A 56284-nucleotide genomic window follows, 5' to 3' on the forward strand; every position below is an offset into this window, starting at 1 on the left:
ATGCGGTCACAAACTCGACGTCGTTGATGTGGTACTTGCCGAATTCCACGTGCATGAGGCCAGGAACGGTCTCGCCTGCCGTGGCGTTTTGGTAGTACTGAACACCCTGAACCAGTGAGCTGGCACAGTTGCCAACGCCCACAATGGCCACACGAATTGGATTGCCCGACACTCATTGCTCCTAAGAAAACCTGAATACTTCGGCTCCGGCGCGCGAAAAATTACCGAAAATTGAGCCTTACTGATTCTAGTACACAGAACGCTGTTATTATTCCGCGCTTACTTCAGGTTCATCACAGTGGAGGGTCAAGAGCGGGCTGCTGAGGACAAAGGATGATTGACCCATGAGGCGCCGGCGGCCTTCGTGACGGCCTTCCACACGGCCAAATTTCGATCATTTACAACGTTAACCGTTTGATTTTGGCGTAATGCGCGAAGATGCTGCCCTATCCAGACTGTTCCACGTGAAACATTAGCAACCCCTGAGCGTTGCCACTCCTCCAATAGCGAACCAGGCTCCCACCCGGCCGGCACGTAGCGCATTGGCCCTTCGAGGGACAGGATTCCCACGATTTCGCGCAGTACCTGCACCATGGCGGTTTCGTGCTGCAGCGACCTCAACTCGGGCGCCAACAGGATATTCGGCTCGAAGCACGGCTCCTCCGGCGGCATTGCCCCCAACCATTCGAAGGCATGCCCTTCCACAGCGACACCCGCCTGAACTAAACCTTTTTCGGTTGAATTTGAGAGTTCAGTTGAAGTCATAAGGCACAACCGCTTCGCGTCGGCGAGCCACCGCAAGCGCTTGGCCAGAATGGTTCGACTCGACGCGAGCCGCGCTGGACTCAGGATGAGATCCGCGAACGCCAGTACGGAGGGGCCTTCAAGAGTGAGTACGACGCCGCCGCGTACGTGAGGCGAATTGATTGCGTCCGCGAGGAGTCGGCTGACATGGGGATCCCACAGATCTGCGATCACCCTGCGGTCCGCCCGTTGGCGGTGCACCCAAGCGGCGCTGGCCTGCTCCGGAATCCACCCCATGCGAAATTCGGAGGACACGAGTTTTTGGAAGCTGGGCCATGCATCCGGCGCAAATTCTGAGTGGCCATGGGCTTCTGGAGCTGCCAGAGCAAGTGCTGTTGAATGCCCGAGTACCCCCGCATTGTGGGCTTCGGCGACGCACAGTGCCTGAAAATCGGTCCTCGCCCACGCTGCCGCGAAACCCTGTGCTGGTCGTGCTGATGGCTGGACTGCCTGCTGAAGCTTGGTCATGAAGCCCCTTTCACTCACTAGGCACGTTAGGTGTGCAGGATTGCGAGTCAGTGAATGACATATGAACAGGGCGCGAAGTAAAAGAGCCGAGGTAATGAAAAGTAGACAGACGCCTCATCATTGAAGCCACAAAGCTCGTCTTCATTCAGGACAATCCCCAAAAATTGGCAGAGCTTGCGCGCGAAGTCGAGAAAAATTATGCGGAGTATCTCCGCAACGGTGGCGAGTTACTTCAGGATCTTTCTTCGTGTGCACGGTTCTTTCTTCGTGTGCACGGTGGCTAACCCAGCGATGTTGCTGAGACGGCACGTGTCATTGGCTAGTCTGGAAGCATGCCGGAGTCACGAAGAATTGCTACAGCGCGCCACGAGCGCAGCGACACCTCCCACACTCCGGCAGTGGATGCGCCGGTGAGCAAAGGCCCACGGCAAGAACCCGTGCGCCTCACCGTGCCAACTCGCAATGATCGTTTTCTCTCGCGACTCACCGAAGTGATCGGCGGTCCGCTGGGCCGCTTCACAGATCCAGGGCGCGTGAACCCCGGAATCTTCACGGTGCAGCGCGTCCTCGTGGTGCTCACCGTGATTGGCGTTCTCTTCGCGATTTTGGCGAAGAACATGTGCCGCACTCAAGGTTGGGGCGGCATGAACTCCTACCAGTGGGCGTGCTATTCCGACTGGGCCTCCCTCTTCCATGCCCGTGGCTTTTCAGAGAATGCGTTTGCTCCCTTCGCGGGCGGCGAGCTCTTTGAGTATCCCGTGCTGATGTCTGTGGTGGCGTCCCTGACAGCGTGGATGGTCCCTGGCGCGGATGCGTTTGGCGGCACACTGGACAGAACCCTCGCGTACTTCGACATCAACCTCTTCTTTGTAGCGATCCTCTGGATCGTCACCGTGATCGTCACGAGCAAGACCGCCGGCCGCAGGCCGTGGGACGCTGCCATGGTGGCGCTGGCGCCCGGGATGATGCTGGCCTCCACAATCAACTGGGACATGTGGGCTGTCGCCGCCTTGGCCGTCGCACTGTTGTTCTTCGCTCGAGACAAGCCCTTCTTAGCGGGCATCTTCATAGGTCTCGGCACCGCAACCAAGCTATATCCCATCCTGTTTTTGGGCGTGGTCATTGTGTTGGCCATCCGCACAGGAAAGTTCAAAGCCTGGTGGTTGACGGTGGCGGGAACCGCGACGTCCTGGCTTGCCGTCAATGTCCCCTTCGCCATCGCGGACTACACGGCATGGTCCTACTTCCTTGAATTTACGCGTGACCGCGGCGCTGGCTTCTCCTCCGTTTGGTACGCGTGGAACCTGAGCGCGTCCAATATTCCGGGCATGAAACAAATGAGCCCCGAGTTCATCAACTCAGCCGGACTCTGGGGCTTTGCCGCGGCCTGTGCGGTCATCGCGATTCTTGCGCTCGCCGCGAAGGAACGCCCTCGCGTTGCGTCGATCCTCTTCTTGATCGTCGCGAGCTTCGTCCTCTTTAACAAGGTGTATTCGCCCCAGTTCGTGGTCTGGCTGGTGCCATTGGTGGCCCTTGCTTGGCCGCGCTGGAAGGACTTCCTCATTTGGCAGCTCTTCGAGGTGCTCCACTTTTGGGCGGTGTGGCTTCACTTGTGGGCGCTGAGCGCCCAGTGGGAACCGCAGCACTCCTTCCCTCCCGCGTTCTACGTGTACGCCGTAGTGGCTCACATCCTCGCGACCCTCTGGATCATGTGGAAAGTCGTGGAATCCATGCTTGATCCATCCAAGGATCCGGTACGGCGCGTAGGCCAAGAAGATCCGCAAGCCGGACCTTTCGCCGGCCTGCCCGATAAGTACACCTTGGGGACTCTGCGGACGTGGCTTGGCGCCAGGAATGCTAAGAACACTCAGGAATCGTCCCTAACGAAGGACGACGCAACGCAGCGATAGTCCGATGGGATGAGCTGGCGTCGTCGTAATCAATCCCAGAATTCATCCCGCAGGGTGGTGTGCTCCCGCGCCAAAATTTCTAGGCTGGAAGCATGATTCAGGCACAAAACCTCACGAAACACTACGGCGACAAAACCGCCGTCAGTGGAGCGACGTTCACCGCTCAACAAGGAAAAGTCACCGGGTTCCTGGGGCCGAACGGTGCTGGAAAATCCACCACGATGCGCATGGCGATGGGATTGGACCGTCCCTCGGAAGGCTCCATCACCATCAACGGCAAGCCGCTAGCCGAGCATAAATCGCCGCTCCGCGAAGTCGGTGCGCTGCTGGATGCACGCGCCGCGCACCCTAACCGCAGCGCGAAAGCGCACTTGAGCGCCATCGCGGCCACCCACAACATTCCCAAGAAGCGCGTAGATGACGTCTTGGAACTCACGGGTATCGCGGGCGTGGCCCACAAGCCCATCAAGGGGTACTCCCTGGGTATGGGGCAACGGCTGGGCATCGCCGTGGCGCTGTTGGGCGATCCGGAGACCCTCATTTTTGATGAGCCTGTCAACGGCCTGGATCCCGAAGGTGTGAAATGGGTGCGCCAACTTTGCCGTGCCCTCGCCGCAGAAGGCCGCACGGTCTTCATCTCCTCCCACCTCATGAGCGAAATGGCGCAGACCGCGGATCATTTGGTGGTGATTGGACGTGGTCGCATCATCGCCGATGCTCCGATTGAGCACTTGCTCAACAGCACCGGCGAAAATCGTGTGCGCGTCCGCACGGATGCCGCCGAATCTTTGGTGCAAGCACTCAACGGCCCCGGCGTCACGATTGTGGAGCGGGATTCTTCGCTACTTGAAGTCCAAGGCCTCACGCCGCGCCAGATCGGCCAGCTGGCCCTTGAACGGCAGATCCTCCTCACCGAACTGACGCCGATTGCCGTCACGCTGGAGGACGCTTACTTGAACCTCACGCACTCGGAAGTCGAGTACCACTCCGGGGATGGCCTCTCACCGCTCACGCAAGATCAACCGGAAACCGTCCACGCTATGGAGGGGAAGTAAGCCATGACCGCTTCAACTTTTGATTCACCATCCCAGCAGCCGGTTCCAACGCCAGCTCGCGAATATCAGCGCTCGCAGCTGGGCGGCAACAACACCTTTTTTGGTGTCATCCGCAGCGAGATCACCAAGATGCGTAGCCTCCGCTCGAGCTGGATCCTCTCGATCCTCTCGCTGGTGGTGTTCGTGGGGCTTGCCGCACTCTCCGCATGGGCGATCGGCGCATTCATGGGCGAAGTAACTGCCGCCGCCGAATCCGGAGAAGTCCCATCCGAGGCCGCAGGTCCTGGACTCTTCAACTCGTTGGCCTCGGGCGGCTGGCAAATGGCTGTTCTCTTGTTGGCCGCGCTCGCCGTGATCAACATCAGCTCCGAATTCGTGACTGGTGCCGCACGCACCACCTTCTCCGCGACCCCGCGCCGGTGGCCCGTGTACTGGGCGAAGGCCCTTCTGGTGGCCGTGGTGACCTTCGTGGTTTCGCTGGTCGGCGTCATTCTGTCCGCTCTTGTGGTGGATCCAATCGCGAAGAACTACGGATTCAGCCAAGACATCAGCAGCGAAGCGTTCCAGCGCCAGCTGTGGTGGATGCCGTTTGCCGTGATGGCCATCTCCCTGATGAGCTTCGGCATTGCCGCGATCATCCGCAACGCGGTGGGGCCCATCATGACCATGGTGGCTGTCATCTTTGTACTTCCCGGAATCCTCTCCATTTTCGACAACGAGATCCTGAAGAACATTTTGGACTGGCTGCCGTCTTCGCTGGCAAGCGTGCTGATGGACCAAAGCATGGGAATGTATGACGTCGAATTCTGGCCGGCATTCTTCGGAATGCTCGCCTGGGCGGCTGTTCCCTTGGCCGTGGGCGCTTGGCTGGTAAAGAAGCGAGACGTCTAACCACCCTGTTTCACTCTTTGGGGGCGCGCGGGTGCGTGCCCCCACTTACGTAGGCTTGAGATATGTCAGCAACAACAACGCCCTCACTGAATGAGGTCTTTGATAAGCGGCGATGGCCGATTGTGCGCTTCTTGCGCCGCCATCCCGTGATCACGGATCTCTTGGTGTGCGCCGCGTACGTTGTGCTGACTGGGTTCTCTTTGGCCTTTGTCTCCGAAATCTCCACGCCGCTCTGGGTCTTGGCGGCACTGGTGCTGATCATTGCGGTGCTGGTGTACTTCCGCCGTCGCTGGCCGTTGGTGGTCTTCGTGGTGGTGTTGGCACTTGAAATGATCATGATGTTCGTGGATGTCACGCTTTCTGCGAGCGGTATGGGCACCATGGTCATGCTCTACACCGTGGCTACGCAGTATCGGCCGCGCCGTTCTTTCGTGCTCGCCACGCTTGCCACCGCCCTGATTGTGGCGGGCTTGTGGGTGCACATAGACGCGTTCATTGGCGAGCAGCAGCCGGGAGAAGAGATTAGCCCGATCTTCCTCATGATTCTGGTGGGGTTCACGGTGCTGATGTCCAACTACTTCGTCACGGCTCTTGGCTCTTGGGTGCGCAATAACCGGATCCACGAAGCCGAAATCGCGAACTGGGGCGCCAAGATTCAAGAGCTCGCGCAGAGCCAAGAGCGCACCCGCATTGCCCGCGAAATGCATGATGTGGTGGCGCATTCGCTCTCCGTCATGATCGCGCTCTCCGATGGCGCGCGCATCGCTCTGAAACGCAGTCCCGACAAGGCGGGCGAAGTGCTCGAGGATATTGGCGGCACGGGTCGCGCGGCGCTCGCAGATATGCGCCGCATGCTTTCTGTCTTGCGCGAAGATTCCGCTTCACCGTTGGCGCCGCAACCTTCGCAAGAGTCGCTGCGGGACATGCTTGAGGGCTTCCGGAAGGCGGGCATGCCGCTCACTTTCACGCAGTCCGGCCCGGCTTTGCGATCTGACCCCACGCTCGAACTCACCATTTTCCGTGTCCTTCAGGAGTCCCTTACCAACTCGCTTCGCTACGCTCCATCCGCCTCTGACGTGCAGGTTCGCGTGGACCGTACGGATACTACTGTGACTTTGACAGTGTTCGACGACGGAGCTCACCCCGGTGCCGATCGTTCCGTTCGCGAGGGGTCGGCCCCGGTAACGCGAACGCGCACCGGTCAAGGTTCTGGCCAGGGGCTCAAGGGCATCGCCGAGCGGGCTGCGATGTACGACGGCACGCTTGAGGCCGGACCCACCCCCGACGGCGGCTGGAAAGTGCTCGTGACCCTGAACATTCCGGCGCATTCTGTACCGACTGAGCCTTCGACCCCCACGAATTCGGAATCGCGAGTGCCGCACCTTCGGCACCACCGCACCAAACAAGAGGACAACTCATGACAGATCACCAGGCGCTCAACATTTTGCTGGTGGATGATCAGCGACTTCTGCGCATGGGATTCCGCTTGATTCTCGAGGGTGAGGATGACTTCACCGTGGTGGGTGAGGCTTCCACGGGCCTTGAGAGTCTCGCGATGACAGCGCAGCTCAAGCCGGACATCGTGTTGATGGACGTGCGCATGCCGGAAATGGATGGCATTGAGGCCACTCGCCGGATCGCCGCCGAACATCCGGACGTCAAGGTCATCATCCTCACCACGTTTGATGTGGACGAGTACGCGTTTGAGGGGCTGCGGGCCGGCGCTTCCGCGTTCTTGCTCAAGGATGTTGAGCCCGAAGAGCTCGTCTCTGCGGTGCGCGTGGTGGCAAGTGGTGACGCCGTCGTCGCACCCCGCGTCACGCAACGCTTGCTAGAAACTTACGTCCGCGCCCCGCAGAAGCAACCAGTTCCTCTCGCGAGTTTGTCGTCGAAGCACCCCGCACCTCTCACCACGCACACCGGACCCGGCGGAGATCTGACGCCCCGCGAAATGGAGGTCCTGGGAGCCATTAGTGAGGGCCTTTCCAACGCGGAGATAGCGCAGCGGTTCTTCTTGTCTGAGGCCACCGTGAAGACTCACGTGCGGCGCATCTTGACCAAGCTGGATCTGCGCGACCGCGTTCAGGCCGTGGTCTACGCCTACGAACACGGGCTAGTGATTCCGGGCGCTCGCGAAGAATGAGTTGTTAGGCTCGAAGCATGCAGAGTAGTCCGTCCCCCTTGAACTCGCCCACTCCAGCTCAACAGCACGCTCTTGACTTGGGCGAATTCGTCACCGCATCACCTTCGAGCTTCCACGCGGTAGCGGAAGCGGTGCGTCGACTGACGGAGTCTGGCTTCAGCCCGCTCATCGAGACCGAAGCCTGGAGTCTGAACGCCGGAAAGTACTACGTGCAGCGCGACGGCGCCGTGATCGCGTTCGTAATTCCGCAAGGTGTCACGGCGGCAACGGGCTTCCGCATCTTGGGATCCCATACGGATTCGCCGTCCTTCAAGCTCAAGCCCAAGCCCACCACGAGCTCCTTCGGTTGGTTGCAGGCTGGCGTGGAGGTGTACGGCGGACCGCTCTTGAACTCGTGGCTGGACCGCGAGCTGGTCCTCGCTGGCCGCATCGTCACGCATGACGGCACCGAAGTCCTCACGCGCACGGCCCCGCTTTTGCGCTTCCCGCAGCTGGCCATCCACTTGGATCGCGGCGTCAACGAGGGCCTCAAGCTGGATCCGCAGCGCCACATGAACCCGATCTGGGGCACCGGCCGCGCGGATGAGCAGGACTTGCTGGCGGTCTTGGCGGAGGCTGCCGGGATTGATCCGCTCACTATTGGCGGGTACGACGTCGTAGCTTGCGACGCGCAGGCACCAGCTCTCTTTGGTGCCACGTCCGAATTCTTAGCTTCCGCACGCTTGGACAACCTGAGCTCCGTGCACGCTTCCCTCGTGGCGCTTCAGAGTGTTGCCGACGAGTCGCTCTCTCAGATTCCGATGCTCGCAGCTTTTGATCACGAGGAAATTGGCTCCGCATCCCGTTCGGGCGCTGCTGGCCCGTTCCTCGAGGAAGTGGTGCGCCGCATTGGCTTCTCGTTGGGTGGTTCCACGGAAGATAGCTACCGCGCCATCGCTGATTCGATCTGCTTGTCTTCTGATGCGGGCCACGCGATCCACCCGAACTACCCCGAGCGCCATGATCCCGCGAACCAGCCGCTAGCCGGCAAGGGTCCGTTGCTCAAGATCAACGCCAACCAGCGCTACGCAACGGACGCCGTGGGTGCAGCAGCCTGGACGCAGTGGTGTGCTCAAGCCGATGCTCCGTACCAAGAGTTCGTGTCCAACAACGCCATGCCGTGTGGCTCCACGATTGGCCCCATCACGGCCACCCGACTGGGTATTCGCACCCTTGACGTGGGTGTTCCGCTGCTCTCGATGCACTCCGCGCGAGAAATGGCGCACGTCGAGGATCTGTACGGCCTTGCACGCATCGCTCAAGAGTTCTTCACCCACAATTCAAAGTAGGCAGTGGGTCGCCCCGGTCTTGTCCTCAATAACCTCAGGCTGCGCGCGGTGCTGAGCATCGCCGTCGTTATGGTTAGTGAAGAAATTCCGGTAAGATAGCTGAGGTTGTTTGCACCCGCATGTCCTTTTGGGGTTGCAAGCACCAACGCGAAGAACCTCCTGTTGCGGAAAGACCGTGACCGTTAAGTCCAAAGGAGGTGGGTTCACATGCGTGCTTATGAATTGATGGTGCTGATCGACCCAGAGGTCGACGAGCGCACCGTTGAACCAACCATCAACAAGTTCCTCGAAGTTGTTACCAACGAAGGCGGAACCGTTGACAATGTTGATATCTGGGGACGTCGCCGCTTGGCATACGAAATCCAGAAGAAGTCTGAAGCGATCTACGTAGTCGTTAACTTCACGGCAGAGCCTACGACGTCGGCCGAACTCGACCGTCAGCTTTCTTTGTCTGAACAGATCATGCGTACCAAGATCATTCGTCCGGAAGATCAGAAGGTTTCCGCAGAGTAATCTCGCGGATACCGCGTACGAACACTACTGAAGGGGAACCATGGCAGGCGAGACAGTTATCACTGTGATCGGAAATTTGACTTCCGATCCCGAACTTCGATTCACCCCGTCCGGATCCGCCGTTGCGAACTTTACGATCGCATCGACGCCTCGGACCTTTGATCGCCAGTCCAACGAGTGGAAGGACGGCGAAGCGCTGTTCCTCCGCGCGTCTGTGTGGCGCGAAGCTGCTGAAAACGTAGCTGAGACGCTCACGAAGGGCATGCGTGTCATCGCTCAGGGTCGCCTGAAGTCCCGTTCGTACGAAACTAAAGAGGGCGAACGTCGCACCGTGATGGAGCTTGAGGTCGAGGAAATCGGCCCATCGCTTCGTTTCGCTTCGGCAAAGGTAACCCGTGCGCAGCGCTCCGGCGGTGGCGGCGGCAACTTTGGTGGCGGCAATGCCGGTGGTGGAAACGCTGGCGGATTCGGCGGAGGCAACTCCGGCGGAAGCTGGGGAGGAAACTCCGCACCGCAGCGCCAGAACGACAACCCATGGGAAAGCTCCGCATCATCCTCTTCGGATGGTTGGGGCAATGACATGGGTAGCGACGAACCACCGTTCTAAACGCCCGCTTGATCTTCTACTCAACAAAAACATTCACCATCCCGCAGATTGATCTGCGGGCTCCAACAGAAAAGGAGCTCCACGATGGCTAAGGCTGAACTCCGTAAGCCCAAACCAAAGTCGAATCCACTGAAGGCCGCCGACGTGACGGTCATCGACTACAAGGACGTAGCTTTGCTGCGTAAGTTCATCTCCGATCGCGGAAAGATCCGTGCTCGTCGTGTGACCGGCGTTTCCGTTCAGGAACAGCGCAAGATTGCTCAGGCAATCAAGAACGCTCGTGAAGTCGCCTTGTTGCCTTACTCCGGCGCTGGCCGCGGCTAAGGAAGGAAAACAAACATGGCAAAGCTCATTTTGACTCACGAAGTTACCGGTCTGGGCACCCCAGGCGATGTGGTGGAAGTAAAGAACGGCTACGCCCGTAACTACCTCCTCCCACGCGGATTCGCAACGCTTTGGACCAAGGGCGCTGAAAAGCACGTTGAGGCTCTCAACGCTGCTCGCGCTGCAAAGGCCATTGCAAACCTCGAGGATGCACAGGCTTTGGCTGCAAAGCTCAAGTCCACCACCATCCGTCTCGCAGTCAAGGCTGGCGACACCGGACGTTTGTTCGGCACCGTCAAGCCTGCTGACATCGCAGCTGCAATCGAAGAAGCCGGCCTCGGCTCCCTCGACCGCCGCTCGATCGAGATCCAGGACGCCATCAAGTCTGTTGGTCACCACAACGTGACCGCTCGCTTGCACGAAGACGTTTTGGCTGCATTTGAAGTTCAGGTTGTTGCCGCAAAGGGCAAGTAACCTCGAGCTGACAAGCTGATTGGTCGAAAGAGCCGTTCCCTTCGGGGTGCGGCTCTTTTGCTTTAACTGCTCAATTTCACCCTTGTACCGCCTACCTCCGGTCCTTTTCACGCCATCGATCGGCGGAATATTCGGCGGAATCCTTATTTTTGCATTGACTGTTTGATGTCAAGTGATGGACTGCGAGTCTTTCGAAATATTTCGTGGACTTTTGACGCGGTGATCGAATCCGCTCTAACGTGGACTTCAGAATCAAGAGAGTCAATGACAAGCCCTGGCTGGTTGACCGGCAACCCTCTGGTAGTAGTGGGGTGCTCCAGGTGATGATTCGGCGTTCGGGAGAAGACCCCGCTTCGCAAGTACTGCATCCGAAAGTCGGACTGCGGACGAGTCACGTAAGGATCAACATGACCGCCAGCGTCGAGCACTCCTCACAGACCACGGGGAACGGCACCATCTCGCATGATGTGGGTGCCCAGTCCCTGCGACAGGCCTTCTCTCGCTTCCCCTCCGGTGTGGCCGCTTTGTGCGCCATCGTGAACGGACAGCCTCAGGGAATTGTCGCTTCTTCCTTCACGGTGGGCGTCTCGCTTGAGCCACCACTCGTGATGTTCGCCGTGCAGAACTCTTCCCGCACGTGGCCGATTGTTCGCGGCGCACAGCGCATCGGCGTCTCTATCCTGGGCGAAAAGCATGAAGGCGTCTGCCGCCAGATCGCTTCGCGCGATGGCGACCGCTTTGCCGGACTCAACCTCGCCTCCACAGACGAGGGAGCATTGTTCCTAGAGGACGCAGCTTTGTGGCTGGATTGCTCCGTAGAGTCCGAATTCCCCGCCGGCGACCACCAGGTAGTCCTGTTGCGCGTTCACGGTCACGAGACGCACGGAGACGCTAACGAACCGCTGGTCTTCCACGGCTCTGCGTTCCGTACCCTCAAGGACAACGCGCTCGTCTAAGCGGGCCTACTTCTCGTTGGACTGATCCAAGACGTTCACGCCGTAACGGTGCCCTAGAGCGATTAGTTCTTTCAGGACGTCTACATCTACGTCAGCGAGCTTGTTGACGTACACACACCCCACGCTGGCCTTGTGCTTGCCTAGTTTCGAGAGCAGCTCGGAGGCTTCTGGTGCGTTGCCGAGTCCGTAGAGAGACAAACTGGCTTTACGGGGCGAGAAGCCGACGATGGGTGCCGTTCCTTTGTGCCCACTTTCGTAGTGGTAAAAGTATTCGTCGAACCCCACAATGCTAGGACCCCACATCACCGCAGGCTTGCCGGTGATCTCCTCCATGAGCTCCAGCAGCACTTCGGCATCTGCGCGGCGCGTTGGGTGCTCCACTGCTGAAATGAACTCTCGAGGGTCGACGTTGGTGGGTTGAGTCTTGTTCTCGGCCATGGAACCAATCTAAAGCGCGCGGCTTCGAATGTCTCGGGCTATATGCACACTGGTCAGCGCCACGCGATGTGAACATTGTTCAGATGCGGTGCCTAGAACATGTACTTCGCTATTCCGTCAAGTTAAAAGTCACCGACCGCGCGTGTCTGTGCACAACTACCCTTGGTCTGTGGATAACTTGTGTGCATATCACCAAATATTCAAGTATCCGGGTGTGATATGACCCAGCTAACCTGCAAGCACTACCTGAGGGTTTGTGGAAAAGCTTTTTGGATCCACAAGCGCAAAAATGCATTATGCCTAGTCAGCGCCTGTTAGTGTGGAGAAACAAGTTGAGGATCGAGTGGATATCCCCAAGTTATACACACAGGTCGTGGATGAAGACGTCAGTTATACACATGGCCTGTGGATAACTCGTTTGAGTACCGCGAAATAGGGGACTATGGTTGCTTGAGCTCTATTGCTTCGTGAGCATTTTTCACACCCCTTCGAACCCCCTTTCCTAAGTGTCGGTGGCAGTAGAAAGAATGGGAGCGAAAGGCAGAGAGCGAGGCTTTTTTGCCGCCGCGAATTCGCGCGGATTCATAGTAATGACCTGAGGAGGGTTCGTGGCCGTTCAGCATCTGGACCAAGGATCACGTTCTGGCGATCAGCAGTTTGCGCGCACACCGCCGCAAGACATGGTCGCTGAGCAGAGCGTGTTGGGCGGCATGATGCTCTCGAAGGACGCGATCGCCGACTGCATCGAAGTACTTCGCGGGCCTGACTTCTACCGCCCCAACCACGAAGCCATTTTTGAGGCCATCCTTGACCTCTATGGCAAGGGTGAACCAGCTGACGCCGTGACGGTCGCCGATGAGCTCACGAAGCGCGGCGAGATCGGCCGTGTCGGCGGACCTGGCTACCTTCACACGCTTATCCAGTCCGTTCCTACGGCTGCCAACGCCGGCTACTACGCCGAGATTGTCCACGAGCGCGCAGTGCTTCGCCGTCTGGTGGAGGCCGGCACTCGCATCGTGAACATGGGTTATGCACAGGGCGGCGAGGTTGAGGAGGTCGTCAACGCCGCTCAGGCGGAGATTTACGCGGTCTCTGAACGTGAAACCGCGGAAGACTATGTGGCTCTGCGCGACATCATGGAAGCCACCGTTGACGAGATCGAGGCCAATGGACACAAGGGCGACGGCCTGACCGGCGTCCCGACCGGTTTTTACGAACTCGACAACCTGACTCAGGGCCTCCACGGCGGCCAGATGATCGTGATCGCTGCCCGTCCGGCTATGGGTAAGTCCACTTTCGCGCTGGACTTTGCGCGCTCGGCGTCCATCCACCATGACATGACCACGGTTTTCTTCTCGCTGGAAATGGGCCGCAACGAAATCGCCATGCGTTTGTTGTCTGCCGAAGGCCAGCTACAGCTTCAGGACCTGCGAAAAGGCAACGTTCAGAACGACGACTGGCAGAAGATCGCCAACACCATGGGCCGCCTCAACAACGCGCCGCTCTTCATCGACGATTCGCCGAACATGTCCCTCATGGAAATCCGTGCGAAGTGCCGTCGCTTGAAGCAAAAGAATGACCTTCGGCTCGTGATCATCGACTACCTGCAGCTCATGAGCTCCGGTAAGCGCGTGGAATCCCGTCAGCAGGAAGTTTCCGAGTTTTCGCGTGCGCTCAAGCTGCTCGCGAAAGAGCTCGACGTTCCCGTGATCGCCCTGTCGCAGCTGAACCGTGGCTCCGAAAACCGTCCGGACAAGCGCCCGGTCATTTCCGACCTTCGTGAATCCGGTTCCATCGAGCAGGACGCCGACGTGGTGCTCTTGCTACACCGCGATGACGTGGTCAACAAGGACACCTCCGAGCGTCCGGGCGAAGCTGACATCATCGTGGCCAAGCACCGCAACGGTCCTACTGGCAACATTGTGGTGGCTTTCCAGGGCCACTACTCGCGCTTTAGCAACATGGCTCGTGACTAATCCCGCCAACGGTCACACTTCCGGCCCGTCATGCGTCAATAGAGTAGTCAGCAACTACTTGAAGGATCAGAACCATGAAAACCATGACTTGCCGCCAGCTAAGCGGCCCTTGCGATCTCGCGCATACCGGCACGACGGCCGACGACGTGATCAACGCCCAAGACAAGCACCTCAAGGAAACCGTCAAAGCTGGCGACGATACCCACGTGGCTGCACGCGAAGACATGAAGGGTCGCTGGCGCAAGCCGTGGGCAGCCCTAGGCTGGTATCGCGACATGAAGAAAGCCTTTGCAGACTTGCCGGAGAATCCCGCTTAACTGGAGCGGCGGCGTCGTACGAGAAGTGCATCATCCTTGCCGCGCGCAAGCGATCCGAGCGCAGTCGGACGGTGACAGTGGTGAGCCAACCGGGCAGGTTATCGATGATCTCGGTGGTTCCAGAGAGCCGCAAACACGCGGATCAAGCGGGGTCGCTCCGCTTCAAAAGCGGCTAACGCATCTGCGGTCATCTGAGAATGTCCTTACCAATAGTTCGCTGTACATTAACTCGTGACTGAAAGGACGGGCCATGACCGCTGCATTGGAGAATCAGGACGAAGCACCACGCGTCATTGACGAGCACATTGCGAGCATAGAGGATTGGCGCGGCGAGCGGTTCGCGCAGCTTCGTTCTTGGATCCACGAGGCCGTTCCCGACGTCACGGAGACGTGGAAGTGGATGGGCAGCCCTGTCTGGGAGAAGGACGGCATCATGATTGTGGGTGATGCGCACAAGGACAAGATCAAGCTCACCTTCAACTTCGGCGCGCTCTACGAAGATCCGCACGGCCTCTTCAACAACGGCAACGGAAACCAGCGCCGTGCGATTGATGTTGATGAGTCTCTCGAGCTCAATAAAGAGCACTTCATTGAGCTAGTGCGTGCCGCGGCCGCCTACAACGCGGAGAAGAAAGCCGCGAAGAAGACGGCCAAGAAGCCAGCTAAATAGCCTGCGCTCGCTTCTTCACGATTTCACCCACAGTGTCCAGCAGCGGCGATTCGATCTTCCAGCGCTGCCAATACAGCGGCACATCCACATAAAGCCCCTCTTCAAGTGGCACTAGGCGACCGTTGTCGAAGTACTTTTGGCACTGCAACAACGGCATGGCGCCCCAGCCGAGACCCGCGAGCACCGCGCGGAGGAAACCCTCGGAACTCGGGACGGTGTGCTGCTTCTGCGGCTCGGCGTTGCGCTCACTCAGTAGCTCGCGCTGGATCGCGTCCTTGGGGTTGAAGTGCACCACCGGCAGGGTGCCCCAGTTCAGCACTCCATTTTCGGTATGACGTACGACGACGTCTGGTCGCGCCGCAGGGACATACCTCATGACCGTGAGGGGTTGCGAAGAGCAGCCCTGTACCGGGTGGGGCTCAGAGGTCACGGCGGCCATGACTTGGGCGGTTCTCAGTAGTTCGAGCGAGTGTTGCTGGTCTTCGAGCCGGATGTCGATGCTCGCGGGCTCTAACTGCGCGAAGTCCGGGAGGCAACGCGCGAACCACGTGGCCATGGAGTCGGCGTTGATGGCCATCGCAATGGAGTGGGAGGTCCGGGATTCCTCCAGGACGGCGGTGGTCTCTGCCTCTGAGAGTTCAATCTGCTTCGCGAGACGAAGGAGCGCGAGTCCGACCTCCGTGGCAACGCACGGAGTTCCGCGGATGATCAGCACTTGGCCGGCCTGATTCTCGAGGGCACGGATGCGTTGACTGACCGCGGAGGCCGTGATGAGGAGGTGCTTTGCAGCGGCATCGAAAGTGCCGCCATCCACAATGGCTTTGAGGGTTGCAAGGTGCTCGCGATTCCAGCGCATAAGCAATTCTTACCGTACTGAAGAATTTTTAGCTGTACTGAATGACTAAGCGTCCCTAATGTTGATGCTTGTGACTACTGCTCTTTCCGGCTTGTTGACCGGCCTCTCCCTGATCGTTGCCATCGGCGCCCAGAACACGTTTGTGCTGCGCCAAGGTCTGATGCGAAACCACGTGGGCATTGCGGTACTGATCTGCATTTGTGCCGACGTGCTGCTGATTGCCGCGGGCACGGCCGGGTTGGGGATTGTGGTGCAAGAGTTCCCGTCTGTGCTGGTGGTACTGAAGTGGGCAGGTGCCGCGTACTTGGCGTTCCTTGCCTACCAGTCCTTCCGCCGCGCGACGCACAAGGAGGCGCTGGATCCCACAGCGGCAACGCGCGTGAGTCTCAAGGCAGTTGCTGGGACAACCCTCGCGATGACATTCCTCAACCCGCACGTGTACCTGGACACAGTGGTGCTTCTGGGCGCACTCGCGAACCAGCACCCGGGCGAGCAATGGTTCTTCGCTGCCGGGGCGATGCTGGGATCGGTGATCTGGTTTATCGCTCTGGGATTTGGAGCCCAAGCACTCGCGCCACTCGTCAAGAGCCCGCGCACGTGGCGGATTATTGACCTGGTGATCGGCGTGATCTTGACGGTCCTCGCCATCCGCCTCGCGACGCTGCCGGTCTAAGCCTCGCGGCCACTTCGATTCGCTTCCGGCCCGCTTCCGGTCTACTTCGGCTTATTTCGGGGCCATGCGGATGGCACCGTCCAAGCGGATGGTCTCGCCGTTGAGCATGGGGTTGTCCACGATGTGCTGGACCAGTGCGGCGTATTCGGACGGCTTGCCGAGACGTGACGGATGAGGAACCTGCTGTCCTAAGGAGTCCTGAATTTCCTGGCTGAGTCCGGCGACCATGGGGGTCTCGAAAATGCCGGGCGCAATGGTCATGACGCGAATCTGGTGGGAAGCGAGCTCGCGGGCGATCGGCAAGGTCATCGCAGCAACGCCGCCCTTGGATGCCGAGTAGGCGGGCTGACCGATTTGGCCATCGAAGGCGGCAACGGAGGCAGTATTGACGATCACGCCGCGCTCGCCGTCTACGGATTCGGTGGCAGCCATCTTTTCGGCGGCCAAGCGAATGACGTTAAACGTGCCTATGAGGTTGATGCGCACTACACGCTCGAAGTCGCCCAGTGGCAGGACGCCCTTGCGGCTCAGTACCTTGCCCGGGGTGCCCACGCCGGCGCAGTTCACGACGATCCGCAGGTCGCCCAAGGAGGCAGCCTGATCAACCGCACGCTGGACGTCTTCTTCCGAGGTGACGTCGGCTCCCACGAAATATGCGCGGTCCCCAAGTGCAGCCGCTGTCGCTTCGCCGGCAGAACCCGGAAGATCCACCAGTACCACCGTGGCGCCGGTTGAATAGAGCTGTTCGGCGGTAGCGCGGCCCAAGCCAGAAGCGCCTCCGGTAATCAGTGCAACGGACCCTTCGGATCGCATTCAAGACTCCCTCATCAGTACTGGTGTTTGTTTCAGAGTACTGTCGCAATCAGCCAGTGACAACGACGCCCAAGTATTATCGATGCATGAAAACTTCCGAGCGACCCGAATTTGCGACCCAGCGCCGCAATGAATTGTTCGATTCGCTCATCGAGATGTTCTTGATGGACGGCTTCTCCCATCTGACCTTGGATGACGTCGCCGCACGGCTCAAGTGCTCCAAGTCCACGCTCTACACACTCGCTGGAAGCAAGGATGGTCTGGTCAAGGAAGTCACCAAGCACTTCTTCCGCAAGGCCACCGAAGACGTGGAAGCGGAACTCGCGAAAGCCACCGGCTCCCTCGAACGCATTACCGCCTATCTCAATGCTGTGGGTCGCGCTCTTTCTGAGGCCTCGGAGCAGTTCATGACAGACATGAGCAATTTCGCGCCAGCTCGCGGAGTCTATGAAATGAACACCCAATTCGCAGCCGCTCGCGTTCAGGATCTCATTCGCGAAGGCGTTGCCAAGGGCGACCTCCGAAAGGTGAACGCAGCCTTCGCGGCGGACATGACGAGTGCCACGATGGTTCGCATTCAGCTCGGTGAAGTGCGCGCGCGTACTGGCCTGGCGGACGCAAAAGCGTACCAAGAGCTCGCGGCGATTCTGACCGCCGGAATCTCGGCCTGACAAGCCACTTTAGGTAATCAAAGCACCGCCCCAAAATGTGCTCCACTTCACATCCGTTGGCAAAAGTAGTACTTTGGGAGGCATCACAGTACTGTCGCGTTTCTCGCCAAAGGATCAAAGATGACCTGCGCACCCACCGAGGCTTCTCCCGAATTAGGGCCAGCTCCGGCGCTTGAAGACGCCGACTATTTCCACGTTTCAAACATGCTTTCTCCGGAAGAGCAGCAGCGTCTCAAGGTCATGCGTGACGTGCTGACCCAGGAAATCCGGCCACATGTCGCCGAATTCTGGACGAAAGACGAGTTCCCGCATCACTTGCTGAAGAAGTTGGGCCAGCACGGCTTTGGCGCCATCGAGACTGAGCCCGGCAGTCGCCTCTTCAAGGGCCTGGTCTACGCCGAATTGGCGAGGGCTGACTTGAGCCTGAGCACGCTCGTGGGTATCCACAATGAGCTCATTGTGGGCGCGCTCCTCGAGGCAGGATCGGCCGAGCAGCAGGACCGTTGGATTCCGCGCCTCAAAACGTTCGACGCCGTGGGATCTTTCGCTCTCACCGAGCCAGATCACGGCTCTGACATCGCCAAAGGCCTATGCACTACCGCCACGAAAGAGGGCGATGAGTGGGTGCTCAACGGTTTCAAGCGGTGGATCGGCGGGGCGACGTTCGCAGACTTCCTGATTGTTTTCGCGCGAGATACCGCGGATCACGAGGTCAAAGGTTTCATCGTTGAGACCGACCGCCCGGGCGTTCACGCCCGCAAGATTGAACACAAGATGGCCCTGCGCATCATCCCGAACGCGGACATCACGCTGGAAAACGTGCGCATCCCCGCGGAGAACGCCCTCACGGGAGCCGCGAATTTCTCCGCAGCCAATATTTTGCTGCGCAATTCGCGTGCGTGGGTGGGCTGGGAAGCGGCCGGCGCGCAGATGGCGATCTACGACGTCGTACATCATTACGCCACGTCACGGCACCAATTTGGCCGCCCGCTCGCCGAATTTCAGCTGGTTCAACAACCCATCGCCAAGATTCTGGGCAACGTCACCGCCTCGCTCGCCATGATGGCACAATTGGCGCGCCTTCAGGAAGCGGGCGGGCTGGAGATGTCGCATGCGGCGCTCGTCAAAGCCAGTACGACGGCGCTTGCTCGCGAAAGTGCGCAGCTTGGTCGCGGACTTCTCGGCGGAAATGGCATCCTGGCGGACCGCGAGATGGGCAAGATTTTTGCGGACGTGGAAGCGATCTATACGTATGAGGGCACGTATGAGGTGAACTCACTCATTGTGGGGCGGGCGGTCACGGGAGCGTCGGCGTTCATTTAGGTTTACTTCCGGTCGCTGAGCCTTTCGGTCACACTGTTGCCCGCTGAATCGTCAAGATAACGTAAGCAACAAGTGCGCGAGGGCGTACACCGATGAAGGGAGTTAGTCATGGCATTCTCGACAATCGCCATTCCGTCCAAGGACGTGCAGGCTGCCAGAGCGTTTTACGAGGTCTACGTAGGCGGCGGCATGCTGGTAGGCACCATCAAGGACCCGAACGGCTCCGTCGTGGGACTGCGCCAACTTCCAACGGCCTAGTTATCCACGCCTAGAAATTCGATCATCGGCTTGTCCACACCTTGGGACAAGCCGATTTTCTATGCCCTGTGGGCTGGGATAATGGAGCCATGGAAGCACTTGCCGGTCTGCGGCGCCCAAACGTCACCGTCCCACTCGCTCAAACTATTGCCCAGCAGTACTTTGGGGTGTCCGCTGTGGAGGTCACCGAGCTTGGCAGTAATCAGGACCGCAACTTCCTGCTGATGGAGGCAAGCGGCAACCGCACCGTCCTCAAGATTGATAACGCCGCCTTCGCGCTCGCAGAAATCGAAGCGCAGAACGAGGTCATGAACGCGTGCGTTTCCGCGGGAGTCTCCGTGGCACAAGTACTGCGCAACGCGGATGGTTCACTCGTGCGGACTGTTTTTGACGCGGACGGCGTGGAGCACTTTGCTCGCCGTTTCCAGTTCGTTCCTGGCACCTCGCTCTTGGACGCTCACTTCCTCTCAGCTGTCATGATGCAGCAAGTGGGATCGCTGACCGGCGAAGTGTCGGCTGCGCTCACCAAGTTCACGCATCCGGGTCTGGAACGCGCGTCTCAGTGGGATATGCGCCGAGCCGCTGATATTGCGGACTCGCTGTTGGGGTCCATTGCCGACGGGCGCCGCCGCGAACGTGTGCGTGCCGCCATCAAGGCTGCTCGCATCGCGCTGACCCAAGTGGGCGAACTGCCCGTTCAAGCTGTCCACGGTGATGTCACTGATGACAACATCATGTGGGGCGGTCCCCAGAATTCTTCCCAGCTGACGGTCTTGGACTTCGGCGATGTATCCACGGGATGGCGCGTTGCAGAACTCGCCGTCACGCTATCTTCGCTACTTCAGCACGCGGCTGAGCGGCCTTTGGACGTATTGGTGGCTGCGCGCGCTTTCCACCAGAAACAGGCTCTGACCTCTGCGGAAGTGTCCGCACTGTGGCCACTTGTAGTGCTTCGGGCCTGCGTCTTGGTGACGAGCGGAGCCAAGCAGCTCGAGCTGGAGGCCGATAACGACTACGCCGCCGAGCGCATCGAGGGAGAGTGGCGCATCTTCGAAGAGGCCACTCGCTACCCGCTGGACGTCATGCGAGCAGCAACGCGCGCTGCACTTCATGTGCAGATCACGGAGACTGAGACGGCCGCTGATGCGGCGAAGGCGGCAACTTCCACGAAGCCAGCCAAGGAGCCGCAAGTAGAAAGCGGCCCGTTCTCTTTCCCGAAGAAGAAGCGCTTCAAGGCACTCGAAGGCTCTTTGCTCCAGTCTCCCGTTGCGTTGCATCGCGTGGACTTGGGAGCCGAATCCGAATGGATGGACGACGGCGCATGGTTGCGTGAGGGCGCGGAAGAACAGTTCATTCGTGAGGCATTTTCGTTTGTAGGACAGCCAGGGGAATCTGGCATCTACTTGCCTTATGCGCTTGAGCGTTTGACGCGATCACGCATCAATTCCGCTGAAGCACCCAAGACGATTCCGTTTGGCATCGAAGCCTATTTCACGCAGCGCACCAAGGTATTCGCGCCGTTCGATGGCGAGATCTCAGTGCCTGCGCCGACTCTTGCCGAGCGGGATGAGCAGCAAGTGGTGCTCACCGCGAGCGACGGTTCTCGCTTGGTATTGACCGGCCTCGTGAAATTGCCTCAGCCAGGTCCAGTGTCCGCGGGTGACCCGCTGGGCCGAGTGGCGTCGTCGGACTCGCAACAACTGAACCGCGTGCGAATCCTGTGGGTCAGCTCCCGCGCAACCTCCCGCATTCCGTTCTTCGGCGGCGACGAGCTTGCGCCAGCATATGAACAACTGACAATTGATCCCGCGCCGCTGCTTGGTTTGCCGCGCGAGGAAGAGCGTCCGGACGCTGCCGTGGAGCAGGACCGGCGCAATCGGGTCTTCTCCTCTGCTCAAGAGCGCTACTACGTGGATCCACCGGAGTTTGAGCGTGGGTGGAAGCATCACCTGATCGACACGAATGGTCGCGCGTACGTGGACCTCGTGAACAACGTGGCTGGCCTGGGGCACTCGCACCCGAGGATCACGGCGGCCGCGGAGCAGCAGTTGCGGCTGCTCAATACCAACTCGCGGTTCCTGTATCGCCAGCTGGCTGAGTACTCGGAGCGACTCATCGAGAAGGCGCCGAACAGTCTGGACACCGTGCTGTTGGTGAATTCCGGAACCGAAGCCGTGGACTTGGCACTGCGTTTGGCGTGGGCTGCGACGGGCCGCAAGACCATCATTTCGCTGCGCGAGGCATACCACGGTTGGTCTATCGGAGCCGATGCGGTCACCACGAGCGCGTACGACAACCCCAATGCAGTGGGATCGCGGCCGGACTGGGTTCATGTGGCCGACGTGCCGAACCCGTTGCGAGGCAAGCACACGGGTCCCGACGCGGAGACGTACTACGCGACCGAGCTTGCCGATACTCTCAAGCAATTGGATGCTCAGGGTAAGCCGGTTGCTGGCTTCATTTGCGAGTCCGTGTTGGGTAACGCCGGCGGCGTGCTGTTGCCGGAGGGCTACCTGCGCGAGGTCTACGCGAAGGTGCGCGGCGCTGGCGGTCTCTGCATCGCGGACGAAGTCCAAGTTGGCTTTGGCCGAATGGGCCAGGGCTTCTGGGGCTTCAACCAGCAAGGCGTACGTCCAGACATCATTACCATCGCGAAGCCAATGGGCAACGGATTCCCGATCGGCGGCGTCATCACCACGCGCGCTATCGCCGAGTCCTTGGGCAACGAAGGCATGTTCTTCTCCTCCGCGGGTGGTTCTCCACTGAGCTGTGCCGTGGGTCTGGCCGTGCTGGATGCGATGGATGAGGACAAGATCCTGGAAAACGTCGCGAATGTGGGCGAGTACTTCAAGGACCGTCTTGAAATGCTCATGGCGAAGCACCCGCTCATCGGTTTTGTTCACGGTGCTGGGTTGTACCTCGGCGTGGAACTCGTTCGCGACCGCGAGACGCTCGAGCCGGCGAAGGAAGAGACCATGGAAGTGTGCGAGCGCATGCTTCACTTGGGCGTCATCATTCAGCCCACGTCAGAGCGCCAAAACGTCCTCAAGATCAAGCCACCACTGTGCATTGATCGGGAGAGCGTGGACTTCGTGGTTGAGGCGCTGGACCAGGTTCTGACCGAGGTTGTGGCAACGTTCCCGACAGCGCACTCTTAGGGGACTGCTGCGTGCTCTAGAGCAACGAGCGCTCTAAAGATACGGCAAGCCTCGCGTCTGCGAGTGGTTCGACTCTAGAGCAGCGTGGCTGGGTCGATGAGGTCGTTGCGAGGATCCAGCGGGTAGTTGCCTTCCTTGTGGCGGTGCGTCGCCGGAAGGCCTAGAGCGATGGAATCCTCCGGGATGTCGCGGACAACCACGGCGTTGGCGCCGATGGCGGTGTCGTCACCAACCGTTACAGGACCAAGGAGCGTGGCACCAGAGCCGAGCATGACGTTGTTGCCGACTCGTGGGTGACGCTCGTTCTTGTCCAAAGCGCGGCCACCCAGAGTGGTGCCTTGGTACATGAGCACATCGTCGCCGATGACCGCGGTCTCGCCGATGACAATCATGGTGCCGTGGTCGATGAATGGACGGCGGCCAATGGTTGCGCCCGGGTGAATCTCCACGCCGGTGAGGAAGCGGGTGAACTGGCTGAGCAAGCGGGCAGGCGTCTTGCCGGCCTTCTTCTTCCACAGTTCGTGTGCGACGCGATGAGACCACATCGCGTGAACTCCGGAGTAACCGATCGCCACCTCAAGGTCAGAACGCGCCGCGGGATCCTGCGCACGAGCAACCTGGAGGTCCTCTTTCATGAGCTGCAGCATGGAAGGCTGTTCAGCCATCTGAGAGTTCACCTCGGTGGGTTGGTTCTGCGCATCGGTCATGGAGCGTACAACCTCAGGCGTTCGAGTTTTCTTCCATAGACCGCCAATGGCGGCGTGGGGCAAGAACATTCTCGCCCATTTCACTGGTGTACTCCATGCCTACAGCTTAGGCGAGTTAGGCTCGGGAGATGAGTGAAAATCAGGGCACGCCGTTGCCAAAGATTGGAAGTCCCGCCGAGCGCGCACTCGCCACTCTCGGGGTCACAACACTTGAAGGCGTCACGAAGCACACGGAAAAGGAACTGCTCGCGCTCCACGGATTCGGACCCAGAGGGCTCCGCATTCTCCGTGAAGCGCTCGCAGAAAAAGGTCTCTCACTACTAGGTGAATAGTGCTCCGAGAGGACTAGCTACGAAAGAAAGCTAGCGCTTACTTCGAGCCGCTGTTGAGAAGCTCAAGGTGCCGTGGCTGCACCGCGGCAGAGTTCTCCTGGTATTCAGGATGCTTGGCTAAGTACGCCTTGATGTACGGACAAACGGCGACCACTACGCGGTTTTCGGCCTCGGTGCGCTGCAACGCATAGGCCGCCAATCGACCGGCAAGACCCTGGCCGCCGTACTCCTCGGAGACCTCCGTGTGATAGAAAATCCGCTGCGCTTGCCCATCCACGTCCACGTCCTTGAAACGCGCTTCGCCAATGGCAGCATCGCCGTCGCGAAGTTCAAAACGAGACGGGTGATCCATGAAGTGCACTGAGAACTGATTGTCACTCATTGTTTTCTCCTCTGTCTATGTACTACTAGGACTAAGAACTACTGGAACTACGTACTGCGTGGAACCGACGAATTATGGCGCGGGATTGACGCGCGGTTTGATGCGGATGTTCGGAAGCGTCGGTGCCGGGAGGGGAGCGGGCTCGTTCGGAGGGAAGGTACCGAAACGCAAGCCAGCGTCGTCGTACTCAAGAGAATCACCCACAGCGTCCTCGGCGGACCGCTCTTCGAAGCCCATTTCCACCATGTAATCCTTGCGGTACGCCACGATTTCCTCATGCGTGCGGCCCACGAAGTTCCACCACATGACAATCTGCTCTTCGAAAGGTTCGCCGCCGATGAGAAGGACTCGGACCGGCTCGTTCTTGGCGGTGAGCGCGGCGTTCGTGCGGCCGGTAGGTAGATAGCCCAAAAAGTCCTTAGGCAGCGTGTGGCCATCAACCAACACTTTGCCCGCATCCAGCAGGAATCCGTGCTCAAATGATGCATCCAGCGTCAAAGACACGGTTGCCCCAGGTGCCAGCAGGATTTCCGCTCCCACAAGGGGCGTATGCGTGGCGACGGGCGAAGAAGAGGTCTCTTCATTGATGCCCAAAGAACCCAAGAAGACACGCACTTCAGCACCATTTGAGATCACCGGCGATGGTGAAAAGTGCTCGAAAGTTGGCGACATCTGCCGCGCGCTCTCGGGCAAGGCGATCCACAGCTGGGCACCGTGCAGAATCTCCGTTTCCTGCGCGGAGAACTCGGAGTGCGTGATGCCGTGACCCGCCGTCATGAGGTTGAGTTCGCCGGGGCGCACGATCGCCTCAAATCCTGCCGAATCCTTGTGCTCGATCTCGCCGGTGAAGAGCCACGACGCCGTCTGCAGACCCGTGTGCGGGTGCTGCGGAACGTTCATCCCGTTGGATTCCTTGACGTTATCCGGGCCGTAATGGTCCAAGAAACACCAAGCACCGATGAGGCTACGTTGACGTTGCGGCAGGGTGCGGCGCACGTTCATGGCGCGCGGGCCACCCAGCGGGACGTCGCGTGGTTCTAGGAGTTCCACGCCGTGACACGATGCGCCCGAGGACAGCATTTCTTCTTCGGGGCGAGTATCCAGATTGCTCACGGTTTCCCTCGCTCTACTTCTGTGGAGTCTTAGCGGCGGATTCGGCCGGGTACGCGTGCTTTGTCACCGGGTGGTGACTCAAGATAGAAACGCGGTTGAACGCGTTAATATTGATTGCCGCCCACGTCAGAGCCGAAGTTGCGGGGTCGCCGAGTTCATCGCGCACCTTAGCAAGAGTGGCCTTGCGGGCCTCCGAATCAGGGATCTGCGTGACGAGTTCGCCAAGTTCAAGAGCGAGACGCTCTTCGGTGGAGAACAACGTGGCGTCGCCTACGCGGAGCGCAACACCATTCAGTGCCTTGAAAATAGCTGCATCTTGACGATCAATAAACAGATTCTGGCGTTGAAATACTTCGGTCACCATTTGTCCTTTTCTTGGGCGCGCAATTTTTGGAGAACTATCCCCCGGCAACAGATTGCACGATTGTTACCCGGTCGCCATCGCTCAAAAGTGTGTCCTGACCTTGGGCGTTGCGAATATTTGTCTTACCAATAAAGACATTCACGTAACGCCGCACCTCGCCGGATTCATTCCGCACGCGCCGCCCAAACACCGGGAACTCAATGCCCACGGTATCCAAAAGCGCCTTCGCCGTCGCGGGGTGCGCTAGTTCCACGGCACGCTCCCGCTGCCCGCCCGTGACATCGGCCAGCACAGCCGGCAACACGAGGGTGACCGTGAGATTTTCCGTAGTCATTGATTCCTTAGGTTTCCTGATGACTACGCCGCAGATTCCGGAGGAATATATGCGGCGCGAACACTGAGCACGTCCGGGAGACGGTGGGCAATGCGCTCGAAGGATTCGCCTTCGTTGGCGCTAGCCCACACTTCGCCGCCGCGAGTGCCGAAGTAGATGCCGAGCGATTCGGGGTGGTGGTCGACGCCTTCGGCGTCTCGGAGGGAGACGTTGTAGTCCAGCTCCGGGAGTCCCTGGTGCTGTTCCTGCCAAGTGTCGCCGCCGTCCGTGGTTTTGTAGACGGAGCACTTTCCGGCCGGGAAGAAGCGGTCATCGCCGTTGGAGACGGGAATGACCCACGCCGTTCCACCTTGAGTGGGATGCGTTAGGACGGAGAAGCCGAAGTTGGAGGGAAGGCCGTTTTCGATCAGTTCCCACGTGTTCGCGTTGTCTCGGGTGCGATACACGCCGCCGTGATTCTGTAAGTACAAAGTGGCAGGATCTTCGGCATCAGCAGAAATGCGATGCACGCACTGGCCGAACTCGGGGTACTCGTCCTCAGGTTGGAAATCCGCGCGGATGCCCTTATTCGTGGCCTCCCACGAGGTGCCACCGTCCGTGGTGCGGTATACGCCGCCCGTGGACATGGCGATGTGGACGGTGCTGTCATCCTGCTTGCTCGGGACAACGGTGTGTGCGGCGGGACCACCGAATCCGGCGCCCCACTTTTCGCGGTGCGGGTGATCCCACAGGCCTTGAACGAGCTGGAACGTCTCGCCGCTATCGGTGGATTTGAAGACGGAAATCGGCTCGCAGCCTGCCCACACGACGCCCGGCCGGTCTGCCGTGTCAGGGGTAATGGTCCAGACTCGTTCAAGCGATGTACCCGTCTCTTTCGGGAAGGCTATCGCCCCGAACGATGTCTCTGAAAAGTGAGCTCCGCCGTCGTCAGAGTGAACCACGGTGGGGCCAAAGTGCCAGTCATTGATCCCCACAAAAATGCGAGTGCGGCCCTCGCGCGTATCGATTGCGACGGACGGGACTTCAAGGGTGCCGAAGAAGGGGCCGGAGAGTTTCCACTCGGAGCGGTCTGGGCTGCTCGCGAGCCACAGTCCTTTCTTGGTGCCTATCGCCACGACGGTAAAGCCGGGAGCAATGTCAACGGCGCCGGTAGTGGACGGCCGCGTTACTGTTTGCTCAGTCATGTGATCCAGTTCACCACTATGACGCACATAACTCAACGCTTACCACGAAATCTCGCATCCGCGCGTGGCTAAGTAGTCGCGGCGAATGACCTCGAACGTGTGCTATTGATGCTCGGGCTCAATGACAAACTCGTGCGTGTGGCGAGCAAACGAATCGCGACCTAGCTATCTCCGCGGGCAATCCGGGTATGAGATCACGTCTGTCCATGGCGGCCTGAAAGAGGGGCTTGAACGGTGCTGCTGGGGGCTGCGGGACTGTCTGAATATTCATTTCTATCCCTTGTGAGTGGGCAGGTGCCTTGCGGGGTGTATTTCACAAGACTGAAACTACTCAACTGCTCTGACCGTTAGGATGGGGGAGAACGCGGCACCCAAAACTTACACTATAAGTGTAATATGTGAGTGTAAGGGAGGACTGCCATGCAACAGCATCACGACGAGGTTCAGTGGGTAAGTTTTGCGTGGGATCTAGAGAGCCCACGCAGTGCTCTCGAGCCGGTTTACAAAAATCTTTTAGACGCGGCGCAGGCTGCAAAGGGTAAGACTGAGCCTGTCCTGAAAGTCCTCGCTGAAGAACCCGCACTCAACATCCCCCTCCTGACCCAGTGGGAATTCCTAGCCACCGTTGCCGCAGTCGATCTCGCGGCAGCGCGAACCCTTGAGCCCCACCTCGACGCACTCGGCATCCTGCGCGAAGCTGCGGATGCAGGTAGCGCTATCCGCATCCCGGAGGGATCAACGTGGGGTGTCTTCGCAGCCGAAGCTCCCAACGCGAAACTCACGGCAACACACACTCCCAGCGGTTGGGTTCTTCAGGGAACTAAAGCGTGGTGCTCACTCGCCGGCCAGCTCTCTCACGCCATCGTCACCGCGTGGGTGGATGACACCCGCCGCGGGACCTTCGCAATCGACCTCAAGCACCCGGGTGTCATAGTTGAAGACTCCAGCCGGTGGCACGCGACCGGCTTGAAAAACATCGTGAGCAACCCCATTTCATTCACAGATGTTCCCGCCCATGCAGTGGGTGAGCCCGACTGGTACTTGACGCGCCCCAACTTCGCCGCAGGCGGCATCGGCGTCGCCGCGTGCTGGTTCGGCGGAGCCGTAGGCCTCTTTCGTTCGATGCTCGCCAAGGCAACCCACCGCGCACCGGATCAGATTGCCCACGCACGCTTGGGACTGGTGGATCGGCACCTGGCAGCAGCGGCGTCGTCGTTCACCCTGTCTGCTCAACGTGCCGAACGCGGCACCGTGGATTGGGCCGAAGCGCACCGCACCCGCGGTATCGCCGAGCAAGCGTGCCGCGTAGCGCTCGCAGCAGCCGGAGAGTCGCTTGGTCCGGCCGCGCTAGCGTTCGACGAAGACCATTCGCGGCGCGTCGCAGACCTTGACCTCTACATTCGCCAGCACCACGGGGCACGCGATGACGCCGCTCTCGGCGAGCTCATCCTGGAATCGGGGCACTCATGGTGAGCTTCACCCACGACTCCACGGGAACCCCGGAAGGCGCATGGCGTGATGCGGGCCTTGACGCGCTGAAAGACCTCGATCCGCGTGCAATCCCCGGCGAAGATGGGCACGTGGTGGTGGTTTCGGCGCACCCGGATGACGAAGCGCTCGCAGCCGCCGGGCTGATCCAGCGCGCCATTACCGGGGGAGCACACGTCACGGTGCTCCTGTGCACGGCGGGGGAGGCCTCTCACCCAAATTCCCCCACGCATTCGCCGCAGCAGTTGGCGGATCTGCGGCTTCAGGAAATGCGGCGAGCGCTGGCGCACCTTGGCCGGGACGAGCAATTGACGTTGGATTATCTGGGAATGCACGACGGCGCAGTGGTGGCGTCGGGCTCGGCCCTTGACGCTGCGCTATTGCGTGCGATCCGCTCCACGAATCGGCCCACCGTGCTTGCTGTCACTTATGCTGCCGACGGTCACACGGACCACGAAGCTGTGGGTGTCAGTGGTCGTCGCGTCGCCGCCCTGGCAGGGGTTCCTTTGCTGGAATTCCCGATTTGGTACTGGCACTGGGCGCCACCGAGTGATCCGCGCTGGCGCGAGTTTGAACGCTTAGAGCTCACCGCCCAGGAGGTTGCCGGTAAACGCGCGGCCCTCGCCGAGCATGTTTCTCAGATTCAGCCCTTGTCAGAGCAGCCCGGCGATGAAGTCTTGCTGACGGAGTCGGTCAGAGCTCACTTTGATCGGGACTTTGAACTCTTCCGTTTTACCCCTGTGGTGGAACTCGGCTCCACCTCGGCGCAAGAGGTTTTCGATGACCTCTACCGCCGTGACAAAGACCCGTGGGCGTACGTGGACTCTTGGTACGAACGCCGCAAGCGTGCCGTGACGCGTGCGAGCCTCCCTCGAGAACGCTACGAACGCGCCGTGGAAGCCGGCTGCTCCATCGGCGTGCTGACTCAAGACCTCGCCGACCGGTGTAGTTCCGTGGTGGGGCTCGATGCCAGTAGCGAGGCGCTAGAACTCGCACGTGCACGCCTCTCCGGGCTGAACAGGGTGGAATTGCGACTAGCGCAACTGCCGCGTGACTGGGATTTCCACCCGGCTTCCCTGGACCTCGTGGTGGTCTCGGAAATCGGCTACTTTCTCACCGAGGACGAACTCACCCAACTGCTGACCGCAGCCTGGAATTCACTGTCTCCCCACGGCCATCTTCTGCTTTGCCACTGGCTGGGCCCCATTGACGGGTGGCCGCTCGATGGTCATCGGGTCCACGAACTTGCTCGCCCTATCACCCAAGAACCACCCTTGATTCACCACCGAGAGAGTGCATTTCTGCTCGAGGTTTTTGAGAAGAAAGAATGACACGCTCATGAATACCCGTTCCACGCCACCACCATCAGCCCGTATCTCACATGTCCTCGTAGTAGTGCCGGCCCGTGACGAAGAAGAACGCTTGGGCACGTGCCTCCACCACGTTCAGCTGGCTATGGACCAACTTGCTTTTCACCACAGTGTCACCGTGCGCTTGAGCGTGGTGGTGGACTCCAGCACGGACGGGTCCTTGTGCATTGCGCAAGAAGTTTCCAAACGTGATCCGCGCATCTGTTCGCTCAACGTTAAGGTGGGTTCACCCGGCCGCGCGCGAGACGCCGGCATTCGGGCGGGCCTTGACGGCGTTCCTGCCAGCGAACTCGCCGGCGTGCTGGTGGCATGCACCGATGGCGATACGTTTGTGCCCGCGGATTGGCTGGTGTCCCTCGTGAACGTCGCGAATGAGGGCGCCGACGCCATCCTAGGGACCGTGGAGCCGGACCCTCGGGACACCGACCCGGATCTGGCAAAGTTGTGGCACGAACGCCACGATCCGCTGGACGGGACCGAGCACATCTACGGTGCGAACATGGCGTTCCGCGCCGATGCCTATCTTCAGGCAGGTGGTTTTCCCGCGTATGACATCGGTGAGGACGCCGCGCTTATTCGTACGCTCCGGGATGCTGGCAAACTCGTGGTGGGCTCTACTGCAGTTCACGCCGTGACGTCTGGTCGGCTTCAAGGCAGAACCGCTGGCGGATTCGCGGGCTACTTGCGGGATTTGCAGCCCGGGTTGCGCAGAGGCGAACGTCGACTCCCGGCCCACGACATGGCGTACCCGGGAAGCTACCCCTCAGCCTTGCCACGGCGCCAATAACCCATGAAGGACACTTGCTTGCGGTCAATTCCGGCATCCCGCACCAAGTAACGGCGTAGCTCCTTGATGAGTCCGGCCTCGCCCGCGAGCCACGCGTAGAACGGTTGCGATCCACCCGTGGTGGTCTCCCACAAAATGGTGGCGTCCACGTCGATGTCCTCCGGCTCCAGCCCGGGGTCTACCGCGCCAGCGCCCGGTACGGCCACTACGGAGCGCACTGCGGCACTGACCAGTTCGCCGTGAGGGCGCGATCCGCGCGGCAACCACTGCACCGTAACACCCGAGCGCGTGGAGGTACCCTGCATATCCTCGACGGCGGGCACTTCAATGAAGGCGTTGCCCTGAATGCCCGGTGGCAATGACTCCAGGATGGAGCAGATGGCGGGGGCTGCGGTTTCGTCGCCTGCCAAGAGGATGCGTTGAGCGGATCCCGGACGGAATTCGATGCCACCGTAGCTCGCATCCGCGAGGTGCCGATTTGGTCCCATGAGCAGCAGCGAATCACCCACAGATGCTTCGGCCGCCCAGACCGATGCGGGGCCGCCGACCAGTTCACCATTTTCGCGGCGAACGTGCAGGACAACATCGAAATCCAGTTCTGCGTGCTGCGAGACGTTCTTCGGGTGCCCCGCCGGACGCTGCGCACGCACCGTGTAGGTACGCATATAGCCGCGCTCTCGCTCCGGCAAAGACAGCCACGTTTTGTACCACGTGATGTTCGCGGAAGCCGTGATGGTTCCGCTTGGCCGCAGATCCGCAAAGAGCCCCAGCATGTGTTGGTACGTTTCGGCGTCGCGAGCTGAAGGAATCAGCGCCTTAAAGCGCAAGTCCAGAGGATCCGAATTGGTGCCGAAATGCTCCAAGTCATCCCCGGAAACGGTGATGCGCCGGAAGCTTGGTCCCAGATCCTGCACGGCCACCACGTCAAGATCAAACACCATGGTGGGCGCGACCTCTAGGGTGGGCTGGCGTGGTTCGGTGTCGGTTTCCGTCAGAGAGGACGACGACGCAGCGTGCGTCCCAGCCTGAGCCTCCGATTCCGCCGGGGTTGAGGTGGCGGGGGAGTCGGTGGCGGGCACGGCAGCGGTTGCGTCGCTGGCTACCTCGGCGCTCGCAGCGACTGAGTTGCTCGCAGTACGCAGGATGCGGTTGCGACCGATGGGCAGCACGAGTGGAGTTCCGGCCACGGGGTCCGGGATCACGCGGGATGGCAAGCCGAAAACTTCTTGAACAAGCTCCGAGGTGACGATGTCCGCGGGACGGCCCTGTGCCACGATCTGACCGTGCTTGAGGGCTACGAGGTGGTCCGCGTAGCGGGCCGCCAGGTTCAGGTCGTGCAGCACGATTGCCACGGTGGTGCCGCGGCGGCGGTTCAGATCGGCCACCACATCTAGAACCTCGAGCTGGTGAGCAATATCGAGGAAAGTGGTGGGCTCATCGAGGAGCAAGAGGTCCGTCTCTTGAGCCAGGACCATGGCGATCCACGCGCGCTGTCGCTGCCCGCCGGAGAGCTCATCCACGGAACGATCAGCGAGGTCTTCGCAGTTTGTGACGGCTAGTGCGTGGTTTACGGCGCGGTCATCGTCCGCGGTCCAGCGGCGGAACCAACCCTGGTGTGGGTAGCGGCCGCGGCCCACGAGCTCGCGAACGGTAATACCGTCCGGTGCCAGCGGGGACTGGGGCAAGAGGCCCAGCTTTTGGGCCACGTCCTTGGACGAAAGGCGGTGGATGTCCGCCCCGTCGAGCAGCACGGTGCCCGACTTCGGCGCCAACAATCGGGACAAGCCACGCAAAAGCGTGGACTTTCCGCAACCGTTGGCGCCAACAATGATGGTGACTTCCCCGGCGGGTAGTTCGAGGTCCAAGTCCTCGACTACTACGCGAGAGTCATAGGACAAAGACAGATTCTGGGCCGCAAGTGTTGTCACTTTAGCCTCCTATTCCACGTTGATTGCTGCGGATCAAAAGCCACAGCAAGAAGGGTGCACCCAAGGCACCAGTGATTACACCGACGGGCAATTGCGTCCCGCCGAAAGCATTCGAGCCCACAAAGTCGGCGAGCAGCACTAGTGCGCTTCCGGTGAGTGCAGACAACATCAGGTTCGCGGCGCCCTTGTTGAGCATCCGCGCGAGCGGTCCCGCCATAAACGCGACGAACGCAATGGGACCCGTGATCGCGGTAGCTACCGCGCACAACGCCACCGCCACCGCCACAATGCCGAGGCGCACTCGCGAAACGTGCAGACCGAGCCCAGCTGCGACGTCGTCCCCTAGTTCCAAAATCCGTAGTTTGCCCGCCGCGATTGCCGTCAGCGGCGCCAAAATGGCGAGGGCGATCAGCAATACTTGCACGCGATCCCACGTGCTGGAGTTGAGGGAGCCGATCATCCAGCGCAGCGCGTCGCCCACCGTGCGCACATCCGCGCGCGTGAGTAGATAGCTGATGACGGCTTGCAGCATGGCCGCGAACGCGATGCCCATGAGGATGAATCGACCACCCGTATGGCGACCGGAGTTCGCAAGGAAATAGATCAGCAGCGCAACCGCGAGGCCACCCGTGAGCGCGAGTCCTATGAGCGGCCACCCTTGCAGGCCGAATAGCAGCATCCCAGTTACGGCCGCGGCGCTCGCACCGTACCCGATACCGATCACGTCCGGGCTGGCCAGCGGATTGCGGAGCAGGTTCTGGAAAAGGGTGCCTGACAAGCCAAAAGCCGCTCCCGCGAGCATGCCAATGAGGGCTGCGGGGAGACGGTCTTCCATGACTATGAACGTGGCGCCCGGGATGGTTTCGCCGCCCACAATCCGCCAAAAATCCACGAAGGACACTTGGAAAGATCCCAGCAGAACCTTGGCAAAAAACAGGAGTACGACGACGCCGCTCAAGCCCGCGATGAGGCTTGCGGAGCGCTTCACACCGGTTTTAGACGGAGCCTTCTGGGTTACTGACGTGGTCACAAGCCCACCTTCTTCCGGGATCGGATGAGCCAGATGAAGACGGGTGCTCCAATGAGGGCCGTCATGACGCCCACTTGGACCTCCGTGGGTGGCAGGATGACGCGGCCGATCACGTCGGCGGTCAGCAAGAGGACGGGTCCCGCGAGCAGGCTCAGTGGGAGGACTCTCAGGTAGGAAGATCCAGCGAGAAGCCGGACGGCGTGGGGGATCACGAGTCCTACGAAGGCGATGGGTCCGGCAAGCGCCACTGCACCGCCGCAGAGCAGCACCACGCCCAGGCCTGCGATGATGCGCGCGCGATGCACGTTGGTGCCAAGTCCGCGCGCCGTGTCTTCACCCAGGGAGAGCGCGTTCAAGCTGTGGCTGGACGCCAGCACAATGAGGGCTCCGATGGCCACGTACGGGGCAACGCGGGCGATGTCCTCGAGGGAGCGAGCGCCCAGAGTTCCCACTTGCCAGAAGCGGAAGGTATCCAGGGCTTCTTGGCTCAGCATGAGGATGGCGCTCATGATGCTTGAGAGTCCCGCCGCGAGAGCCGCGCCGGCAAGGGCGAGCTTGATAGGCGTGGCGCCTTCACGGCCCAAGCTGGCTACGAGATACACCACGAGCGCGGCCGCTGCCGCACCCGCGAAAGCGAACCACATGAACACGTTGATGCTTTGAGCTCCCAGAAGATAGATGCCGCCGACCACCGCGAGGGACGCGCCAGCGTTGACGCCGAGAACGCCCGGGTCTGCGAGGGGATTTCGCGTAATGCCCTGCATTCCCGCGCCAGCCAGGCCTAGCGCCGCGCCCACGATGAGTCCCGTCAAAGTGCGAGGAATGCGCGCCAGTACCACAGCGTGATCACCGTTGGTGGGGTCAGCGTGAGTGAGCGCGTCCACGACGGTGAGCAGCGTCGTCGTACGGGATCCGATAGTTAGCGACAACGTCAGGGCAGCAAACAGCGCCACCACCAGCGCGACTCCGATAAATGCGGAGCGGCCGGTGGTGACGCGGCGAGTAAGGGAACGGGTAGTCAAAGGAGTTACTAAGCTGCCTTGGCAGCCTCGGCACCCTTCACGATGTTCGGAACGATCTGGTCAAGCGCCCATGGCAAGCTCAGCGGGCTCGACGCGGAGACCGCGAGCGTCAACGCCTGGCTGCTCTCGGCAACGAGACCGCCCGTTGCAGCGGCCGGGATCTGGCCGAGCAACTTGTCCTTCTTGATGTCATCCACGGTGGCACCCTCAGGAAGCCACGTGAAGAACACGTCGGCCACAAGCTCGTTCGCGCGCTCGGCGGACCAGCTGTAGTAGAAGCTATCGCCCTGCTTGTTCTTCTCGACGATCGGCGCCTCGGTCATGCCGAGGGAAGCGAGGAAGCGCGAGCGGTTATCGCCAGCGGTGTAGATGTTGATGCCGCCGGTTGCTGGCTCGAGGTTGCCCGCGATGTAGGTGGTGTCCTGGAGGACAGGGTTGGCGTCGCCGGCGTCAGTGAGCTGCTTTTCAACCGTTGCAATGAGCTCTTTGGCTTCAGCTTCCTTGCCAAGAGCCTGGCCGATAGCGAGCGTGGAATCCTGCCACGGCGCGGTGTAGGCGGCGGCAACCGGGCCCACGACCTTCGCGATCTTGGACAGCTTCGTGTATTCCTCTTGGGTCAGGCCGGAGTATGCGGCGACGATGAGGTCTGGCTGGAGCTTGGCGATCTCTTCGAAGTTGATGCCATCGGCTTCGTCGTACTGGACGGGAGCCTTGTCAGAGCCGATTTCGGCGCCCAGCTCCTTGAGCTTGGCATCCTTCCAGTCCGTGGAATTGTTGGCGTTCTGGCCCCATACGTCCTTGGCCATGCCAACGGGGACGACGCCAAGCGCAAGCACGGTGTCCGCATTGACCCAGGACACCGTTGCGATCTTGGTGGGGGCTGCATCAATCACCGTCTCGCCGTAGATGTGCTTCACGGTGACGGGGAAGTTCTGTGCAGCGCTCGCAGAGGTGGATCCGCTAGTGGAAGCCGAGCTCGTGGTGCTGGTTGAGCTGGTGGCACACGCTGAGAGGCCAAGAACAGCGGTGGAAGTGAGTGCTAGCAGAGCTGAGCGACGGGTGAGTTCCATCAGGATTCCTAGGTGACGAAGGGTCGGGAAATCATTCCCGAAAGCGTTCGTAAGTTAGGTTAGCCTTAGTTGCTCCGAATACGCAAAATTAGTGTGCCGTAATCAATCGTAGCATTCTGCCTCCATGTCGCTCGCGGCTGCTCGTGATAAGGGGGTAGAAATTTTGTTGAACAATACTCTCGACAGATTGTTCAACAACCTGTACTGTTTCATTCATCATTACTTGTGACTGAGGTCACCTGCACCCCTTGGATGGAATTATGGCTGACGTAAAGGTCTCGAATACGAGTACCGGCTCTCACCGCACAGCGCTCCTTGGAGCAATGTTCTTGATGGCGACCAGCGCCATCGGTCCTGGATTCATTACCCAGACCACGGTCTTCACTGTCCAGCTCGGCGCTTCTTTCGCTTTCGCGATCCTCGCCTCGATCTTGGTAGACATCGCAGTACAGCTCAACGTCTGGCGCGTTATCGGCATCTCCGGTATGCGCGCGCAAGAACTCGGCAACAAGGTTCTCCCCGGCATTGGCTGGGTCTTGGCAGGCCTCGTGTTCATCGGCGGCCTCGTCTTCAACATCGGCAACATTGCAGGTACGGGCCTTGGCTTGAACGCAATGCTGGGTCTCGACCCGAAAATTGGCGGCATCATCTCCGCTGTCATAGCCATCTTGATCTTCTTGTCAAAAAAGGCGGGCATGGCCTTGGACCGGATTGTTGTCCTCCTTGGTGCCATCATGATTCTGCTCATGCTCTACGTGGCAATCGTGGCAGCTCCTCCCATTGGTGAAGCACTCAAGAACACCATCCTTCCTGAGAAGGTGAACTTCTTGGTCATCACCACCTTGATCGGTGGCACCGTTGGCGGTTACATCACCTACGCAGGCGCACACCGCATGATTGACTCCGGCGTTCACGGCGAAGATGCCATCAAGGACATCAGTCGCACCTCCGTCTTGAGCATCATCATTACCGGCGTCATGCGCGTGCTGTTGTTCCTCGCTATCTTCGGTGTGGTCGCCGGTGGCGTTGCCCTCACCTCGAGCAACATGGCCGCAGAAGCATTTGGTCATGCAGCCGGCGAAATCGGTATCCGCATGTTCGGTGTGGTCCTCTGGGCCGCTGCTTTGACCTCCGTCATTGGTGCCGCTTACACCTCCATCTCCTTCGTCACCACGCGTGCAACGTCGGAACGTAAGCGCAACATCTACACGGTCATCTTCATCGCCTTCTGCGCTGTCGTCTACATCCTCATCAACCAGGCTCCACAAGCCCTCTTGGTCTTCGCAGGTGCCTTCAATGGCTTGATTCTCCCGGTCGGATTTGGCGTATTGCTCTACGCAGCATGGCGTCGCCGCGATTTGCTTCACGGGTACAAGTACCCAGTGGGACTCCTCGTTGTCGGTGTGTTGGCTTGGTTGCTGACTATCTTCTTGGCTTGGAACTCCCTCGCGGGCATCGCTTCCCTCTTCAAGTAAACCGATCAGGTGATGCTGAGTTCCACAGGGTGGTAACTGTCCTCTAGGCAGGCCGCCCTGTGGAGCTTTTTCACTTCCCACTCCGCCCATAAACGTTCCCCAATAAAGTCCGAACGCTCTCCAAAGATCGCAAGACTTCTGAAAGAAGGACCCATGAATACGGCAGCCACTACGGAAGATTTATCCAAGATTTCACCCCAGCAGGCACGTGAACTCTTCCGTGACGGTCTGGTGGTCCCCACGGCGGGAATCTCGTTGGGTTACGCGCAAGCGAACCTCATGATCGTTCCCAAGGACATGGCCTTTGACGTGCTGCTTTTCGCGCAGCGCAATCCCAAGCCGTGTCCCATTCTTGGCGTTCTCGATGCCGGTGAAACGTCTGGCCCCTTGCTCAAGGGCGGCGATATCCGCACGGACGTGCCGCAGTACGTGGTCTACGAGAACGGCGTTGCCATCGATACGCCGACCGACATCACGTCTTACTGGCGCGACGACTTCGTGACCTTCATTATTGGTTGCTCATTCACCTTCGAAACCGCGCTCCTTGAGGCGAATCTCCCCGTCGCACACATCGCCCAAGGCGTGAACGTGCCGATGTACCGCACGAACGTGCGTTGCGAATCCGCCGGCAAGATGGGTGGCCCGTTGGTGGTCTCGATGCGGCCAATGCCCGCGAATCTGGTGCCGGACGCCGTGCGCATTACGTCCCGCTATCCTGCGGTCCACGGCGCACCAGTCCACATCGGTAACCCGGAAGAGCTGGGGATCACGGACATCAATTCGCCAGACTTCGGCGACCCCGTGGTCATTCCAGAAGGTCAGATCCCCGTCTTCTGGGCCTGCGGAGTGACGCCTCAAGCGGCAGTCATGGAATCAAAGCCAAGCATCGCGATCGGCCACGCGCCGGGCCACATGCTCATCACGGACGCCAAGGATTCGCAGTACCTGGTTCCGTAAGAAGGCGGAGATATCGCGCTCAGGAAGCGGCATCAGAGACTACCAACAGCGGCGTCAGCGGCATGAGGCTTCGCCAACGCTCAGGGAGTGCGGCGTAGTTTTCAAGCACTAGCGTCACAATGTCTTCGCCAGATAGGAGACGCAAGCCTGGGACTTGACGCTCGCTGCCCAAAGCTTCTCGACTGTAGGTTCCTAGCGTCATGAACACTAAGAGCTCGCCGGTACCCCGAGTACCTATAAGCTGCTGAACATCAGGCGAGCCAATCGTGCTGGTGGTGTGTTTGCACTGAACTTTGATAAGCGGCGGTTCAACGCCGAGAGGGTCTTTATGGGCGATCACGTCCACGCCGCCGTCTTGGGAGTACGAGGTAACTCGAGCTTGATAGCCAAGTGCGCGTAAGAGATCGGCGGAGAATTCTTCGAACTGTCGATGGCTGAGGCGTTCAAGAAGCACCTCGAGAACAAAATCTCGCGTGTGCCGCTCAATTCGAGAGGCTCGTGGTTCATCGAGTGCATCGTCATCGGATACGAAAGAAGCGGCAGCGCGCTCTACATCGGCGGTTACCTTTTCAACATCTTCGGTCCTCGCCTTCAAAGCCGCCAGGAATTCGTGAGAGTGCTTTCGAATCTTGAATAGGGTGATTGCCGATCCGATTTCGTAGAGCGCAGGTTGGGTGAAAACCGTGCGCGATAGTCCGATCTTCTTCCATTCGATGCTGCGCCTGTGCCTGTGGGTCGGCTCATTGGCGGCGAACTCGTAGGGACCCTTGACGATGCCGATGTTGATGGTGCTATCTGGCTTGTATGGCGCGACTACTACGTCGCCAATCTTGATTTCATCGCGAAAGCGCAGAAGGATCCCGGCCCAGATGGGAATCGCCTTATGGGCGTCTTCAGGTGTGTTTCTAGCCAGTTCTGCTTTGAGCCCTTCGCGACCGTCAGGTATTTGGGACAGATCGCCGATATTGTCCCAGCTGAGACTGACGAAACTATCCTCCAGCAATTCAGTACTGAGAGTGTCGTTGTGAATGCCCCAAAATTGCATGAACTGATCCTTTTTCGTGAGAGAAACCTCGAGACAATCTCACCTTAAGGTTGTCCCACTTGAGCAAGATCTGCTTTTCGTCGCTTGCGAAGCGCTTGAGCCTCTCACTAAGGACTCTAGCTTGATTCGCCTCAGGGTAAGTCGATTTCTTGGCTCCATCGTGACGTCGTTTAGCGCCACCTAAAGTGCTCCGAAGGTGGTACGAAACGACGTCAAAGATTTTCCGTGAGTGGCACGGCACAGAAGAGTCAAAGATTTTCAGTGAGTGGCACAGCCCAGAAGATGACAGTCGCCCCCAAGAACTCACGTCAGCGAAGCCGCTAGCGATTCACCACGTGGGACAAGAGCTCAGCCTCGGCTGACTCGAGGTACTCACGGAGTTCGCCGGCGGCTTCTTCGCGTTTGCCGTCGCCAATGAGCTGAACGAGAGCGGCGTTGCGCTCCACATAGTGCGAGTGGAAGTCCGGCGTGCTGGACATCGAATAGAACACCAGACGCATCTGGGCGAGCACGCGCTCCATCACTTCGTCCAAAGTGGGCGATCCGCACATTCCCACAATGGCCTGGTGGAGCCGCTGGTTGGCGTTCGCCATGGCACCGACGGCGCCTGCGGCTTTGGCAGAGAGTGCCGCTTCGACAATCTCGTGCATTTCCGCGTACTGATCGGACGAAGGCGTAGCCCACAAAACCGCTGCCGGTTCAATGAACTGGCGCACGCGGTAGATCTCGCGCACGTCATTGACGGTGGGCTCCGTGACGAAGACACCGCGGTTGGGGATACGCGTGATGACGGATTCTGCGGACAGAACCGCAAACGCCTCGCGCAATGTGTTGCGCGAAACGCCAAGTGCCTCGGAGAGGGACTGCTCAGACAGCTTGCTGCCAGGAGTCAGTTTGCCCTCCGAGATCCGCTTGCGCAGTACGGAAACGATCCACGCGCTGGTATGAGCGTGGGCGGCGGATCCCTTCGCAATAGATCCCAGTAGATTTGCGGCAACCATAGGTTCTAATTTACCCGTTGGAAAAACGTCGCCGTGCGCCCCAAGGCGTCAGCTAGCAATCGCCACTCGAGTTGCCACTTTAACGCGGTCCAGCGGCCGGACATGGCGTTAACTTGGCAACTCGATGGCGGGACGGTTTCGAAAAGGTACCTTCTTACGAGATAGTCGCGAGAGCCTGACCTCGTACGACGCCGCCGCCCACCTCGAGCGCGCCGCGCGAGAGGGTGCCAGCGCGGTGAGCAACCACGGTGGTTTCCATTTTCATGGCTTCAAGGACCACGATCGGATCGCCTTCGGCAACCGTTGCGCCTTCCTCAGCCACCCACTTCACGAGGTTTCCGTTCATGGGGGAGAGCAATACCGCAGGGTCGGCAGGCGCGGAAGCTGCGGCGTCGTTCGCGGAATTCTTGGAACGCGAACCGCCACCGTTCATGAGCGCCTGAATCAACCGCGACGGCAAACCGAGCTGCACGGCCTTGCCGTCGAGCTCGATCGTGATGGTCTCGCGGGAGCCGTCCGGAGTGGCCTTCGTGAGGAACTCGGAGGATGCGAGGTCGTCGTTGAAGTCGTTCTCGATCCACGTGGTGTGGACGCGGAGCTCATTCGGGTCCGTGAAGTCGGCGGCGCGAACTACGGCCTGGTGGAACGGAATGACGGTGGGCAGGCCCTTGATGACCAGCTCGTCGAGAGCCTTGCGCGCACGCGCGAGGGCTTGCTGGCGGTTGGCGCCGTGGACGATGAGCTTCGCGAGCAGGGAGTCGTAGTGATCTGGCACCACGGAACCCGTGCGAACGCCTGTATCCACGCGGATTCCGGCGCCCGTTGGGGCTGCGAATTCGGTGACCTGGCCGGGGCTTGGCAAGAAGCCCATGGACGGATCCTCGGCGTTGAGGCGGAACTCAAACGCGTGACCGTTGGGGAGGGGATCCTCGGTGATGGAGAGCGGGAGGCCGTCCGCGATGCGGAACTGTTCCTGCACGAGGTCGATTCCGGCGGTCTCTTCAGAAACCGGGTGCTCCACCTGGAGGCGCGTGTTCACTTCGAGGAAGCTAATGACGCCATCTGGAGCCACCAAGTACTCGACCGTTCCTGCGCCGGTGTAACCGGCAGCGCGGCAAATATCCTTCGCGGATTGGTGGATGCGCGCACGCTGCTCGTCCGTCAAGAACGGCGCAGGGGCTTCCTCCACGAGCTTCTGGTTGCGGCGCTGGAGCGAGCAGTCGCGGGTTCCCACTACGACGACGTTGCCGTGCGTATCTGCGATCACTTGCGCTTCGACGTGGCGCGGACGGTCAAGGAAGCGCTCCACAAAGCACTCGCCGCGGCCGAAAGCGGCCGTGGCTTCACGGACAGCCGAGTCAAAAGCGTCCTCGACGTCTTCGATCTTTCGGGCGATCTTCATGCCGCGACCGCCACCGCCGAAGGCTGCCTTGATGGCGACGGGGAGGCCGAATTCCTCGGCGAAAGCGCGGACTTCTTCGCCCGAGTTCACGGGTCCGTCGGTGCCTGGAACGAGCGGGGCGCCGGCAGCGACGGCGATGTCTCGAGCGGTGACCTTGTTGCCAAGAACCTTGATGGCTTCGGGGCTCGGTCCAATCCACGTGAGGCCGGCGTCAATGACGGCCTGTGCGAAGTCGGCGTTCTCGGACAAGAAGCCGTAGCCCGGGTGCACGGCGTCGGCGCCGGAATCCTTGGCGGCCTTGAGGATCTTTTCGATCACCAAGTAGGACTCAGACGATGCCTGGCCGCCGAGCGGGATGGCTTCATCGGCGATCTTGACGTGCATCGAGTCAGCATCAGGCTCCGAGTAAACGGCAACCGAGCCGATACCGGCGTCCGCGCATGCACGAGCGACTCGAACTGCAATTTCGCCACGATTGGCAATCAACACCTTTTTCATGCGGATGGTCCTTCGTTCTTTTCGGAGCCCTGAGGGCGAGTGGATGATGATGTGCTTGTTGAGTTTTCTAGAGGCAAGAAGGTGTCCGGGTCCACCGCAGTGAAGCGGACTTTGGCCCCCGGTGGGAGTTGGGCGGCGAGCGGCATATCGCGCTCGATGACCACGCCAGCTACCGGGTAGCCGCCAGTGACTGGGTGATCCGCGAGGAACAGCACCGGCAGGCCAGATGGTGGGATCTGGAGGGACCCAGGTACGGCGCCTTCGCTCGCGAGTTCGCCGTCTTTTGCGCGGGTCATCGGGCGGCCGCCGGCGGGAAGTTCAAAGCGAACACCGATGCGGTTGGACTGGCTGGTGGCCATCCATTCCTGCTCGGTGAGGGCGCTGATGCCTGCTTCGTCGAACCAGTCGTCGCGCGGGCCCAGCGTGATGCGCAGAGTGGTGACCTTGCCGATCATTGGCAGGACGCCGGTGGCTGGCTCGTCGCTGCCCACCGAGTTGTTGCGCTTAGCCTGACCGACTGGAAGGACCTTGCCCTTAGCCAGCGGTTCTGGACCAACGCCAGACATGGAGTCCGTGGCACGGCTGCCCAAGACTTCGGGCACCATGAATCCGCCGCGGACGGCAACGTAGGTGCGGAGTCCGGCTTCGGGGGCTTCGATGCGCAGGGTTTCACCGTCATAGAGGGAGAAGGCCGTGCGCAGCGGAGCACGGCGAACCTCGGGCTCGGGAAGCTCTTCTTCCTCGCCCTCCTCCAGATCCTCGGAGGGTTCCGGGATCTCCATGAGGGCAGGATTCTGGGTGACGAATGCCTTGACCTCGGCGCCCGTGATCGCGACGATCACGTTGCCGAATGCCTTGAGCTCGAGTTCTCCAAGCACGTTTTCGAGGACCGCGAGATCCGAGTCGTTGCCCACCACGCGATTAGCCTGACGTGCGGATGCCTTGTCTGCGGCGCCGGATGCGGAGACGCCGAGGTCGCCGAAGCCGGGGCGGCCCAAGTCTTGGAGCAGGGTTTGAAGGCCGGGGTCGATGATCTCGAGGTACGTGGAGGTTGATCCCACGGCCTGATCCGCGGTGACCTCGGGAGTGGCCTCTGAAGCGGACTCAGGCTCGGAATCAGGGACGACGGCGCTGATGGTCTCGCGGGTGGCTTCGTATTTCACGATGTCACCTGGGCGAACGAGCGCCGGGTTCTCGCGGCCCAAGTCCCACATGCGCTCGTTGGTGCGACCGATCAGCTGCCAGCCGCCAGGGGAGCGGCGTGGATAGACAGCGGAGAAGTTGCCGGCCAAGGCCACAGACCCAGCCGGAACGGCGGTGCGCGGAGTCTCACGACGAGGGACATTGAGGGGATCGTTGTCCGCTACCAAATAGGTGAATCCGGGGGCGAAGCCGCCGAAAGCACCCTTCCATTCAGCGGACGTGTGCGCCTGGATGACGCCTTCCACGCTGAGGTTCGTCAGGTCGGCGACGGCCTGGAGGTCTTCGCCGTCGTAAACCACAGGAATAAGGATGGTTTCGCCGGCGACTGTAGCGGCGTCGTCGTACTGCATGGTGGCAAGCAACTGAGCCGCTGCAACCGCGCGGGGCCGTGAATCAAAGGCGACCATCACCGTGCGGGCAGCCGCGAGCAATTCGCGCTGACCGGGAAGCGGGTTGTTCGTGAGGTGCGTGTGGATGCTGACGACGTCGTTCAAATCTGCGCATTCAATAAGGAATGCTTTGGTGCCGGACCAGCGGATGGGGCGTGGCTGATGGTTGGATTCGACGGCAGTGGTGCTCATACGAAGGCCTTGATGGTGACGCCAGCTTCTTCGAGGGCCGCGCGGACTTGGCCGGCCATTTCAACTGCGCCGGCCGTGTCGCCGTGAAGGCAAATGCTTTCGGCGGGCATCTTGATTTCGCTACCATCGATTGCGGTGAGCGTGCCTTCCGTGGCGAGGCGGACCATGTTCTGAGCCACCAGCTCGCCGTCGTGGAGGACGGCGCCCTTCTCGCGGCGGCTGACCAACGTGCCCTCCGGGGTGTAGGCACGGTCTGCGAAGGCTTCTGTGACGGCGCGGAGGCCTGCTTCTTCGGCCTTCTTCAGCGCGACGGACCCGGGCAGAAGGAGCAGTGGGAGTTCCAAGCCGCTGGCCTTGACGGCGTCTACGACGGCCTGGGCGTGAGCTTCGTGGTGAACGATCGTGTTGTAGAGCGCGCCATGTGGCTTGACGTATTTGATGGTGCCGCCGACGGACCTGGCGATCGCCTCGAGTGCGCCGATTTGGTAGAGCACGTCATCGGCGAGTTCCTGCGGGGAGCAATCAAGGAAGCGGCGGCCGAAACCGGCGAGGTCGCGGTAGGCCACATGGGCGCCGATCGTGATGTTCTGGGCCACGGCGTCCGCGCACGTCTGCTTGATAGAGGAAGGATCGCCGGCGTGGAAGCCACACGCAACGTTCGCGCTGGAGACGGATTGGAAAATGGCCGCGTCGTCGCCCATGGTCCAACTGCCGAAGTGTTCTCCAACGTCGCTGTTGAGGTCAATGGTGTTCAAAGTGATCTCCGTCTCAAGAGGTGGTCTACTAAGAATGCACTATCGGCGGAGATTGTTCAACAATTATTTTTTGCGGGTGGGCGCAACTTGGCTTCGGCACTGGCTTCAGGTGCGCTCTAGACCTAGCTTTCGAGCGTGTACCGGGCGCCATCGGCGCTGCGCGAAAGGAAGCCAGAATCCACGCCATCGCGCCGAACGAGGGCCACGTCCTGAATGAACATGGCGATTCCGGCATTGAGTTCGGGCTCTGTTAAGAATGTGTGAGGCGGTGAAGTTATCCTCTACTCATGACTACTGAGATGCAGAACCTGAACCTTGAACTCGAGTTCAAAGTCCCACGCGCCAAAGTCTGGGCTGCGTGGACCGAAGTTTCCCAGTTGGTGCAGTGGTTTGCGCCGGAAGGCTGGACGGTTCGCGAGTCTGACGCCGTGATTGATGCTCGCGTGGGCGGCAAAGAACACTTTGTGATGCACTCGATCGAGAACCCGGAGATGCAGTCCCCAGTGGATGCCGTCTTCACTGAAGTTTCTGAGCTGTCGCTCTTGGTGGGCCAGACCGAGGCCACCCCGCAGAATGGCGGAAGGGTCATGGAGCTTCGCGTTGAGCTCGAGGAAATCGACGCCAACAACACCCGCATGAAGGTCACCCAGGGTCCTTACGCTGCCGACATTCTTCCGCTGGCCGAGCAGGGCTGGGGCAGCACGATGGGCAAGCTCCGCGCGCTCCTCGAAGGCTAGTTCAGAGCAGGTTGGCGGCCAGTCTCTAATGGCGCCATGGGGCGAGGTATCCGGTGGCATGACGAGCGTCACGGCCGGATACGGGAATCTGTCAAACGTTCAAGCAGTTGACTCCCTATGAACGAGCGGCCGGATTTTTCCGGCTTCGCCTCCCTAGCTTTTTCATGAGGAGAACATCATGGCAACTAACGTATTGACCCTCGTAGGATCCCTGCGCAGCGGATCGACTAACGCTCAGCTTGCAGAAGCTGCCGTAGCAACCGCTCCGGAAGGCGTTGAGGTTTCCGTATTCCAGGGCCTCGAGAACATCCCGTTCTACAACGAAGACATCGACGTTGAGGGTCATGTTCCTGCTGCTGCCGCCGAGCTTCGCGCAGCTGCTGCAGATGCCGACGCTTTGCTCTTGGTTTCCCCTGAGTACAACGGCACCATCCCAGCTGTCTTGAAGAACGCCATTGACTGGCTGTCCCGCCCATACGGCGCTGGCGCTGCTACGGATATGCCAACCGCCGTGATCGGAACTGCCTTCGGTCAGTTCGGTGGCGTGTGGGCGCAGGATGAGGCTCGCAAGTCTGCAACCATCGCAGGTGCCAAGGTTCTCGACGACGTCAAGCTCTCCATCCCTAACTCGGTGGTTCGATTCGCTGAGACCCACCCGAAGGATGACTCCGAGGTTGTGGGGCAGCTTGCTGACGTTCTCGGCAAGCTTCGCGCAGCTGCCGAGCTCAACTAGTAGCTGAGCTCCACTAACTACAGAGCTCAACTAAGACATTTGCCCGCCTCGCGCGGGTTCAAAAAGCGCCGTCCTGCATTCGTGTGAGGCGGCGCTTTTGCGTGCGCCAAGGACGTTCTTCGAGGCAGAAAGATTTCTAGTGCGGTGCGGGGTGCCCCTATGTTCTGTGTCAAGCTATTTTCAGCTCCGGAACGTCATAAAGTGAGCCATCCCGAATCATGGCAAACAAGACTGTGAGGCGACGGTGCGCTAACGCGATGAGTGCCTGGTTATGGCGTTTCCCCTGAGCCCGTTTCCGGTCATAGTAGTCCCGACTGGTCGGATCAAAACGGATGGACGCAAACGCCGAGAGGAAGAGGGCTCGTTTCAAGCGTTTGTTCCCTGAATGACTAACGCGTTCGGACTTGATCGATGTCCCCGATTGACGCGTGGTTGGTGCCAGGCCGGCGTAGGAGGACAACGCTGCGGCGCTGGGGAAGGTCTTGCCGGAGGTCTCGGCGATGATGATCGCTGCGGTCCTGACGGCGACCCCTGGCATGGATGTCAGGACCGGGTAAAGAGGGTGAGCCTCAACCATGGTTTCCAAGTGCATGGCCACATCTACCCGCTGGGCGTGCAACGAGATTAATTGCCGGGCCAGGTGAGGGATCACCAGTCCAGCAGCATCGGTGCCGACCACGACCACTGTTTGCTCATCGAGCGCGTCCATGATGGCTACAGCCCAGGCAGTGTGCCGGCGGGCACCGTATTTCTTCAGCTTCGCGTCGATCCGCGCTTTGCCGGCATGCTTCAGTTGCGCTGGAGTAGGCCAGGTAGCGAGGATTTCAAGGACGGCGTCGTGTTCCAGCCAGGGGCCGAGGATCCGTTCTAGTGGCGGGTGGATTTGGGTGAAGAGACCGCGGATCCGGTTGCTGGTTTGGGTGATCTGGCGTGCCAGGTCCAGGTCGAATCCGGTGAGCATGCCTAGGGTTGCTTCGTCCTCGTCGGAGACTTGGATGCTGCGCAAGGTGTGTGGCATGGTGCGTGCCGCGTCGGCGATGATGAAGGCGTCTTTTTCGTCTGTTTTCGCGGTGCCTGGATACATGTCTGCGATGCGCCGCATCGAGAGTCCGGGAAGGTAGGCCACCGGAATGCCGAGGTTCTGGGCTACGGCAACAGCGAGGGCGCCGATGGTGGCAGGCTGGTCCACGACTACCAGAACCTGTCCTTGAGCTAGAAGCTTTTGATACACGGCGGTGAGTTTGGTTTCGTCGTTGGGCAGGGTCTTGTTCCAGATTTTGGTGCCGTCTTGGATGACGGCGCAGGCCCAGTGGTCGGTTTTGCCGACGTCGAGGCCGAGGAAGATCTGGATGTCTTCGGTTTTCATGACCGGTGCTCCTTTGAACCGATTAATTGTTCAAGGTCGGCCAACCGTCGGTAGCAAAGTCTTACATCCACGTTACGACTGGCGTCCGTTTTTGGCGCCGTGCCCCTAATCAGCAATCACCTCGCTGCCATCCAATCCCGGTGGCAACACCCCCCGGACTATTGGATAAGCAGGGGCAAGACACCATGCCGGGAATGGCCGGCCGACAGTTCCTATCATCCTCGGGTGAAGGAACTATCAACAAGGTAACGGGCATCGCGGCTACTCTGAACTCGAAGCGGCAAGAACGCTTCGCCGTCGTGCTCCGAAAAATTTACTTGATGTTTCAACTAAATTGGCGTAAGGTAATGCACATGACCACCGAATCCTTGGCTCCCACGCAGCAACCACCCGTATTGTTTCTCAGTCACGGCGCCCCACCCCTCGCGGATGACGCCACGTGGACCAGCCAGCTCAATCAGTGGTCCTCCACCTTCGAGAAGCCCAAAGACATCCTCATGATCTCGGCGCACTGGGAGAATGCTCCCGTGACGCTTTCCGCCACGCAGCGCCCAACCGAGCTTGTCTACGACTTCTGGGGCTTCCCGCAGCGCTACTACGACGTTCGCTACGACGCACCCCTCGCCCCCGAGCTCGCCGATGAGGTCTCCCGATTGGTGAGTGCCCACGGTCATCACGTGGCGCGCGAAGAGGACCGCGGTTTGGACCACGGCGCTTACGTTCCGCTCAAGGAAATGTTCCCTGACGCTGACGTGCCTGTAGTCCAGATGTCCATGCCAACGCTGGATCCGCAGGGTCTCTTTGAGCTGGGTAAGTCGCTGGCGCCGTTGCGCGATCGCGGCACGCTCATTGTGGGCTCCGGCTTCACCACCCACAACCTGCGCTGGTTCAACCCTGCCGCCGGCCCGGATTCGACGCCTCCTTCGGCGTCGAGCGAATTCGACCAGTGGGCTGAAGAGGCCATGGCCCGCGGAGACGTGGACTCCATCCTGGACTTCCTCCACAAGGCTCCGGCCGCTCGCGAAGCACACCCGCGCTCTGAGCACTGGGCTCCGTTGTATGTCGCTTTGGGTGCCGCTTACGCATCCGGTGACATTAACGCGAAGACCGCCATTGACGGTTTCTGGTTCGGTTTGTCGAAGCGCTCCTGGACGCTGACCTAAAGTTCCCTTTAAGTACGACGCCGCCGCTCACCTTAAGCGCGCCCCCTCGCGTACCTGACTTCTTCCTTTTTACGGCGTCAGTACGCGACAAAAGGGAGGCGCGATGGTGCGTGGCGACGTCGTTGTTCATCCCTAAGTGCGATACAAAACGGCCAAGTTGGCCGTGTAAAGTGACCCTTGCTCACGCGTGACGCGGGGTATCTGCAAGAGGGAATTTCGAGGCCATGCTGCTCAAACTGCTCATCAAATACTCCAAGCCGTATACCGGCTGGATCGTTGCAGTCGTCATACTGCAACTGCTGTCGACCATCGCAGCTCTATACCTCCCCTCATTGAACGCCAGCATCATCGATCAGGGCGTTTCAAAGGGTGACACTGATTTCATTTGGCGAACCGGCGGCGTCATGCTCGCCGTGGCATTTGGCCAAGTCATCACGGCAATTCTGGCCGTGTACTTTGGTGCTCGGACGGCAATGGCCGTCGGCCGCGACCTGCGCCGCGATGTCTTTAGCAACGTCTCGGCGTTCAGCGCGCGCGAAGTGAATTCCTTCGGCGCCGCAACGCTCATCACCCGAAACACCAACGATGTGCAGCAAGTGCAAATGCTCTTGCTCATGGCCCTGAACTTCATGGTCTCCGCGCCGATCATGTGCGTGGGCGGCATCATCATGGCGCTACGTGAAGATTTTGGTCTCTCGTGGCTGGTCTGGGTGGCCGTTCCGCTGCTGGGCGTTGTGGTGGGTGTTCTGGTGGCGTTCCTCATGCCGCTCTTCCGCACCATGCAGGATCGATTGGACCGCATCAACGGCGTCCTGCGCGAGCAAATCACCGGTATCCGCGTAGTCCGCGCGTTCACCCGCGAGAAGTTTGAAACCGAACGCTTCGATGAAGCGAACCTGCGCTTGACCGAAATTGGCGTCAAGGTGGGACAGATCTTCGTTCTGATGTTCCCGATCATCATGATGATCATGCACCTCTCCACCGCAGCGGTGCTGTGGTTTGGCGGCCAGCGCGTGGACGCGGGGGAGATGCAAGTGGGCTCCCTGACCGCGTTCTTGCAGTACCTTCTGCAGATCCTCATGGCGGTCATGATGGGCACGTTTATGGTCATGATGATTCCGCGCGCCGTGGTGTGTGCGGAGCGTATCGATGAAGTGCTCTCGACGCCTTCTACGCTGACGGATCCTTTGGTCTCCGGCTCCGGTTCTGCTGAGCCTGTTCCGGGTGCTCCTGCCGTGGAATTCAAGAACGTGAGCTTCGTGTATCCCGGCGCTGAGAAGCCGATTCTCAACGACATTTCCTTTACCGCGCCGGTGGGTAAGACCATCGCGATTATCGGTTCCACGGGTTCTGGCAAGACGACGTTGTTGAACCTGATTCCTCGGCTCTATGACCCGGACTCCGGATCCGTGCTCTTGGACGGCCGTCCCACGAACACCTTGCCACGCTCCGAGATTTCGCGCGTGGTGTCCGCCGTTCCCCAGAAGCCGTTCTTGTTCTCCGGAACCGTGGCTACCAACCTACGCTTCGGCACACAGGATGCCACCGACGAAGAGCTGTGGGAAGCTCTGCGGATTGCTCAGGCGGAGGACTTTGTTCGCGAGAAGGGCGAAGGCCTGGACCTGAAGATCTCTCAGGGTGGCACCAACGTCTCCGGCGGTCAGCGTCAGCGTTTGTGCATCGCGCGCTCGCTGGCCTCAAAGCCGCGCGTCTACTTGTTCGATGACTCCTTCTCCGCTCTGGACGTGTCCACGGATGCTCGCTTGCGGGCAGCGCTCGAGGAGCCAACTAAGGACGCGGCCGTGATCATCGTGGCGCAGCGCGTTTCCACCATCACCTCCGCAGACCAGATTCTGGTCATGGAGAACGGTGAAATTGTGGGCCGTGGAACACACGAAGAACTTATGGAATCCAACGAGACGTACCGCGAAATCGTGGAGTCCCAGATTAGCGCGGAGGAGGTGGCCTAAATATGGCGAAGAAGAAGATGTCTAAGAAGTCTCAGGACGCGAACGTCGCCGTCGTTACTGACGAAGATACCGAGCAGTTTGGCGATGCCTCCATGGACGACGGTTGGGGCGGCCAACAGAGCCTTCGTAAAGCGAAGAACTTCTGGCCTTCCGCGAAGCGCCTTGTAGGGCTCTTGTTGCCGTACAAGTTCTCGCTGGTCTTGGTGTTTGTCTTTGTGGCCATCTCAGTGGTCTTGAACGTGATTGCCCCCAAGATCTTGGGCAACGCGATGAACGTCATCTTTGACGGCATGACGGGCAAGGCGATGCCGCCCGGAATGACCAAAGAGCAAGTGGTCGAGGCGGCCCGCGCGTCTGGAAATACGGACCAAGCGGACATGCTTGCTGGCATGGAGTTCACGCCTGGCCAAGGCATTGATTTCGCGCTATTGGGCCGACTCATCCTTGTGGTGCTGACGCTGTACTTAGTGGCCTCGTTCATGAGCTGGATCAACGGTTACATCCTTAACGCCATCACCATGAAGGCCGTGCGGAACCTGCGCTCCAAAGTGGAAGACAAGATCAACCGCTTGCCGCTGAACTACTTCGATACCCGCCAGCGCGGTGACCTCTTGTCCCGCGTGACCAACGACGTGGACAACATCCAACAGGCCTTGCAGCAAGCACTGTCTCAGCTGGTCAGCTCCGTGCTGACGGTCATCGGCATTGTCATCATGATGTTCATCGTCTCGTGGCAGCTAGCGCTGATTGCCCTCGTTGCCCTCCCGATTTCTGCTGTTGCCGCCGGCATCATCGGCAAGAACGCTCAGGGCAAGTTCGTGGAGCAGTGGAAGGCAACTGGCCAACTCAACGGTCAGATCGAAGAGTCCTTCTCCGGTCATGACCTGGTGAAGGTCTTCGGTCGCGAGCAGGACATGATGAACCGCTTCGAGGAGCGCAACGAAGGCCTGTTCAAGGCCGCGTTCGGTGCCCAGTTCGTCTCCGGCATGATTTACCCGATCATGACCTTCGTGACCTACTTGTCCTACGTGGGCATCGCGATTGCTGGCGGCCTACGCGTGGCTACCGGCCAGATGTCTTTGGGCGACGCCACCGCGTTCATCCAGTACTCCCGCGAGTTCACTCAGCCGCTGGGCCAGATTGCGGGCATGGCCAACATGCTCCAGTCCGGCGTTGCCTCTGCCGAGCGCACCTTCGAGCTATTGGACGCCGAGGAGCAAGAGCCGGAGACGAGTACTAGCCACCTCCCAGAGCGCACCGACGGTCACGTGGAGTTTGAGAACGTTTCCTTCTCCTATACGCCAGAACGTCCGCTCATCGAGGACTTGTCCTTCGACGCGCGCCCGGGTCACACCGTGGCGATCGTCGGTCCTACGGGCGCCGGCAAGACCACCCTCGTGAACCTGGTGATGCGCTTCTACGAGCTCAACTCGGGACGCATCACGCTGGATAACGTAGACATCCGCGATCTGTCTCGCGAAGAGCTGCGCTCCAAAATCGGCATGGTTCTTCAGGATGCCTGGCTCTTCGGTGGCACTATCATGGAGAACATCCGCTACGGTCGCCTCGATGCCACGGATGAGGAAGTCATTGCTGCGGCGCAGGCCACCTACGTTGACCGCTTCGTGCGCCAGTTGCCGGATGGCTACAACACCAAGATCGACGAAGAAGGCACCAACGTTTCCGCTGGTGAGAAGCAGCTGCTGACCATTGCGCGTGCGTTCCTGGCCGATCCTTCACTGTTGATCCTGGACGAGGCCACGTCCTCCGTCGACACCCGTACCGAGGTCCTCGTGCAGCACGCCATGGCTGCGTTGCGCACGGATCGCACCTCGTTCGTGATCGCTCACCGCTTGTCCACGATCCGCGACGCCGACGTCATCCTCGTGATGGAAAACGGTCGCATTGTGGAACAGGGCAACCACGAAGAGCTCTTGGCTCGCAGCGGCGCGTACTATCGCCTCTATATGTCGCAGTTCCGCGGGCCTTCCGCGGACATTGACGCTGAGGTTGCCGTGGGCGCCCCGGCTGCCAAGACTGCTTCGGCTGCGGTTTCCCAGCACGACGACGCAGCTCCAGTCCCAGTCGAAATCCCAGCTTCCACTGTGGTCGAGGCCCCGGTGGTCGAGACGCCCGTGGTCGAGGACCAGCCTCAGCCATATCGCGGGAAGCACGCTGCCGAAGACTGATCCATCAAACGACTCATCACTCACACCATCATGAAACCCATCACTTGGCCGGTCGCTGCCCCTACTGCAGAACAGTGGGGGCGCGTTCCCGTGCGCTTTTCCATGCCGCTCAGCATGGTTCCAGCCTGGATGATTCTGATCGCCTGCGCGGTGGGAACCTTCATTGCGGAGCGACCCTGGGAAGCACCCGAGGGACCGTTGTGGCAGGGCGGGCTCACGGTCTATACAGTGTTCGAGGGCGCCGCGTGGATGTCGATGATGGGTCTCGTTTTTGGGTGCTGGGCGTTTGCGCGGTTCGCGGTGCTCCTTGTCCCGCTCGTCTTGACCGGCGTTGCCTACACGTCTTCCCACACGGGTGAAACCACTGCCGGGGTGTGGTGGGTCGGCGCTGCGTTGACCACCATCTGGTTGGTGGTGCACGTCGTGATGTCCGTGCGGCAATTGCACTACGTTGCGAAGCTCGCCAAGTCTGCAGCCACCACGGAGACCATGGCTCTCGGTGCCACGCTGCAGACCAACATGGCGAAAGCCCAGCGGTACAGCATCAACTGGGCGTTCGGCCTGACGATCGCCGCGCTGCTCGCGTGGACTGTTGTTCGTTGGGTCATGGGTTTGGAGCTCGGCAAGACCTCTCAAGAGTTGGACGACTTCCCTTGGTCTGCTTTATGGGCACTTCCGGCTTTGGCGCTGAGCGTCTTAGCTGTCGGACAGATCGCAATGGTCGTCTGGCGGGCTATTTCCCGTGCGGTCGTGGGTAACTACGTGTGGCAAGTGCCGCCCAATTCGTTGGGGCCAGTGATGGGCGATTTCTCGAGTGCCGGCCTGAATGACGAGCTCTCAACGGTCAAAAAGAGTCTGGCAGAAGTCACTCCCGGTTGCCTGTGCTGGACCGAGTCGCAGCGTGAAGATCCTCGTTTCGAGGACGATGACGACTTCATGAAGAACCTCAACACCGACCTCATCCCCGCAACGGATTACTGCGTCCACCACGGAATCGATGCTGTGAACTCTTTGACGCCGCAAGACTTCAAGCGCCAGCTGGAGAAGGGCTGGCTCTGGAGCGAGCACACGCGCTTTCCGTTGCGCATCAAAGGCGCTGCTCAGACGGCCGTTTTGGTGGGCTTTGCCGGCCACGGTTTTGCCGGGATGATCGCGAATCATCGCGGGGGCGCTGCCGACGTGCGCGAATGGGATATGGAGCTCGCGTGGGAGCGGGAGTCGGCAGACGAAGGCGCGTGGGGGTCTGAGGACTCGCTTTTGCCCCTCGGTGGCGAAGTGGATCGAATTGACCTGCACGACGACGGCTGGGCCGGTTTCGCAGTCCGCTTCAAGCATGAGCGTGCTTGGTTCCTTGCCGACGAGCGCACGGAGAACACTGAACCGTCGTTGTAACGACGATAGGCTGGGGGAATGCAACACCCACCGACGAATTCGTATGGAACACCAACCCCATACATGATCCCGAAACGACCCAAGCAGCCAGACTTCGGCCCCGGGAAGTTCGTGTGGGGAGACTTCGCCGCGATTCTGCTGTACATCCTCTTGTTCGTGGTGGGTGGTGCCGCCCTGCTGTTGTTTATTCCGGCATTCCGGAACATGTTCTCCAACGACAGCCTCGCGATCTTCGGCGTGAACCTGGTGGTCTACGCGGTCATGTTCACTCTTGCCATGGTCTTGGCACGCCACGATCTATGGCGATCCTTAAAGACTTTCCAATGGAACCCGTGGGCCAAGATCATGCTCATTCCGGGTGGTTGGTTCGCCTCGCTCATGCTCACCGCGCTCATCATCACCACCATGGGCGAACCCGTGAAGAGTGAGAATCAGCTCGCGATCGAGGGCATGACCACGGAAGTGCCCTTCCTGACGATGTTCGTGGTCACGGCCATCATGGGCCCGTTCGTGGAGGAGTACATCTTCCGCCACTTGCTGGTGGGAAAGCTCAGCCGCTACATCAATAAGTGGGTCTGCGCGGTCATCTCGATTGTGCTGTTTGCGGGCATGCACTTCATCGGCACGGGGACCTTCGAATGGCTCTCGGCGATCCCGTACGTCACGCTGGGCACCGTCATCACGCTCGCATATATCTTGACCGGAAAGTCGCTCGCTTACTCCTACGTGTTGCACTTCTTCAATAACGCGGTGGCGCTCATCATTGCGTACACGGTGCTTCCCATCATGGCCTCATGACGGGTGCAGCTCCCACACCTTTTGAAGGCCACCGCCACGGCTCCAAGGAATACAAGAACCTGATTCTTGCGCTCTTCGCCGCCGGCGTCGCCACCTTTTCCCAGCTCTATTCCATCCAAGGCGTGCTGCCAGAACTCGCGCGCGACCTGAAGATTCAGGACTCTCAAGCAGCGCTCGCAGTCTCAGCGGCAACGCTTGGCCTCGCTGTCTCAGTCATTCCGTGGTCCGGAGTGGCAGATAGGATCGGCCGCCTCACGACCATGACCTACTCGATCGTCGGCGCGGTCATCTTCGGTTTCGCAGTGCCGTGGTCGCCGACCTTCGAGTCGCTCCTCATTCTTAGACTCGGGGAAGGCCTCGTGCTGGGAGGCATCCCGGCTGTCGCACTGGTGTATCTGAGCGAAGAAGTCACTCGAACCCACGCCGCCATTGCCGCCGCCACCTACGTCTCCGGCACCACCATCGGCGGCCTCGCCGGCCGACTCGTCGCCGGACCCCTCAGCGAATTCATCAACTGGCGCATCGGTACCTTTGTCGTCAGTTGCATGGCAGCCCTTGCCGCCTTCGCGTTCATCAAGATGGCTCCGAATCCACGCGGTTTCGCGCCGAGTACTGACACTCAGCACCTGTTCAAGCGCCTCGGTTGGGCCGTCCAGCAACCGGCACTCTTAGCGCTCTACGCGCAGGGCTTCCTGCTCATGGGCGGCTTCGTGGCCACCTACAACTACCTCGCGTTCCGCCTCGAAGCGTCGCCGTTCTTCATCCCGGCATCGATCGCCTCGCTCATGTTCGTGGCCTACCTCGCGGGCACCTGGAGCTCACGAAAAGCCGGCAGCTACGTCCTCAAACTTGGACGCTTCAAAGTGCTGTTGCTGTCACTCGTCGTGACCCTGACCGGTCTCGCGATCACGCTGGTCGAATCCATCCCCTTCATCATCGGGGGACTGCTCATCTACACGGCGGGCTTCTTCGGTGCCCATGCGGTGGCCTCGGGCTGGATCCCGCGCATCGCCTCACAACATCGCGCTCAAGCCACGAGCCTCTATAACCTCTTCTACTACGTCGGCTCGAGCCTCTTCGGCTGGCTCATCGGCTACGCGTTCAGCGCCGTCGGTTGGCGCGGACTCGTGGCCAGCGTTGCCGCGCTCGTGGCACTGGCCGGGGCGATCGCCGTCGTACTCCTGAAAAATCAGCCTGGCTCTCAGCCGCCACCGCCGGAGTTACTGTCATGACGCACAACCGCGGCATTGGCCGCAAAATTCTGGCCCTCGCCCTCCCGGCG

At 60.1% G+C, this 56284-nt stretch carries 56 protein-coding genes and 1 riboswitch (2 of these 57 only partly in view); of the genes, 34 read left to right on the top strand and 22 right to left on the bottom strand.

Annotated features, from left to right (window positions below):
* Positions 1-172, bottom strand: the 5' end (the start) of a protein-coding gene (locus BKA12_RS09860; protein WP_183643212.1) for an inositol-3-phosphate synthase. The gene continues 917 nt to the left of window position 1, outside the view; the window shows 172 of its 1089 coding nt (coding positions 1-172); its start codon is at positions 170-172; its stop codon lies beyond the left edge, outside the window.
* A gap of 134 nt (positions 173-306) precedes the next feature.
* Positions 307-1272 (bottom strand): hypothetical protein, encoded by a 966-nt coding sequence (locus tag BKA12_RS09865; RefSeq protein WP_183643216.1) that lies wholly within the window; start codon positions 1270-1272, stop codon positions 307-309.
* Between the two features lie 332 nt (positions 1273-1604).
* Between BKA12_RS09865 and BKA12_RS09870 the strand changes: the two genes are divergently transcribed.
* From BKA12_RS09870 to BKA12_RS09920, 11 genes are all read left to right on the top strand, one after another.
* A complete protein-coding gene (locus BKA12_RS09870; RefSeq protein ID WP_183643219.1) occupies positions 1605-3182 on the top strand; it encodes a glycosyltransferase family 87 protein in 1578 nt (525 codons plus the stop codon).
* 92 nt (positions 3183-3274) lie between these two features.
* Positions 3275-4237 (top strand): ABC transporter ATP-binding protein, encoded by a 963-nt coding sequence (locus BKA12_RS09875; RefSeq protein WP_183643222.1) that lies wholly within the window; start codon positions 3275-3277, stop codon positions 4235-4237.
* 3 nt (positions 4238-4240) lie between these two features.
* Entirely contained in the window at positions 4241-5128 is an 888-nt protein-coding gene (locus tag BKA12_RS09880) for an ABC-2 transporter permease (RefSeq protein WP_183643224.1), read from the top strand.
* A 62-nt stretch (positions 5129-5190) separates the two neighbouring features.
* On the top strand, positions 5191-6549 hold the full coding sequence (locus BKA12_RS09885; RefSeq protein ID WP_183643227.1) for a sensor histidine kinase: 1359 nt from the start codon (positions 5191-5193) through the stop codon (positions 6547-6549).
* On the top strand, positions 6546-7271 hold the full coding sequence (locus tag BKA12_RS09890; protein ID WP_183643230.1) for a response regulator: 726 nt from the start codon (positions 6546-6548) through the stop codon (positions 7269-7271). Before BKA12_RS09885 ends, BKA12_RS09890 begins: the two co-directional genes overlap by 4 nt.
* 17 nt (positions 7272-7288) lie before the next feature.
* The gene (locus BKA12_RS09895) at positions 7289-8599 is read left to right on the top strand and encodes a M18 family aminopeptidase (RefSeq protein ID WP_183643233.1); all 1311 of its coding nucleotides are present in this window, start codon (positions 7289-7291) and stop codon (positions 8597-8599) included.
* Between the two features lie 207 nt (positions 8600-8806).
* Positions 8807-9112 (top strand): 30S ribosomal protein S6, encoded by a 306-nt coding sequence (gene rpsF, locus BKA12_RS09900; protein WP_183643236.1) that lies wholly within the window; start codon positions 8807-8809, stop codon positions 9110-9112.
* Between the two features lie 40 nt (positions 9113-9152).
* Positions 9153-9719 (top strand): single-stranded DNA-binding protein, encoded by a 567-nt coding sequence (locus BKA12_RS09905; protein ID WP_183643239.1) that lies wholly within the window; start codon positions 9153-9155, stop codon positions 9717-9719.
* An 84-nt stretch (positions 9720-9803) separates the two neighbouring features.
* Positions 9804-10043, top strand: a complete 240-nt coding sequence (gene rpsR, locus BKA12_RS09910) for a 30S ribosomal protein S18 (RefSeq protein ID WP_071894491.1) — start codon at positions 9804-9806, stop codon at positions 10041-10043.
* 15 nt (positions 10044-10058) lie between these two features.
* Positions 10059-10517, top strand: a complete 459-nt coding sequence (gene rplI, locus BKA12_RS09915) for a 50S ribosomal protein L9 (protein ID WP_183643242.1) — start codon at positions 10059-10061, stop codon at positions 10515-10517.
* A 250-nt stretch (positions 10518-10767) separates the two neighbouring features.
* Positions 10768-10885: riboswitch (SAM riboswitch) on the top strand.
* A gap of 39 nt (positions 10886-10924) precedes the next feature.
* Complete coding sequence (locus BKA12_RS09920; protein ID WP_183643245.1) at positions 10925-11473, top strand: flavin reductase family protein; 549 nt, start codon at positions 10925-10927, stop codon at positions 11471-11473.
* 6 nt (positions 11474-11479) lie between these two features.
* Here the strand turns inward: BKA12_RS09920 and BKA12_RS09925 are convergent, their stop codons facing one another.
* The gene (locus BKA12_RS09925; RefSeq protein ID WP_183643249.1) at positions 11480-11911 is read right to left on the bottom strand and encodes a DUF1801 domain-containing protein; all 432 of its coding nucleotides are present in this window, start codon (positions 11909-11911) and stop codon (positions 11480-11482) included.
* A 608-nt stretch (positions 11912-12519) separates the two neighbouring features.
* On the opposite strand from BKA12_RS09925, the gene dnaB reads away from it, so the two are divergent.
* From dnaB to BKA12_RS09940, 3 genes are all read left to right on the top strand, one after another.
* Entirely contained in the window at positions 12520-13887 is a 1368-nt protein-coding gene (gene dnaB / locus BKA12_RS09930; protein WP_183643251.1) for a replicative DNA helicase, read from the top strand.
* Positions 13888-13961: 74 nt separating this feature from the next.
* Complete coding sequence (locus tag BKA12_RS09935) at positions 13962-14204, top strand: hypothetical protein (RefSeq protein WP_183643254.1); 243 nt, start codon at positions 13962-13964, stop codon at positions 14202-14204.
* Between the two features lie 250 nt (positions 14205-14454).
* Positions 14455-14874: a DUF1801 domain-containing protein gene (locus BKA12_RS09940; RefSeq protein ID WP_183643258.1), complete on the top strand. Its 420-nt coding sequence runs from the start codon at positions 14455-14457 to the stop codon at positions 14872-14874.
* Here the strand turns inward: BKA12_RS09940 and BKA12_RS09945 are convergent.
* Positions 14867-15730 (bottom strand): LysR family transcriptional regulator ArgP, encoded by an 864-nt coding sequence (locus BKA12_RS09945; RefSeq protein ID WP_183643261.1) that lies wholly within the window; start codon positions 15728-15730, stop codon positions 14867-14869. The two genes, BKA12_RS09940 and BKA12_RS09945, sit on opposite strands and share 8 nt — an antisense overlap.
* A 64-nt stretch (positions 15731-15794) precedes the next feature.
* On the opposite strand from BKA12_RS09945, the gene BKA12_RS09950 reads away from it, so the two are divergent.
* Positions 15795-16403, top strand: a complete 609-nt coding sequence (locus tag BKA12_RS09950; RefSeq protein ID WP_183644958.1) for a LysE/ArgO family amino acid transporter — start codon at positions 15795-15797, stop codon at positions 16401-16403.
* Positions 16404-16454: 51 nt separating this feature from the next.
* Here the strand turns inward: BKA12_RS09950 and BKA12_RS09955 are convergent, their stop codons facing one another.
* A complete protein-coding gene (locus BKA12_RS09955; RefSeq protein WP_183643264.1) occupies positions 16455-17216 on the bottom strand; it encodes a 3-hydroxyacyl-CoA dehydrogenase in 762 nt (253 codons plus the stop codon).
* Between the two features lie 86 nt (positions 17217-17302).
* On the opposite strand from BKA12_RS09955, the gene BKA12_RS09960 reads away from it, so the two are divergent.
* The 4 genes from BKA12_RS09960 (at position 17303) to BKA12_RS09975 (ending at position 22626) form a co-directional block, all read left to right on the top strand.
* On the top strand, positions 17303-17887 hold the full coding sequence (locus tag BKA12_RS09960; protein ID WP_183643266.1) for a TetR/AcrR family transcriptional regulator: 585 nt from the start codon (positions 17303-17305) through the stop codon (positions 17885-17887).
* 120 nt (positions 17888-18007) lie between these two features.
* Positions 18008-19210 carry an acyl-CoA dehydrogenase family protein gene (locus BKA12_RS09965; protein WP_183643269.1) on the top strand — a complete coding sequence of 401 codons (1203 nt, stop codon included), beginning with the start codon at positions 18008-18010 and terminating at the stop codon, positions 19208-19210.
* A gap of 108 nt (positions 19211-19318) precedes the next feature.
* Positions 19319-19468, top strand: coding sequence for a hypothetical protein (locus tag BKA12_RS09970; RefSeq protein WP_183643272.1), 150 nt, complete (start codon positions 19319-19321; stop codon positions 19466-19468).
* Between the two features lie 89 nt (positions 19469-19557).
* Entirely contained in the window at positions 19558-22626 is a 3069-nt protein-coding gene (locus tag BKA12_RS09975) for an aminotransferase (RefSeq protein WP_183643275.1), read from the top strand.
* A gap of 74 nt (positions 22627-22700) precedes the next feature.
* Here the strand turns inward: BKA12_RS09975 and epsC are convergent, their stop codons facing one another.
* Positions 22701-23291 carry a serine O-acetyltransferase EpsC gene (gene epsC, locus BKA12_RS09980; protein ID WP_183644961.1) on the bottom strand — a complete coding sequence of 197 codons (591 nt, stop codon included), beginning with the start codon at positions 23289-23291 and terminating at the stop codon, positions 22701-22703.
* Between the two features lie 170 nt (positions 23292-23461).
* On the opposite strand from epsC, the gene BKA12_RS09985 reads away from it, so the two are divergent.
* Positions 23462-23665: a helix-hairpin-helix domain-containing protein gene (locus BKA12_RS09985; protein WP_183643278.1), complete on the top strand. Its 204-nt coding sequence runs from the start codon at positions 23462-23464 to the stop codon at positions 23663-23665.
* 37 nt (positions 23666-23702) lie between these two features.
* Here BKA12_RS09985 and BKA12_RS09990 read toward each other — a convergent pair whose 3' ends face one another.
* From BKA12_RS09990 to BKA12_RS10010, 5 genes are all read right to left on the bottom strand, one after another.
* Complete coding sequence (locus BKA12_RS09990; RefSeq protein WP_246361662.1) at positions 23703-24047, bottom strand: GNAT family N-acetyltransferase; 345 nt, start codon at positions 24045-24047, stop codon at positions 23703-23705.
* Between the two features lie 72 nt (positions 24048-24119).
* Complete coding sequence (locus tag BKA12_RS09995) at positions 24120-25160, bottom strand: pirin family protein (RefSeq protein WP_338087497.1); 1041 nt, start codon at positions 25158-25160, stop codon at positions 24120-24122.
* Positions 25161-25173: 13 nt separating this feature from the next.
* Entirely contained in the window at positions 25174-25521 is a 348-nt protein-coding gene (locus tag BKA12_RS10000) for a carboxymuconolactone decarboxylase family protein (protein ID WP_338087498.1), read from the bottom strand.
* Positions 25522-25558: 37 nt separating this feature from the next.
* Positions 25559-25858: a MoaD/ThiS family protein gene (locus BKA12_RS10005; RefSeq protein WP_183643284.1), complete on the bottom strand. Its 300-nt coding sequence runs from the start codon at positions 25856-25858 to the stop codon at positions 25559-25561.
* Between the two features lie 23 nt (positions 25859-25881).
* Positions 25882-27042, bottom strand: coding sequence for a WD40/YVTN/BNR-like repeat-containing protein (locus BKA12_RS10010; protein WP_221228077.1), 1161 nt, complete (start codon positions 27040-27042; stop codon positions 25882-25884).
* 420 nt (positions 27043-27462) lie between these two features.
* Here BKA12_RS10010 and BKA12_RS10015 point away from each other — a divergent pair, with 420 nt between their 5' ends.
* From BKA12_RS10015 to BKA12_RS10025, 3 genes are read left to right on the top strand one after another with little or no spacing between them, the layout of a single operon-like run.
* Positions 27463-28515 carry an acyl-CoA dehydrogenase family protein gene (locus BKA12_RS10015; RefSeq protein ID WP_183643287.1) on the top strand — a complete coding sequence of 351 codons (1053 nt, stop codon included), beginning with the start codon at positions 27463-27465 and terminating at the stop codon, positions 28513-28515.
* Positions 28509-29861, top strand: coding sequence for a bifunctional PIG-L family deacetylase/class I SAM-dependent methyltransferase (locus BKA12_RS10020; protein ID WP_183643290.1), 1353 nt, complete (start codon positions 28509-28511; stop codon positions 29859-29861). Before BKA12_RS10015 ends, BKA12_RS10020 begins: the two co-directional genes overlap by 7 nt.
* Positions 29862-29868: 7 nt before the next feature.
* On the top strand, positions 29869-30687 hold the full coding sequence (locus BKA12_RS10025; RefSeq protein WP_183643293.1) for a glycosyltransferase family 2 protein: 819 nt from the start codon (positions 29869-29871) through the stop codon (positions 30685-30687).
* Here BKA12_RS10025 and BKA12_RS10030 read toward each other — a convergent pair.
* Genes BKA12_RS10030 through BKA12_RS10045 form a run of 4 tightly spaced genes read right to left on the bottom strand, consistent with a single transcriptional unit; the run spans position 30657 to position 35737 of the window.
* Entirely contained in the window at positions 30657-32615 is a 1959-nt protein-coding gene (locus tag BKA12_RS10030; protein WP_183643296.1) for an SIP domain-containing protein, read from the bottom strand. The genes BKA12_RS10025 and BKA12_RS10030 overlap by 31 nt on opposite strands.
* A gap of 1 nt (position 32616) precedes the next feature.
* Positions 32617-33645, bottom strand: a complete 1029-nt coding sequence (locus tag BKA12_RS10035) for a FecCD family ABC transporter permease (protein WP_338087499.1) — start codon at positions 33643-33645, stop codon at positions 32617-32619.
* Positions 33642-34667 carry a FecCD family ABC transporter permease gene (locus tag BKA12_RS10040; RefSeq protein ID WP_183643299.1) on the bottom strand — a complete coding sequence of 342 codons (1026 nt, stop codon included), beginning with the start codon at positions 34665-34667 and terminating at the stop codon, positions 33642-33644. Before BKA12_RS10040 ends, BKA12_RS10035 begins: the two co-directional genes overlap by 4 nt.
* 8 nt (positions 34668-34675) lie before the next feature.
* A complete protein-coding gene (locus tag BKA12_RS10045) occupies positions 34676-35737 on the bottom strand; it encodes an ABC transporter substrate-binding protein (RefSeq protein ID WP_183643302.1) in 1062 nt (353 codons plus the stop codon).
* 260 nt (positions 35738-35997) lie between these two features.
* Between BKA12_RS10045 and BKA12_RS10050 the strand changes: the two genes are divergently transcribed.
* Positions 35998-37212, top strand: a complete 1215-nt coding sequence (locus BKA12_RS10050) for an NRAMP family divalent metal transporter (protein WP_183643305.1) — start codon at positions 35998-36000, stop codon at positions 37210-37212.
* 153 nt (positions 37213-37365) lie between these two features.
* Positions 37366-38169, top strand: coding sequence for a putative hydro-lyase (locus tag BKA12_RS10055; protein WP_183643308.1), 804 nt, complete (start codon positions 37366-37368; stop codon positions 38167-38169).
* Positions 38170-38188: 19 nt separating this feature from the next.
* Here BKA12_RS10055 and BKA12_RS10060 read toward each other — a convergent pair whose 3' ends face one another.
* From BKA12_RS10060 to BKA12_RS10085, 6 genes are all read right to left on the bottom strand, one after another.
* Complete coding sequence (locus tag BKA12_RS10060) at positions 38189-39214, bottom strand: restriction endonuclease (protein WP_183643311.1); 1026 nt, start codon at positions 39212-39214, stop codon at positions 38189-38191.
* Between the two features lie 320 nt (positions 39215-39534).
* The gene (locus BKA12_RS10065; RefSeq protein WP_183643314.1) at positions 39535-40215 is read right to left on the bottom strand and encodes a GntR family transcriptional regulator; all 681 of its coding nucleotides are present in this window, start codon (positions 40213-40215) and stop codon (positions 39535-39537) included.
* A gap of 154 nt (positions 40216-40369) precedes the next feature.
* Positions 40370-42115: an acetyl/propionyl/methylcrotonyl-CoA carboxylase subunit alpha gene (locus BKA12_RS10070; RefSeq protein ID WP_183643317.1), complete on the bottom strand. Its 1746-nt coding sequence runs from the start codon at positions 42113-42115 to the stop codon at positions 40370-40372.
* A complete protein-coding gene (locus BKA12_RS10075) occupies positions 42112-43899 on the bottom strand; it encodes a 5-oxoprolinase subunit B/C family protein (protein WP_183643320.1) in 1788 nt (595 codons plus the stop codon). The genes BKA12_RS10070 and BKA12_RS10075 overlap by 4 nt, the downstream gene beginning before the upstream one ends.
* Complete coding sequence (locus tag BKA12_RS10080) at positions 43896-44654, bottom strand: LamB/YcsF family protein (RefSeq protein WP_183643323.1); 759 nt, start codon at positions 44652-44654, stop codon at positions 43896-43898. The genes BKA12_RS10075 and BKA12_RS10080 overlap by 4 nt, the downstream gene beginning before the upstream one ends.
* Positions 44655-44776: 122 nt before the next feature.
* Positions 44777-44932: a DUF2087 domain-containing protein gene (locus tag BKA12_RS10085; RefSeq protein WP_338087536.1), complete on the bottom strand. Its 156-nt coding sequence runs from the start codon at positions 44930-44932 to the stop codon at positions 44777-44779.
* 9 nt (positions 44933-44941) lie between these two features.
* Between BKA12_RS10085 and BKA12_RS10090 the strand changes: the two genes are divergently transcribed.
* Both BKA12_RS10090 and BKA12_RS10095 read left to right on the top strand, forming a co-directional pair.
* Positions 44942-45391 (top strand): SRPBCC family protein, encoded by a 450-nt coding sequence (locus BKA12_RS10090; RefSeq protein WP_183643329.1) that lies wholly within the window; start codon positions 44942-44944, stop codon positions 45389-45391.
* Positions 45392-45569: 178 nt separating this feature from the next.
* Positions 45570-46124 (top strand): NAD(P)H-dependent oxidoreductase, encoded by a 555-nt coding sequence (locus BKA12_RS10095; protein ID WP_183643332.1) that lies wholly within the window; start codon positions 45570-45572, stop codon positions 46122-46124.
* 169 nt (positions 46125-46293) lie between these two features.
* Here the strand turns inward: BKA12_RS10095 and BKA12_RS10100 are convergent, their stop codons facing one another.
* Positions 46294-47490, bottom strand: a complete 1197-nt coding sequence (locus tag BKA12_RS10100; protein ID WP_183643335.1) for an IS110 family RNA-guided transposase — start codon at positions 47488-47490, stop codon at positions 46294-46296.
* A gap of 353 nt (positions 47491-47843) precedes the next feature.
* On the opposite strand from BKA12_RS10100, the gene BKA12_RS10105 reads away from it, so the two are divergent.
* The 7 genes from BKA12_RS10105 to BKA12_RS10135 all read left to right on the top strand — a co-directional run.
* Positions 47844-48653 (top strand): dioxygenase family protein, encoded by an 810-nt coding sequence (locus BKA12_RS10105; protein WP_183643338.1) that lies wholly within the window; start codon positions 47844-47846, stop codon positions 48651-48653.
* A gap of 224 nt (positions 48654-48877) precedes the next feature.
* The gene (locus tag BKA12_RS10110; protein WP_183643341.1) at positions 48878-50623 is read left to right on the top strand and encodes an ABC transporter ATP-binding protein; all 1746 of its coding nucleotides are present in this window, start codon (positions 48878-48880) and stop codon (positions 50621-50623) included.
* Between the two features lie 2 nt (positions 50624-50625).
* Positions 50626-52812, top strand: a complete 2187-nt coding sequence (locus BKA12_RS10115; protein ID WP_246361664.1) for an ABC transporter ATP-binding protein — start codon at positions 50626-50628, stop codon at positions 52810-52812.
* A gap of 30 nt (positions 52813-52842) precedes the next feature.
* A complete protein-coding gene (locus BKA12_RS10120) occupies positions 52843-54204 on the top strand; it encodes a hypothetical protein (protein WP_183643344.1) in 1362 nt (453 codons plus the stop codon).
* 18 nt (positions 54205-54222) lie between these two features.
* A complete protein-coding gene (locus tag BKA12_RS10125; protein ID WP_183643347.1) occupies positions 54223-55002 on the top strand; it encodes a CPBP family intramembrane glutamic endopeptidase in 780 nt (259 codons plus the stop codon).
* A complete protein-coding gene (locus tag BKA12_RS10130; RefSeq protein WP_183643350.1) occupies positions 54999-56234 on the top strand; it encodes an MFS transporter in 1236 nt (411 codons plus the stop codon). The genes BKA12_RS10125 and BKA12_RS10130 overlap by 4 nt, the downstream gene beginning before the upstream one ends.
* A protein-coding gene (locus tag BKA12_RS10135) for an MATE family efflux transporter (protein ID WP_183643352.1) crosses the window boundary here: on the top strand, positions 56231-56284 show its start. The gene runs 1260 nt beyond the window's last position; the window shows 54 of its 1314 coding nt (coding positions 1-54); it begins with the start codon at positions 56231-56233; its stop codon lies off the right edge, out of view. The genes BKA12_RS10130 and BKA12_RS10135 overlap by 4 nt, the downstream gene beginning before the upstream one ends.

This window comes from Neomicrococcus lactis (assembly GCF_014200305.1).
GTDB classification, from domain to species: Bacteria; Actinomycetota; Actinomycetes; order Actinomycetales; family Micrococcaceae; genus Neomicrococcus; species Neomicrococcus lactis.

Excerpts from the sequence above, each read along its gene's own strand:
- BKA12_RS09975 (WP_183643275.1), top strand. The coding sequence starts at position 19,558 with ATGGAAGCACTTGCCGGTCTGCGGCGCCCAAACGTCACCGTCCCACTC.
- BKA12_RS10090 (WP_183643329.1), top strand. The coding sequence starts at position 44,942 with ATGACTACTGAGATGCAGAACCTGAACCTTGAACTCGAGTTCAAAGTC.
- BKA12_RS09965 (WP_183643269.1), top strand. The coding sequence starts at position 18,008 with ATGACCTGCGCACCCACCGAGGCTTCTCCCGAATTAGGGCCAGCTCCG.
- BKA12_RS10045 (WP_183643302.1), bottom strand. The coding sequence starts at position 35,737 with ATGGAACTCACCCGTCGCTCAGCTCTGCTAGCACTCACTTCCACCGCT.
- BKA12_RS09865 (WP_183643216.1), bottom strand. The coding sequence starts at position 1,272 with ATGACCAAGCTTCAGCAGGCAGTCCAGCCATCAGCACGACCAGCACAG.
- BKA12_RS09960 (WP_183643266.1), top strand. The coding sequence starts at position 17,303 with ATGAAAACTTCCGAGCGACCCGAATTTGCGACCCAGCGCCGCAATGAA.
- BKA12_RS09890 (WP_183643230.1), top strand. The coding sequence starts at position 6,546 with ATGACAGATCACCAGGCGCTCAACATTTTGCTGGTGGATGATCAGCGA.
- rplI (WP_183643242.1), top strand. The coding sequence starts at position 10,059 with ATGGCAAAGCTCATTTTGACTCACGAAGTTACCGGTCTGGGCACCCCA.
- BKA12_RS09950 (WP_183644958.1), top strand. The coding sequence starts at position 15,795 with ATGCTTGTGACTACTGCTCTTTCCGGCTTGTTGACCGGCCTCTCCCTG.
- BKA12_RS09920 (WP_183643245.1), top strand. The coding sequence starts at position 10,925 with ATGACCGCCAGCGTCGAGCACTCCTCACAGACCACGGGGAACGGCACC.
- BKA12_RS09880 (WP_183643224.1), top strand. The coding sequence starts at position 4,241 with ATGACCGCTTCAACTTTTGATTCACCATCCCAGCAGCCGGTTCCAACG.
- BKA12_RS10020 (WP_183643290.1), top strand. The coding sequence starts at position 28,509 with ATGGTGAGCTTCACCCACGACTCCACGGGAACCCCGGAAGGCGCATGG.
- BKA12_RS10060 (WP_183643311.1), bottom strand. The coding sequence starts at position 39,214 with ATGCAATTTTGGGGCATTCACAACGACACTCTCAGTACTGAATTGCTG.
- rpsR (WP_071894491.1), top strand. The coding sequence starts at position 9,804 with ATGGCTAAGGCTGAACTCCGTAAGCCCAAACCAAAGTCGAATCCACTG.
- BKA12_RS10130 (WP_183643350.1), top strand. The coding sequence starts at position 54,999 with ATGACGGGTGCAGCTCCCACACCTTTTGAAGGCCACCGCCACGGCTCC.
- BKA12_RS09925 (WP_183643249.1), bottom strand. The coding sequence starts at position 11,911 with ATGGCCGAGAACAAGACTCAACCCACCAACGTCGACCCTCGAGAGTTC.
- BKA12_RS10025 (WP_183643293.1), top strand. The coding sequence starts at position 29,869 with ATGAATACCCGTTCCACGCCACCACCATCAGCCCGTATCTCACATGTC.
- BKA12_RS10065 (WP_183643314.1), bottom strand. The coding sequence starts at position 40,215 with ATGGTTGCCGCAAATCTACTGGGATCTATTGCGAAGGGATCCGCCGCC.
- BKA12_RS10100 (WP_183643335.1), bottom strand. The coding sequence starts at position 47,490 with ATGAAAACCGAAGACATCCAGATCTTCCTCGGCCTCGACGTCGGCAAA.
- BKA12_RS10125 (WP_183643347.1), top strand. The coding sequence starts at position 54,223 with ATGCAACACCCACCGACGAATTCGTATGGAACACCAACCCCATACATG.
- BKA12_RS09935 (WP_183643254.1), top strand. The coding sequence starts at position 13,962 with ATGAAAACCATGACTTGCCGCCAGCTAAGCGGCCCTTGCGATCTCGCG.
- BKA12_RS10055 (WP_183643308.1), top strand. The coding sequence starts at position 37,366 with ATGAATACGGCAGCCACTACGGAAGATTTATCCAAGATTTCACCCCAG.
- rpsF (WP_183643236.1), top strand. The coding sequence starts at position 8,807 with ATGCGTGCTTATGAATTGATGGTGCTGATCGACCCAGAGGTCGACGAG.
- BKA12_RS10105 (WP_183643338.1), top strand. The coding sequence starts at position 47,844 with ATGACCACCGAATCCTTGGCTCCCACGCAGCAACCACCCGTATTGTTT.
- BKA12_RS09895 (WP_183643233.1), top strand. The coding sequence starts at position 7,289 with ATGCAGAGTAGTCCGTCCCCCTTGAACTCGCCCACTCCAGCTCAACAG.
- BKA12_RS10095 (WP_183643332.1), top strand. The coding sequence starts at position 45,570 with ATGGCAACTAACGTATTGACCCTCGTAGGATCCCTGCGCAGCGGATCG.
- BKA12_RS10070 (WP_183643317.1), bottom strand. The coding sequence starts at position 42,115 with ATGAAAAAGGTGTTGATTGCCAATCGTGGCGAAATTGCAGTTCGAGTC.
- BKA12_RS09955 (WP_183643264.1), bottom strand. The coding sequence starts at position 17,216 with ATGCGATCCGAAGGGTCCGTTGCACTGATTACCGGAGGCGCTTCTGGC.
- BKA12_RS09985 (WP_183643278.1), top strand. The coding sequence starts at position 23,462 with ATGAGTGAAAATCAGGGCACGCCGTTGCCAAAGATTGGAAGTCCCGCC.
- BKA12_RS10015 (WP_183643287.1), top strand. The coding sequence starts at position 27,463 with ATGCAACAGCATCACGACGAGGTTCAGTGGGTAAGTTTTGCGTGGGAT.
- BKA12_RS10120 (WP_183643344.1), top strand. The coding sequence starts at position 52,843 with ATGAAACCCATCACTTGGCCGGTCGCTGCCCCTACTGCAGAACAGTGG.
- epsC (WP_183644961.1), bottom strand. The coding sequence starts at position 23,291 with ATGGCTGAACAGCCTTCCATGCTGCAGCTCATGAAAGAGGACCTCCAG.
- BKA12_RS10005 (WP_183643284.1), bottom strand. The coding sequence starts at position 25,858 with ATGACTACGGAAAATCTCACGGTCACCCTCGTGTTGCCGGCTGTGCTG.
- BKA12_RS09970 (WP_183643272.1), top strand. The coding sequence starts at position 19,319 with ATGGCATTCTCGACAATCGCCATTCCGTCCAAGGACGTGCAGGCTGCC.
- BKA12_RS10115 (WP_246361664.1), top strand. The coding sequence starts at position 50,626 with ATGGCGAAGAAGAAGATGTCTAAGAAGTCTCAGGACGCGAACGTCGCC.
- BKA12_RS09990 (WP_246361662.1), bottom strand. The coding sequence starts at position 24,047 with ATGAGTGACAATCAGTTCTCAGTGCACTTCATGGATCACCCGTCTCGT.
- BKA12_RS09945 (WP_183643261.1), bottom strand. The coding sequence starts at position 15,730 with ATGCGCTGGAATCGCGAGCACCTTGCAACCCTCAAAGCCATTGTGGAT.
- BKA12_RS10075 (WP_183643320.1), bottom strand. The coding sequence starts at position 43,899 with ATGAGCACCACTGCCGTCGAATCCAACCATCAGCCACGCCCCATCCGC.
- BKA12_RS09870 (WP_183643219.1), top strand. The coding sequence starts at position 1,605 with ATGCCGGAGTCACGAAGAATTGCTACAGCGCGCCACGAGCGCAGCGAC.
- BKA12_RS10050 (WP_183643305.1), top strand. The coding sequence starts at position 35,998 with ATGGCTGACGTAAAGGTCTCGAATACGAGTACCGGCTCTCACCGCACA.
- BKA12_RS09875 (WP_183643222.1), top strand. The coding sequence starts at position 3,275 with ATGATTCAGGCACAAAACCTCACGAAACACTACGGCGACAAAACCGCC.
- BKA12_RS09885 (WP_183643227.1), top strand. The coding sequence starts at position 5,191 with ATGTCAGCAACAACAACGCCCTCACTGAATGAGGTCTTTGATAAGCGG.
- BKA12_RS09905 (WP_183643239.1), top strand. The coding sequence starts at position 9,153 with ATGGCAGGCGAGACAGTTATCACTGTGATCGGAAATTTGACTTCCGAT.
- BKA12_RS09940 (WP_183643258.1), top strand. The coding sequence starts at position 14,455 with ATGACCGCTGCATTGGAGAATCAGGACGAAGCACCACGCGTCATTGAC.
- BKA12_RS10110 (WP_183643341.1), top strand. The coding sequence starts at position 48,878 with ATGCTGCTCAAACTGCTCATCAAATACTCCAAGCCGTATACCGGCTGG.
- BKA12_RS10010 (WP_221228077.1), bottom strand. The coding sequence starts at position 27,042 with ATGACTGAGCAAACAGTAACGCGGCCGTCCACTACCGGCGCCGTTGAC.